We start from the raw sequence: 53554 nt of genomic DNA on the forward strand, positions 1-53554 counted from the left end.
ACAATGGTGAAGGCAAGAAAAAACGACACGCTTAAGCCCCCTCTGGCTCGAAGATCAAATCACCGTTAACCTCCAGGATCTTTCCACTCAGTAATGCAAGCCTACCGCCTGCCCACCCGCAGCGCCGCCAATATCTGCGCACGCCAGCACCCCTTGTCCCCTCATCGAAGCGCCCAAATGTGGATGTACAGTATTTTTTGAAAGTTATGTAAGACATTTCAGATTTCGATATCGTACCAACTGCGCCAGACAGCTCCAACGAGCAATGCAAGAGCCCAAATGTGGCACAAGCGATAGGGCCATAGAGCCCAGCGTTTGAGAGATAATGGAACGCAGGCCAACTCGGCCTCGGTCACAAGTCCTTCTTTCACATAGCACTTTGGCATTGAGAGGATATCGATCATCAAACCCATGCGATGAAATCTGGCGAGTCTCTGGTTACGCCCCATTTACGTTTGTGCTCAAGAACCATTTTGTTCTTACTGAAATAACTCTCCAGCTCTTCCAGCTTTCTATGTTCGGCAAATAACATCAGTCCTAACATGACGAAAGTAAAAACTATCAACAGAGTGATGTAGACAAGAAAAAATCCACAGTCAAATCCACTCTGACCACCCATGAAACCAGATATACCAAACGCAGGATGCGACAAACCAAACGCAAGCAACACGATAAGGCCACAACGCCCATCGTTTAAGCGCTAAAGGAACAGATGCCAGTTCCGCCTCAGTCACAAGACCGGCTTTCAGAAAAGCCTTGGGCGTTGACAGGATGTCGATCATCAACCCCATGCGATGAAAACGGTCCATTCGCTGATTTCTTTTCCAAAAACGTTTATGTCTACAAACCTTCTCGTTTTCACTGAAATAACTTTCCAGCTCGTCGAGTTTTGTATATTCGGCATAAAGTATCAGTCCCAGAACGATAAACGTCCCAACAAACACAACAATGGTGTAGACAAGAAAAAAATCCACAGTCAAGTCCACTCCGACCACCAATTGAACCAGACGTACCAAATGCCGGCAGTGACAATCCAAATATAAGAAACACAATATGGCCATAATGCCCATCGTTTAAGCGCTAAAGGGACAGATGCCAACTCAGCCTCAGTCACGAGGCTGGCTTTCAGGAAAGCCTTAGGCGTTGACAGAATATCGATCATCAACCCCATGCGATGAAAACGGTCAATTCGCTGATTTCTTTTCCAAAAACGTTTATATCTAAGGACCTTCTCGTTTTCGCTGAAGTAACTTTCCAGCTCGTCGAGTTTTGTATATTCGACAAAAAGCATCAGTCCCAAGAGGACTAATACTCCAATAAAATTCACTAAAGTGAAGGCGACAAAAAACGACATGGTTAAACCCCCTCTGGCTCGAATATCAGGCTCCCGTTGACCTCCAGTATCTTTCCCCCCAGAAACGCTCCGCTATCGCCAAGTATATTGCCGCCCTCATAACCACCCGCAGCACCTCCGATAACACTACAGATGAGTTCACCACGTCCTTTAGCCGCAATACCTAAAAAGATGTTGCATGCACGCCGACTTAATTTAGCGCCGAAACTTGCAGCTCCAGCCGCCCCCGACACCGCCCCCACCAACCTCCCCGTCTCCACATACTTCGCCTTCCTGCACTGCGCCTCTCGCCCCGTCACACACGCCTCCTTGATCTCCAACCCCGCCACGCCCACATCCAGCGCCACGCCCAGATAGGTCCCCTTGCCCAACCACTTCGACATTTGCGCGGTCTCCCGAATCCGCTGTGCATACCCGGCGATCTCACCTTTATGCAGATAGCTTTTGGTCGATATTCCCAGCACCTTTTTCAACGATTCATGCCCCTGCAGCCCTGTGCCAAAACGTGCCGCGCCTTGCAGTTGCAGGTCCAGGCGGCGGAACAGGGTCTGGCGCTGTTGGATAAAGGCATCGCGGTCCAATGCACCGTCTTTCAAGCGCTGATGCAACTGCTCGATTTCTTCCAAGGTCTGCGCCACGTCATTAAGATGCCGCGCCCAGGCCGCTGTGGCGCTGCCGATGCCTATGGAGCTGTATGCCATAAAGCTTTGTAACAAGTCATAGTTGCCGATCAAGGCCTTGCCGGTGGATGAGTTCATGTCCAGGTTGCGTCGCACTACTTCGGCATGCCGCATCAACCAGGCTTCCTCGCCGGAACAACTCACGCTGTGGGGATCGGGAATAATCACCAACTGCCCCGGCGTGACCAGGCCGGGGCGCAGGTGTCGGTTCAACACATCAAAATGTTCGGAACGTTGTCGGGTCGGGGCGCTGCCCATCAGGCGGGATTTCAAGCTGTGGTAGTCCGTGGTGCGGTCGTTGATATAGCTCTGCGCCATGCCCTACATCCGGGATGCAAAGAAGATGGCGTGGAAATATAAGCAAGCGCCTACGCCCCGGACACAAGCGCAGGTGGGGTAAAGCGCATTTGGGAAGTTGCCTACTGGGTGAGGAAATAGCGCCTACGGAAACGCCCCTAATAGCCAGTCATCTCCAAGTAACCCACCCCACCGTCAAAGCGCACCGGGCCTTCCCAGTACGGAATACTCAGGTTCATCCAGGCGTTCGGGTTAAGCGCCTCGGTGGTGATGTCCAGCTGTTTGCTGGGGATCTTCAGCGACCAGCGCGTCGGTATCTGGCGCCCATCGATGGCGGTAGTGTCCAACGGCGTCAGTTGGATATCGCCATTGTGCAGGGTCTGGGTATGGCCTTCGCGGTCGATCCAGGTGCCGGTCAGGTAGGGCGCACCGTCGGTTTGCCGCACCCGGAACAGCATCAGTTGTGCGCCGCGATCCAGGTGCAGGGAGAACCAGTCCCAGCCGCTCTGGCTGGCGCTCAGCGGTTGGCTGCTCCATTCGCGGTCGAGCCAGGCGGGGCCGCTGACCTGATAGGTCTTGCCATCAATGCTTACGCTGCCCTCGGCGCTAAAAAATGGCTGGCTGTAGTAATACGACGCCTGGCCCTGATCGGATTTGCGGCTGTAGCCGTTGTCGCCCTGTAACACCAGCGGGCGCTGGGAGGTCAGGCGCAGGTCGTAGGCAAATTGCGCACCATGGGCCTTGAGTTGCATGTCGGTCAATGCGCGGGTGGCACCGGGGCGGCTGGCGAAATTCCAGTCATCGATCCAGGCATTGAACGGCGCCGCTTGCGCCCCGGCCTGGCCCACGCCGCCACGGGCAAAGCGTTCGGCGGCGTAGTGGCGGGTGGCAGATGTGACGGCTGCATGTCCGAGCCACAGGGTGGAGTCGTGCCAGCCCGGTTGGGTGGGCCCGGCCTTCAAGGCGTTGCGAAACAATGTCCACTGCACACCGAACTGATTGCCCTGGGCATCCTTGAGATTGGCGGTGACGTACCACCATTCGATGCGATACCCCGCGTGGGGGCCATGGTCTTCGGGAAAGCTGAAGACTTTGCCGGGCACCACTTGGGCAAAGTCCGCCGCATCGCTGCCAAGGCCGGCGAAGCTTTCCGCGGGCGCAGGGGCTTTATCGCAGGCCGCCAGCAGCCACAGCACAGCCCAACACAACGACCTAACCTTCATGGGCAAATGTCCTCAACAAGTCCGCCGGACGGCTGCGATACAACTGCCACAGCGGCCAGGCCGAAGCCAGCAACGTGGCCAGCAGTGCCAAGCCCAGCAATTGCGCCAATTGCCATGGGAACACCTGTAACGGCAGGCGCCAGCCGAACGCCTGCACATTGATCACCGCGTCCAGGCACCACGCCAACAGCAGCCCCAGCGGCAGCGCCAGGCACAAGGTGAGCACCGCCAGCAGCCAGGTCTGGCCGAGGTTGAGCAGCATCAATTGTCGCCGCGTCACGCCCAGCGCCCACAGCGGTGCGAGTTGACCGAGGCGGCTCTGGCTCTGGGTCAGCAGGCTGATGAACAACGCCACGCCCGCCACGCCGAGGGTCAGGCTATTGAGCGCGGCGGTGGCGGCGAAGGTGCGTTCGAACACCTGGCTCGACCAGCCCTTGAGTTGCTGCTGATCGATGATGCGGCTGTCCTCCAGGGCAAACACCCGTTGCAGGTCACGGATCAGCGCTGGCACATCGGACGGCGCGACCCGCAGGTTGAAACGCGACGGCGACAGGCCCTGCCAGTGGCTGAGCAAGTGGGTGGCATTGATCAGCAGATGGCCCTTGGGGTTGCCGTAGTCGGCGTAGATGCCCACCACCTTCGGTGTCCACAGCCCTTGCGGCGTCGACAGGTTCAGCGTGTCGCCCAGATTGACGGCCAGGCGGCGCGCCAGTTGCTCGCTGAGCATCACGCTGTCGCCGTCACGCAATTGATCCCAAGGCGCGCGCGCCGCTTCCAGCAACGGCCAGTGCTGCCGATAAGTGGGATCGTCGACCACCCCTGACAGGTCCGCCGGCCAGCCTTGCACCTGCACCGCCACCTGCCAGGTGGGCAGTACCGCATGCACCCGTGGTTGCTGCGCCAGCCAGGTGCCCAGTTGCTCGGCCTGGGCCGGGCTTTGGGGGTTGAGGTACAGCTCGGCGGTCAGGCGTTGTTCCAGCCAATGATTGAATGTATGGCGAAAGCCCGAGGTCATGGAACCGGCACCGATATTGGCGGCCAGCGCCAACAGCAACGCCATCAGCGCCAAGCTCAGGGCCGGCAGTTGCTGACGGCAATCGGCGAGAAACCATTGGCCGAGCACCGAGCGACTGCGGCCCAGCACTGCTTTGAGCAAGCCGTTAAGCAACACCGGCAACCCCAGGGCGGCACCCAGCAGCAACGCGGCCATCAACACAAAGCCGGCGGCCAGGCTATCGCCGCGCCACAGCGCCAACAGGGCCACCAGCAGCGCGGCGGCGGCCACGTAGCCTTGACGCCGCAACCAGCGCCCGTGGGCCTCGTGCCAGGCTTGGGCATTGGCCAACGCCAGCAACGGCAGGCGCGCCGCACGCCATAGGCTACTGGCGCCGGCGAGCAAGGCGCCGAGCAGGCTAACGCCCAAACCGGCCAGCCACCAGCCGGGGTTCAGGCTCAATTGCCCCGGCACTTCGGCGCCATACAGACCGCGCAGGCTGGCGGCCACATCCGGCAGCAACAGGCTGGCCAGCAGGTAACCGCTGGCCACGCCGAGCACGCCGCCGAGCAACGCCAATGCACCCAACTCCACCCCTAAGCCGACGATCAGGCAACGCGCGCTGACGCCGCAGGCACGCAAGGTGCGCAGTAACCCACGCCGCTGCTCCAGGGCCAGGCCGATGGCGGCATGCACGATAAACAGCCCGACTACGAAGGACAAAAAGCCCAGTGCGTCGAGGTTCAGGTGAAAACTGTCGGTCAGCCGCGCGAGGTTGTTGTCCTCGCCCTGCTTGAGTTGGAGCCCGGCGGGCGGCGTGGGGCGGTCGGCGGCGAAGGCGTTGTCCAGCAACAGGCGTGACAAGCGCTCGGGCATCCCCAGCAACGGCTGGGCGAAAGCGATATCCGTGAGCAACAGCCCAGGCGCCATGTCCGCTTGGGCCTGCAACGGCGGCAGGCGCTGCCCGTTCAGCGTCAAGGGTTGCTCACCCGCTTGCAGCCCGAGGCCTTGCAAGGTTTGCGGGGCGACCCAGGTGCGGCCCGGCGGCGCGAAGAACGCCAGCATCTGCGCCTGGCTCAAGCGCTGCCCCGCCACCGCGCCACTGCCCGGCAGCGACAGCGGGTCGATGCCCATCAATTGCAGGCGCAGGTCTGCATGCCCTTGAAGTTGCACCCTGCCCTGCACCACCGGCGACACCGGCCACCCGGCACGGCGCAACTGGGCAAAAAGTGCCTGGGGAAAACTGGCGCCGTCCGGCATCGCGAGGCTGGCCTGGGGTTCGCCGCCGATCAATTGGCTGGCGCGGGCGTAGCTGTCGCGCGCCTGGCTGTTGAGGGCTTGCACCCCGGTCAATAACGCGGTGGCCAGCCACAGGCCGGTGAGCACGCTGAAAAACTGCACGGGATGGCGACGCCAATGACTGAGCAAGGCGCGCAACGTCCAATAGAACACCGCCATCTCAGACTGCTCCCGCCGCTACGACCTGGCCGCGATGCAGCACTACCCGGCGATCCAGTCGTGCAGCGAGGCGTGGGCTGTGGGTGACCATCAACAGGCTGGTGGGGCTGTCGCGCAACAGGTCGAGCATCAGTTGCAGCACCTCGTCGCTGGTGGCTTCGTCGAGGTTGCCGGTGGGCTCATCGGCCAACAACAGCCGCGGACGCGAAGCCAACGCACGCCCCACCGCGACCCGCTGCTGCTGGCCGCCCGAGAGTTGCTCCGGGTAACGCGTCAGCAAATCCCCCAGGCCCAGGCGCTCGATCAATTGCGCCTGCCAATGGGCATCGAAACGCCCCGCCAGCCGCGCCTGGAATGCCAGGTTGTCGGCCACGCGCAAACTGCCGATCAGGTTGAATTGCTGAAACACCAGGCCGATGTCCGTACGCCGCCAGTGCGCCAGTTGCGCCTCGCTCATCCGGTCCAGGCGCTGTTCGCCGATCTGGATACGGCCACTATCGACTCGATCCAACCCGGCCACCAGATGCAACAGCGTGCTCTTGCCGCTGCCCGACTCCCCCATCAACGCCAGGCTGCTGCGTGCGGCCAGGTGCAGATCGACACCGGCCAGCACCGTCAACGGGCCCTGAGGAGTGACATAGCTTTTAAACACGCCTTGCACCTGCAACATGGGAGCACTCGTTTGATGGGTGGCCATCGAGGATAACGGCTGCGGTCCGAGCCCACGCAAATTTTTCACATGGATTTCACCGGACGGCCACCCGTCACTCTTTAAATTGCCGGCCAAGCGTCATCCGTCGGCAACTTGTTAGTTGCTACGCCTGGCAACTTTTAAACGCTCCATGTTCAGCGAAAAGACAGCCGCTCTGTGACAGCTTCTGGCTCCACTCAAGGCACTCGCCAACATGTCGCGCCCAATAAATAAAACGCTGGCGACAGCGCCCAAGGTGAATGAAGTGGTTGACCTGACCCTGACCAAACCACGCGCACGCCGACACTTTCTCAAGCGCTTGTCAGCGCTCTGGCTGGGCATTACGGTAGTTGCCTTGCTGGTGACTGCTTTCATGAACTGGCCCTTATCGCCACGGGACTTGGGAGTCGGCAATCGCCTGCTGAGTTCATCGGTGTTGCCGCTCTGGCGCGATGGCGATCTGATTGTGCTGGTGCGCCACGAAGAGCGTTGCGACCGTTCGAGCAACCCGTGCCTGGGCCCCGTGGAAGGCCTGACGATTGAAGGCAGCCAACGCGCCGAACAACTCGGCAAAGCCTTTAAATCCTTGGGCATGGAAGGCAGCGACGTGCTCGCCAGCCCGACCATTCGCACCGCCCAGACCTCCCGCTTTATGTTCGGCAAGACCGACGTCACCGCCAGCCAGCAAGCCGTCTGCGGCGCGGCCATGGGCGAGGAATTGCTCAGCCATAAACAGCCCGGGCGCAACCTGGTGTTCGTCACGCACAGCGGCTGCATCGCCGACTTTGAAACCCATCTGGGCTACCCCCGTGCGCGGTTTCCCGAGTACGGCAGTGCACTGTTCGTGCAAGTTCTGCCCAACGGTAAGTTCAAAACCCTGGGCATTGTTAATAACCCCGATTGGCCCGCTGCCCTCAAGCAACTTTAAGCACAGTTACAACAACCGCCACAGCGTGTTCAGCAAAAAGACAGCCCTGTTCTGGCATGTTGAATTGCGTCTTTAAATCAGGACGCCATGACTCTTTCTCGCCACTTAGTGAACGCTTTGGTTCTTCCGCTATGACTTTATTAGTTCAAACGGTCTCCATAAAACGTCAAGGAGCGACGTTGCCATGCCCCGCATAAAACCGTTGCACCTGCTGTTATTGGCCTTCGCAGGGTTTTATCTGCTGCCCTTGGGCCTGCACGGTTTGTGGACGCCGGATGAAACCCGCTACGCCCAGGTCAGCCAGCAAATGCTGCTCAGCGGCAACTGGGTGGCACCGCACTTTATGGGCATGCGCTATTTCGAAAAACCCGCCGGAGGCTATTGGCTGATCGCCCTGGGCCAAGCCGTGTTCGGCCAGAACCTGTTCGGCGTGCGCATCGCCTCGGCCCTGACCAGCGGCCTGAGTGTGTTGCTGGCCTATCTGCTCGCCCGCCGCCTGTGGAATGATCCGCGCAAAAGCTTCGCCTGCGCCCTGCTCTACCTGAGCTTCGGCTTGATCGCCGGCCAAGCCGGGTATTCCAACCTCGATCCGCTTTTCACGCTGTGGGTCAACCTGAGTCTGGTCGCGTTCTGGTTTGCCCTCGACAGTCAAACACTGCCTGGCCGACTGAGCGCCTGGGCCATCGTGGGGCTTGCCTGCGCCATGGGCTTTATGACCAAAGGCTTTCTGGCCTGGGCGCTACCTGTATTGATCGCGGTGCCCTATATGCTCTGGCAACGGCGCCTGGGGGCATTGCTGCGCTACGGCCCACTGGCGGTACTGGTGGCGGCGCTGGTGTGCTTGCCCTGGGTGTGGGCGATTCATGTGCAGGAACCGGATTTCTGGCGCTTCTTTTTCTGGAACGAACATATTCGCCGCTTCAGTGCCGAGGATGCGCAGCATGTGCGACCGTGGTGGTTTTTCCTGCCAATCATGGCTGTGGCGTGCCTGCCCTGGGCGGGGCTGCTACCCAACACCCTGCGCAAGACCTGGCAGGAAAAAAACCAGGCCCCCATTCGCTTCCTGGCCCTGTGGCTACTGCTGCCGCTGGGATTCTTCAGCCTCAGCAACGGCAAGCTGCCGACCTATATCATGCCGTGCCTGCTACCGCTCGCCCTGCTCATGGGGCACACCTTGACCGACCTGATCAGCCAAGGCAAAGCCCGGTCGATCTGCCTTAACGGCCTGCTTAATTTCGCCATTGGCATGGCGGCAATGATCGGCCTGATTTACCTGCAAATCGCCCGACCGCTATACGGCAATAGCCATGCCGAGATGTTCAGCCTGTCCCTGACCTTTATCGTGCTGTTGGTGTGGATTCTGACCAACCTGCTGCAAGCCTTCCGCCCGTTGACGCTGTGGGCCATGCCGACCCTGGGCATCGGCCTGCTGGTGGTACTGCTGCCCGCCGGCATGCCGGCGCTGATCACCGACAACGAAATGCCCGACCAATTCGTGCAAGAACACCTGGGCGAACTGCAGCAAACCAGCGCCTTGCTGAGCAACCAACTGGAAAGCGCCAGCGCCCTCGCCTGGCGCCTGCAACGCCCTGACGTGACGTTGTACAACACCGAGGGCGAGTTGCGTTACGGCCTGCAATACCCCGATGCCGCGCAGCGTAAGGTGGGCGTGGCGCAGGTTCAGGACTGGCTCAAAGAGGCCCGCCGTCACGGCCCGGTCGGCGTGCTGCTGCGGGTCGGCAGCACCAGCGAAATGGCCGAGGCTGGGCAACTGCCGCTGGGTGGTAAACGCTATAACAAAGGCTATCTGGAACTGACCCTGTACCCGCAGGTGCCCTGATGCCGGTTTTTCCTCGCAGCGAACGCGGCGCCTTGCTGTTACTGCTCGGCGTCTGTGCCCTGTTGCTGTTGTGCGGGCTCGGCGCGCGTGACCTATGGGGGCCGGAAACTCGCTGGGCGAACATTGCCTTGCAGATGTTGCAGAGCGGCGATTACTTCGACCCGTACCTCAAAGGCGCGCCGTATTACGACAAACCCCTGCCCTCCTACTGGATGATCACCGGCATGGCGCACCTGATGGGCGGCCTGGGCCCGTGGTCGCTGCGCTTACCCTCGGTCATCGCCGCGTGGTTGAGCGTGTGGCTGATCTACCTGCTCGGCGAGCGCCTGTTTCGCAGAGGCACCGGTCTGATCGCGGGCTGGATGCTCGCCACCACGTTCTACTTCCTGTTCTGGGCGCGGGTGGCCACGGCGGATGTGCTAACTCTGTGCGGCGTCCTCGCCGCCGTATGGTGGTACTGGCGTGGGCCGGACGACACACGGTTGGGACGTTACACCGTGTTCTGCCTGCTGCTGGCAGCGACGTCGCTGTTCAAAGGCTTGATCGGCGTGGTGCTGCCAGGCCTGGTGTTGCTGCCGCACCTGCTCAGCAAGCAGCGCTACAGGCAGCACCTCAACCTGCGCTTGTTACTGGCCGCACTGATTGGCGGCGCGGCATATGCGGTGCCGTTCGTGTTATCTCACCTCTACGGCGCAGCGACTTACGGCGAGAGCGGCCTGGCGTTGGTGTTCCGGGAAAACGTGGTGCGCTTCTTCGATCCCTTCGACCACATGGGGCCGATCTACACCTACCTGATCTACCTGCCCGCCTACACCCTGCCCTGGACGCCGTGCTGGCTGCTGGGTCTGTGGCTGGCCGTGCGGCACTGGCGCCATACGCCTGCCAATGTGCGCTGGCTGGTTTGGGGCTTGGGTCTGTTATTTGTGTTTTTCACCGCCAGCGGCAGCCGACGCAGTTACTACGTGCTGCCGCTGGTGCCATTCGCCCAGCTGTTGGCCGCTTGGTGGTTGAGCGAACGCCTGGCGAAAACGCCGGCCAGTGGGACGCGCTGGCGCAAGGGTTTCGCCATCGCCGCCGTGGTGATGCTCGGTGTGCTTGGCGTGGCCTACCCCTGGAGCAACGGCAATGGCGGCGTCACCCGCTTTGCCGAGGATGTACGCACCGAGGCGGTCAAAACCGCGCCGTGGGATCAATGGCAGATGGTCATGTTGGAAGTCGACAACAAGGTGCCCCTGTACCTGCAAAACCAAGGCAACGCGTTCTACTACGTCAGCCAGGCCCAAAACTTCCCGCGTCAAGGCGACAGCGCCGCGTTCATGGCGTGGCTGGACACCACCAGCGGCCGGCACTTCGACCCACAGCGCACGATTATCGTCACAGCGTTCTCCAAGGACGACCCGATGCCGCTGGCTTACCTCGCCGCAGACCATCAGATCATCACAACACAACCGGATAACGGCGAACGGCTGTTTCAGGTGCGCGAGGACGGCAGCAGGGCGTTCATTCCTCGCCAGCCCTGAGGTGGACGGGCGAGCTGATCTACTGTCCCTGATATCCAAAAGAATGGATCGGCACTTTTGATGCTTGAATGCTGAAACGATTAAAGCCCTGTAGGAAATTGGCTAGTAATTGGCGAGGACAACTTGAACAAAGGAATCTTCTCTTTAAGATTTTTTGTATATATTTCAAATACTTAAATAAATATAAAAAACTGACCTACGAAACCCTATCCGGAAACACCCCTTAGAAGCGTCGAATTAATGACGTGGTTTTTATGGCACGTTGTGTACCTCGTTTCAGCTGGATAAGTAGGATTAGGCCCTTATGTTTCAAGCAAACTCCCCGGGCGACCATTAACGGTGCTCGACCTCGACGATCAACGGGCCATGGATGCCCAGCCCTACGCCCCTCAGAGCCCACACTTTTATGCGCAACTGGGCGAGGTGATAACCCACAGCGGGCACGCCCATTTCGCCGACCATCTGCTGCATCTGGTAAACCGATGGGTGCCTACCCAGTGGGTCGATCTCAGCCAATGGGCGTTTGACGAATTGCCCGAGCGCGTCCTCGATATCACACGGCTGGGCAGCGCCGGCCACCCGCAGGCACGGCCGCCACGCCTGCCCTCGGCGAAGGACCACCCCTTGGTGCGAGCCATGCTCGACATGCAGGACCCGCTGCTGATCCAGCTGAACCCCAGAATCAATAACCTGCACCAGTGCCATCTGGTATCGCGCCACGGCAACCAACGCTGGGTGATCTCGCTGTTCCGGCCCTACACCGAACACGGGTTTTCCCTGACGCAGTTGTCATTCCTCAAGTGCCTGTCGGATACCCTTCTACCGTTGCTCGAACACCACGCCCAACTGCTGCGTCAGGCGCCGCGCAAAACGGATCACGCGCTGCCGGAACAATCGCAGCTGCAGCAGGCGTTCTACCGGCGCTTGTCTCTAGAGAACATCAGCCTATCGGCGCGCGAGCAGGAGGTGTGCCTGGGCCTGCTGACCGGCAGTACCGTGCCGCAGTTGGCGGAAAAACTCAGTGTGAAGAACAGCACGATCGAAACCTACCTCAAACGCGCCGGCGCCAAGCTGGGCATGAGCGGCCGGCACGGTCTGGCCAAGTGGATGATAGGCGCCGGTGAGTCTGGATACGGTAAGCGTTGACGCAGTCTGCACTGGACTAATGGGGTGAGCGATCACCCCATCGCCAGACTGAACGGCGAAAATTCCGCAAACCGCCAGCGCAAGGCCAATGCCGCCGCGCGCCGAACCATGTGCTCCACGGTCACTGTCCACACGCGCTGGGCGCCTTCGAACAGCGCCACTTGCGGCCCGTCCAGGATCAGCGTGGTGCGCCCGACAAGCTGCAACACATCCCCCGTGTCGAAATCGATAAACAACAGCCCTGCCACCGGGTTGGCCGCCAGGTTGCCCAAAGTGTTGAAGAACAGGTTGCCGGCGTAGTCGGGGATGGTCAGCACGTTGCCGTCGACGCGCACGAAACCGGTATTGCCGCCCCGGTGGGAAACATCCACCGCGCGCTCGCTGTCGGTGTCGACGTAACTGGCGACGAAGAAGGTGTCGGCGCTGCGAATCAGGTGCTGCGCGGCGGCGTCCAAGTGATCATAACGCTCAACCGCACTGCCCGGTTTGCGGGCGACGCCTTCGACCGGGCGCAATTGGATGTACTTGGGGCAATTACCGAAGGTGTGCACCACGTCCACCGACAATCCTTCGTGGTCAAGGGCACCGATGCGGCCGTTCATGCGATTGCGACGACGGGTATTGAGGTCGATGCCGAGTACGCCCACCGACGCGCCCTGATGCAGCCCCGCACGGGCCGGATCGCCCGCCGAGGGCAGGCTGTCGATCTGCAAGCGCTGCGGGTCGGGCGAATGCACAAAGCCCGGCGCACCTTCCACCAGGGTCGCCCAGGGAAGGCCTTGCGCATCCACCGCGCCCAGCACCAGGTACGGCAGCAAGGGGTAGAAATCCCGGTGCTGTTCGGGCAAGTGGTCGCGAATCACCTTGGGCCCGACCATCGCCATGCGCTCGGCAACGCCGGCGCTGTGCTGCATCTGCCGCTCGCCGGCATGCCAAGGGGACTGTTCGATCGGGTTCATAGGGTCACCTCCATTAGGGATAGGCGAATGCTGCGCCCCGATACGCGACGGGGGAATCACCACCTCCGGCAATCCACTGTTACGCCAACTGAAATGCCGGATGCCCGCGCAGCGCGCTCACACAGTGTTCGACAAAACTGCGCACGCGCATCGGCGCCTGCCTGCCCTCGCGGTACACCACCTGCACCGGCAGCGGTGGTCCGTCGAAGTCCGGCAGCACACGGCGCAGGGCGCCGCTGAGCAAATGCTCATGCACCGGATAACTGAGGCAGTGCAACAACCCTGCGCCCTGTACGGCGGCATTGATCGCGCCTTGCACCGTGGAACAGGCCAGACGCGCGCGGGTGCGGAACGGATCATAAGAGGCGGGGCTGGCGATCAAGCGATGCTGCTTGAGTTCATCGGGGTGGGTGGGTTCACCGTGGGCAGCCAGGTAATCGGGGCTTGCGCACAGAATGGGTCGCACCTGGCCCAAAGGACGCGCGATCAGCGCTGAGTTGGGCAATTCGCCCACCAGGATCGCCACATCCAGCCCCTCCTCGTACAGGTTAGGGTGAGGGTCCTGATAGCGCACCAGCAAGCGCATGTCGCGGTAGTGCGCCAAATAGTCGGCCAATACCGGCGCCATCACGTAGCGGCTGAACAGTAACGGCAAACACACCCGCAGGCTGCCCTGAACCTGCATCTGCAAGCCCTTGGCCGAGGCTTCGGCGGCGTCGACGGCGGCCAGCAACCGTACGCAATCGGCCAGGTAGGCAGCGCCGGCAGTGGTGAGGCTGACGCCGCGGGTGCTGCGCTGCAACAACGCCACGCGCAGGCGCGCCTCCAAACGGGCAATGGCGCGCACCAAGGTCGGGCCGGACACCCGTGCAGCGCGCGCCGCCGACGCCAGGCTCGGTTGCCCAGCCAGCGCGGCGAACAACTGCATATCGCGATAACGCTCCATCAAAGCGAGTGCCGGTCGGACGGGTTCAGCGCAGCATCCTGGCTCAGGCGCTGGCTGAGAAAGTCGACAAAGGTGTTGACCCTGGCCGGCACGCGCCCACGGTTGTGGAACACCACCTGGATCGGCAGCGGCGGCGGCTCGAAGGCGTCCAGCACAATCTCCAGCTCACCGGCCGCGACCGCCGCAGCGACCTGATACGACAGCACCCGCGTCATCCCCCAACCTAGGCGCGCCAGGTGGATCGCCGCGTTATTCGCCGAGACCACCAGGCGTGGAGTAATCGGCACCGTCAGCGAGCGACCGTCGTCGACGAATTGCCATTCGCTGACCACTTGGCTGGCGGACGAGGTGGCAATCGTAGCCTCGCGCAACTGTCCGGGATGTTCGGGCCGGCCATGCCGCTCCAGATAGCCCGGCGCAGCACACACCACGCGGCGCACTTCGCCGACTTTTAGCGCCTGCTGCCCCGGCTCATGCAGATGGCCAATACGCACGGCCACGTCGACACCTTCATCGGCCATGTTCACCACACGATCGACCAGCAGCGCGTTGATCGTCACCTGGGGGAATCGGTCGAGGTATTCGCCCAACAGCGGCGCCACATACAGCTCGCCGAACAGCAACGGGGCGGTCACCGTCAGGTGGCCCCAGGGGCTGGCGTAACTGCCCGCCGCCGCCTCCTCGGCCTCGTCCAACTCGGCGAGGATGCGTCGGCAATCTTCCAAATAACGCTGGCCGGCTTCAGTCAGGTGCAGGCTGCGGGTGGTGCGCGCCAGCAGCTGTGTGCCGAGGCGTTGTTCCATCGCGGCGATGGCACGGGTCACGCTGGGGGGCGACGTATTTAACCGCCGTGCTGCCGCAGCGAAGCCCTGCTCCTCGGCCACCGCCAGAAACACCTGCATTTCATGAAATCGGTCCATTGACGCTCCCTAGCTCGATTGCAAACCGACGGCTGTGCGCGGCATACCGACAAAACCCGGCAGGGCTTCGATGCGCCCCAACCAGGCGCGTACCTGAGGGTAGTCGGCCAACGAAACATTGCCTTCCGGCGCGTGGGCCACGTAACTGTAGAACGCCACATCGGCAATGCTCGGCTGCTCGCCCACCAAAAACGGTGTCTGACTCAGTTGCTGCTCCAACAGGCTCAACAACCCATGAGCCCGGCTGATGGCCAACGGCGCATCCACATCGGCGCCAAACACCACCGCCAGCCGCGCGGTGGCAGGCCCTGCGTGCAGCGGCCCGGCGGCGGCCGACAGCCAGCGCTGGACCCGCGCCTGCCCCACCGGGTCACTCGGCAGCCATTGGCCGTTACCGTATCGGCTCGCCAGGTACACCAGGATCGCATTGGAATCGGCCAGCACCACGCCGCCATCATCGATGGCCGGCACCTGACCGAAACTGTTGATATTGGCCAGAAACGCCGCGCTTTTATGCGCGCCTTGCTTGAGGTCGACCAGGATAAATTCACTGGGCAGCCCCAACAGCGACAACATCAGCTCGACTCGATGGGAGTGGCCGGACAACGGAAAACCGTAAAGTTTGATCGCAGGCTGAGACATGACAGGCTCCAAAAAGTAGTGGGTAGGCAGCGCTGACCATCTTCCAGCGCTGCTGCCACCGATGGAATCACCACGGTTCACAATCGAGCATTTCAGCTGGCGAAACAATGCCCATCCACATATATCCGGCAGCCAGGTGCAGCAGGCGCATCGAGGTTTCATGGAAAAAATTCAAACTATCGCCAACTGCATGGCTCAGAACTTCACGTTCAACGTTTAGCAGGAGGCGACATGCAGTATCGACAACTGGGCCATTCGGGTCTGCTGGTATCCGAAATCATCCTGGGCACCGTACCGTTTGGCGGCCGCGCCGAGTTTGAGAAATGCGGCAGCGTCGACGTGCCCCAGGCCAGGCGCATGTTCGACATCGCGTTCGACGCCGGGGTAAACATGGTCGACACCGCCGACCTCTATTCCCATGGCTTGGCCGAGGAAGTGGTCGGCAAGGCGCTTGGCGACAAGCGCAACGACATCCTGCTGGCCACCAAAGGGCGCAGCCCGGTGGACAACAACCCGAACAACTCCGGCTCGTCGCGCTATCACTTGATCCGAGCCTGCGAAGCCAGTCTGAAGCGCCTGGGCACCGACCATATCGACCTGTATCAGCTGCACAACTGGGACGGTATGACGCCCATCGAGGAAACCCTCGAAGCCCTGCGCTTGTTGGTGGGTTCGGGCAAGATCCGCTATTTCGGCACCAGCAATTTCACGGCCTGGCAAATGATGAAAACCCTGGGCAAAGCCGAGTTGCACGGCATGCTCAAACCCATCACGCAACAGATCTACTACACGCCGGAATCCCGCGAGGCCGAGTACGAATTACTGCCGCTGGCCCTCGATCAGCACGTTGGCACCCTGGTGTGGGGACCGATGGGCGAAGGTCTGTTGACCGGCTCCACCCGCCGAGGGCAAAAGCCGCCGGCCAATACCCGCCAGGGCAGCGACTGGCCGGAACCCTACGTGCATGATCATGAGCGCGCGCTGGACATCATCGAAACCCTCGCCGCGGTAGGCGACGAGCACGGCGTCTCGGTGGCGCGTACGTGCCTGGCGTGGCTCAAGGATCGTCCGGGCATCACCTCGTTGATCGTCGGCGCGCGCACCGAGGAACACCTGCGCGATAACCTGGCGGCCACCGAGTTGAAGCTCACCGAGGCGCAATCCTCCCGCATCGAAGCCGTGACACGGCGCCAGCCGTTATACCCGTACTGGCACCGCTTCACTGCCGGGATCGATCGCTTTGATCCGGCTGAACAGCCGTTCTTGGCCGAACACCGCAAGACCCTGGACGCGCGCCAGGACAAGTAAGGCAAGGCGGCCCTCTGCGTGAGGGCCGCCTTGCAATCGCCTGCCATGCTGCCTATATTTGCGGCCTGGCGCGATCCACGCCACCTTCCGCGGAAAGGGCTGCGCCCAGGACACCGCAACACCCATCCGATTGCTACGACTCCCCACCTGACAGCGGAAAAAGGTAAGCCCAGGAGCTCGTATGTCGCCACGTCCCGTCACCTCCACCACCGATGGTCGCCTCAACCTTGAGCAGCAGCGCAAGCGCGCCAAGGAATTGCTGCCGCATCTCAAAGCCCAAGACCCCGGTGCAACCTTGTCCCAGGCCCAATGGCAGATCGCCAAGCAGTTGGGGTTCAGCAGTTGGCCCAAGCTCAAGGCCCATGTCGACGCCCTCGACTTTGCCGCGCGCCATCCCGATTTCCACGCCAGTGATGAAGCCCGCACCACCCATTGGCGCTGCGGCAGCGACATCGCCCACACCTTGCAACTGGCCGGGTTCCAGGGCCAGTTCCGCATGCTCACCGACCCGCTGTGCATGGGCCCGGTACGCGACCTGCCCGCCGAGGCGTTTCGCGCTCTACGCAGCGCCTTTATCAGCCAGGCCTTCGCCCTGGACTTGGCCACCGTGGCGCGCCGGGTCGACGATGAATACCAGCAATTGCAGGCGCTGGCCGACGACACGCCGAGTGTGTTGTGGTGCGAAGCGGACGCGTATGACCAGCTGTTCCTGATCCGTGTCCTGGCCGGCCTGGACCGTGCTCCGCGCCAATTGGAGTTGATTGAAGTGGCGCAGATTCCAGGCGTCGAACGCTTTATCGGCATCGGCCAACTGGCCCCGGACGTGCTCGCCTGGCTGTGGCCACAGCGGCGCTTGATCGGTGACGACGCGGTGCAGCTGGCCAAACAGGCCTGGTCGGCCTATTGCGATCCGTCACCGCTCAAACTGGCGCAACTGGCACACGCCCATCACCCCGCCCTACCCTTGCTGGGCCCGGCCTTGTTGCGTCAGTTGCAAGAATTGCCTGGCGCCCAGGACGGCCTGTCGCTGACCGAGCGCCTGGCCTTGACCAGCCTCGCCGACACCGGGCCCATGCCCTTCGGGCGTGTATTCGCCGAACTGATGGCCAAGCGCGAACCACTGCCGTTTCTGGGCGACATGATGTTCCATGCGCTGCTCCGCCCGCTCATCGATGGCGCGCAACCGTTACTTACCGAAAGCGCAACACAACTGGAATGGCCCCGTCGCGTGCTGACGCTGACGCCCCTGGGCCATCAGGTGCTCAGCGGCCAAGCCTATTGGCTCGACCACGCCTCACACGAACGCTGGGTCGGCGGCACTTGCATCCGCCCCGGCGAGCCGCACTGGGTGATTGACCACGCGCTGCGGCCAGTCTGGAAGACCTGAGAAAATAGGTTTTTTTGTGGTGAGCGGGCTTGCCCCGCGCTGGGCCGCGAAGCGGCCCCAAAACCAAGCCCCTCGGTATGCCCGATAAAACCACAGTCTCTGGAGTGGGGCTGCTCCGCAGCCCAGCGCAGGGCAAGCCTGCTCAGCACGGCGTTATGAGCCAGCCTTTTCGATGACGCAAGCAGTTCAAAACCTGCTTACTGAACAGGCCGCAACAACTGCATCTGCTGGCGATAGTCATCCGTCACTTGTCGCGCCTGGCTGCTGCTGGTGATCACCCTCGGTGTAATCAGCACGATTAATTCCGTGCGGTCCTTGGACTTGCTGGTGTTGCCGAACAACCAGCGCAATCCCGGAATTTTCCCCAGGTAGGGCACTGCACTGACACTTTCGGCGTTGTCCTGTTTGATCAAGCCGCCGAGCAGCACCGTCTGCCCGCTCTGCACCGCCACTTGGGTCGAGACCGAGCGCGTGGAGATGCGCGGATTATTTTGCGTGTCGCTGTTGGCGGCCTGGTCCTGGGCGTCGCTGACCTGCTGCTGAATGTCCATGTACACCAGGCCGCCCGGATTGATGCGCGGCACCACGTCGAGGATCACACCGGTCTGCACGTATTCGACGCTGCTCAAGGTGGTGTCGGAGGTGCCGGTGTTGACCGTGGTCTGGCTGATGGGGATGTTGTCGCCCACTTGGATCTGCGCCGGTTGGTTGTTCATCACCACCAGCGACGGCGCCGACAGCACTTGGGTACGGCCGTTGGTTTCCAGGGCGTGCAGGGCCACTTGCAGGTTGGAGCTGACGAAGGAATAGAACAACGAATCCGTCGCCCCCAGCCCTGCCCCGCCACCGCCCAGCGCACCTTGGCTACCGGCGGCGTTGGCCACGGTGGTGCTGGTGGAATTACCGGCCAGGCGCCCCAAGTACCACTGCACGCCCAGGTCCAGTTCACCGGTGAGTTTGACTTCGAGGATGCGCGTCTCGATCTGCACTTGCAGCGGCGGGTTGTCGAGGCGTTTGATCGCCGATTCGATCTCTTTCCACTGCACTGGGCGCGTGCGTACCAGCAGTTGGTTGCTGCTCTTCTGCGCGGTGATGCGGGTGCCGGCGTCGAGGCTTTTGGTCGGGGCGCCTTCACTGGCGTCCTGGGCGGTGCTGTCCTGATCGGCTTCGGGCTCCTGCTCTTCATCCTCCGCGGCGGGTGGGTTGTTATTGAAGTTGTTACTCAAGCCGCCCGGCGTGCTGCCGGAGGTGCTGTTGGTGCCGGGGGATGACAGGGTCGCGGTGCGCAGGCCAGGGGCGACTTTAGCCGGGGCGTCGTCCTTGATCGCGCCCGTGCCGTAGATCTGTCGCAAGTACTTGGCCAGGTCGGTGGCCTTCATATTGCGCACGTCATACACGTACATCTGCGGCTCGTTGCCGCCGCCCTCATCGATGGTGTGAATCCAGTCGCCGACTTCGCTGAGGTACTGCGGCTGCGACGAGATCGCCACCACCGAGTTGGTCCGCTCGATCGGCAGGAAGCGCACCATGCCCGCCAACGGCATGCCACTGTCGGGGCCGAACATTTTTTGCAGCTCAGGCATCAGCTCCGCCACCGAGGCACGTTGCAGGCCGAACACTCCAACGGACATGCCTTTGAGCCAGTCCACATCGAAGGTGTCGATGGTGTCCTGATAGTTGGCCAACTCTTCCGGAGTGCCGGCCAGGCTCAGTACGTTGCGCGCCGGGTCCACCAGCAAAAATGCGTTCTCGCGGGCGAATGGCTTGAGCAGTTTCTGCATCTCGGTGGCCGAGATATAGCGCAACGGAAACAGCCGCGCCGACAGCCCGCTGGACGGCTGTGCCACGCGCATCTGCGGCACCAGTTTGCCCGCCACCGCCTGGCTCGCCGGCAGGATCACATAACGGTTGCCCTGCTGGATCATGGCATTGTCGGTCCAGGACAACAGGGTTTCGAGGATCGACAACGCCTGCTGCTTATTCACCGGCTTGGAGGTGGAAAAGCTGACAGTGCCTTTCACGCCCTGGGCGATGCTGTAGTTCTCGTGCAGCAGGTCGCCCATCACGCTGTTGATCACCGCTTCGATGGGCTGGTCGGCGAAGTTGAACACGATGTCGCCGCCGCTCTCCTCGCGACCGGCGGGTGCGGCGCTTGGGGGGCGAACGAAGGACTGGTTGCCACGGATCAACTGGCGCTGGGGTGGGGTTTTCGCGCTGGGTTGGGGATTGTCGAGCGGTGCCTGTTCCGTTGTCGGGTCCACCGGCGGGCGTTGCGAACCGGTGCCTTGCAACGCTTCGTGCAACAGCGCCGGGTCGGCGTCCAGGTGCTCGGGAAAGGTCCCGCAGCCACCGAGGGTGACGGCGGTGGCCAGGCAAAACGCAGTGGTGCGCAAAGCGCCAGGGAAAGTATCGATCAAGGGGTGGACTCGTGAGGAAGGGTAATCGGGGGCGTCATGGACGGCGGCGGCAAACGCGGGGTTTTGAGGCTCAGGGTTTGCGTGCGGCCATCCAGCACAAAACGGGCGTCGCGTGGGGTGAGCTGTTCGAGTCGCCAGCCGTTGGGCAGGGTCTGACCCTGGTGGACTTTGAGCGGCGGGCCATCCGCGCGCTTGAGCAGCGCCACCCGCACGTTGCCGTCCAGAAGGACGCCGGTCAGCACCAGGCTCGAAAAGCCGGACACACTGGCCTGACCGACAGCGCGGTCAGGGCTGCGATCCGGGCTGAACAGTGGCGCCTGCCAGGTGCCGGCCAGGCTGTCGAGACTTGCACTCGGTGCATTCAGCACCTTGGGCGCGGCCTGGGTACGCGCATCCGGCGCTGGCGCCGGCAGCCATTGGGGCGCGTCGCCGATGCTGCTGAGAATGCCGGCCATCAGCAGGCCCAACAGCGCGGCCACGCCGAGCAATACCCATTCGAGGGGGCGCAATACACTGATCATGGCTGCACCTGCCGCGCGCTCGCCGGTTGCAGGTAGCCGCGCACCAACAGGTGCACCACCAGCTTGCCGGCACCGCCACTGACCGGCGCGCTCGGCGCGCGGCGAATGCTCATTTCATCAACGAACAGAAACGGCCGCTGGTATTCCAGCTCGTACAGAATCGCGGTCAACGGCTCGATGGCGCAATTAAGCGTGAGGCTGACTTTAACCTGGCGATAGGGCTCGCTGTCGTCTTGTTCCGGGGTGATCGGCATGCGTTGGGTCAAGCTGCAACCGCCGCCGACAGTGGCGCGGCTGTTGATCAGGTCGGCGATGCGTTGCATCAAGTCGGCGGCCACCGCGCTGGGGTCATCGCCGGGCAATAGGCTGGTGCTGCTGGTGGGGTCCTGGCGCGCCTGCTCCAACTGTTGGCGCAGGCTGTCGGCCTGGCGCAGTACCCCGGCGTAGCGTTGTTGTTGCTCGCGTAACTGCTCGGCTTGCTCGCCCATAGCGCGCAAGGGGCCGGCGAACCAGCTGTCGATCAACAGCCAGTACACGGCGCCGAGTACCAGAGCCAGGCCGATCAGGGCGGCGCCACGGCGTTCACGGGGTGTCAGGGGTCGGCGCATCAGCGGCCTCCTGGTGCAGGTGGGCGCGCAAGGAAAACTGATCCTTGCCGGTTTGCGCATCGGGTTGGATCACCCCTTCGAACTGGGCGTTTTCCAGGCTGCGGCAGCCTTTGATCCGAGTGATCAGCGCGCTGGCCTTGGCGCTTTGGCCGGAGAAGGACACCTCGGCACCGTCGCTGACTTCCAACTGGTCGAGCCAGGTGTCGGGCGGCAGGCACGCGGTCAGTTCGTTGAGCAGCGCCGACAGCGGCGGTTGCGCCATTTTGCGGCGGATCAGGTACTGCGCGGCGCCGCGGGTATTAAGCAGTTGCTGGCGCAACGCTTGAACTTCGGCCACTTGCGCTTTTTGCTCGCGCACGCTCTGCTGCATGGCCTCCAAAACCCGTTGACGGTCATCGAGCCACAGCACCATGGCGCCGATCATCAAGGCGCCGCACAGCCACGGCAGGCTGCGCTGCAAGCCCTTGCCGGCCGGACGCTGACGGCGGCGCAGCGGCGGCGGCAACAGGTCGACGCCAAGGGCGTTGCCCCCAGCGTCCTGCACATCCACGGCATGGGGCTGCAACCCCAGGGCGGCGCAGTCGCTGAGGATCTGGTCCAGACGCTCACGTAAAATCGCCACCACGGTCACGTCGACATGGGTCGGCATGCGGCGCTCCTGGCGGGCGACGAAGTACAGTTGGTCCGCATCGAACGGGGTAAAGCGATCCAATTCATAACCCACCACCGTGGACAGATTGCGCGCCGTCGCCGGCGGCAGCCGCAGGGTTTGCATCAGCACCGCCTGCGGAGCCAGCAACAGCACCTGGCGCACCTCCCCCACCACTGGCGGCACGGCGGCGGTCAGTGGCCAGTGGTAGAGCCGGTCGGGGATATCGTGCAGCGACAGCCAGCGCGGCAGGCAGCCACGCAGTTCCTTGAGCCACAGTCGCCAGCCCTGTTGCAACAGGCTGCCACGCCAGCGCTGGGCGATGGGCGCCGTAAGCGGTTGCAGGCGCGCCGCGAGGAAGTCATTCATTCTTGCCAACGGAGTACTCGATAAGGTTGGGCGCTGCCTTGCGCGGGGCTCAATAACACGGTGGCCTGCAATCGGGCGTGGTAGCCGCCGGGCCGTTCGGCGTGGCTGTCGATCACCAGCACCTCGCCGGGGTCGGCGCCCACCGCGCTCAGGTGCGGCAGGTTCAGGGCACGGCGCATCAGGGCGCTGGCGAAGGCTGGGTCAGGCCGGTCGAGGCCGCTCCACAGGCTGATCTCGGGTACGAGTGCGCTGTACAGCGCCTGGGTCATGCCCGGTAATTGACGCAGTTCTTCCACCACGCGAAACGGCGCCAGGCCCTGGTTACGACGCACCTCCAGGTCCCGCGCCACTTGGTTGGCCTGGGCCTGGCTGGCACCACAGGCCAGGGCCAGGCGGGCAAAATCGGCCACCTCGGCGCTGTTCAAATACAACTTGCCGCGCTCGCTGCGCAGGCTGACGCGCAGCTGCGCATCGTCGAATACCAATGGGATTTCGCGCCCATCGGCGATCCACTGTTTGCGCTGCAACGGGTCGGCGAACGCCTGCATCGCCAGGGCGATACCCGCTTCGGCCGCGAGCACCGCCTGGGTGTGCTGGCGATGCCACGCCGCCTGACGCGTTTCCAGTTGCACCCAACCGGCCAGGCCGCCCAGCAGCAGGCTGAGCAACGCCAATACCCACAGCACCAGCAGCAACGCGACGCCGCGTTGATGGCGGATCATTCCGCGGCCCCGCTGGATAGGTTCAGGCGCAGCGCAATCACTTGGGTCACCCACGGCACCGGGCCGTTGACCCGCGCGGCGATCCGCACCGCCTGGGGCAAGCGCCGCGACCATGGCCAGTCACTGAGCCAGCCGGTCGGCTGGCCCTTGGGCGACAGGCCGCGATAGCTCAATTGCAGGTCTTCGACATCGCTGAGCAACACCTGCGGCTCGCCCCGCGAGGCCGGCACACTGACCTGGGCCGGCGACTCAAACCGCGCGAACGCCACCTGCAAATCGCGCTGCGCCTGGCCGCCGGTCAACTGCAAGGTAAAGCGCTGGATGCCGCCGCCGAGCACGCCGGGCAGGGTTGCGACAAACTGCATGCGCTGGGCGCTGCCGACAAAGAAGCCATCGGTCTGGCTGTCATCCTCGGTAACATCCAAGGGCAGCGCCTCGCTGATCGACGTACGCAGAAACTGCTGCGCCGCGCGTATTTCATCCAGGCTTAGCGTGTACCGCTGTGCCTTGAGCACCGCGCGATTGGCCCCCAGCAGCGCGCCCCCGACCAGCACCAGCAGCACCCCCAGCAAGCTGATGACGATAAGAATTTCCAGCAAGGTGAAGCCCTGTTGTCGTGTGTTCACAGGCTCGCTCCGCGCAATTTCAAGGTGCTGAATTGCGCGCTGCGCGGGCCTTCGCTGACGGTCAGGTCGAGGCGAAACAAATGCGGCTGGCCGAGGCGTCCGGGTTGTTGGGCGATACGCAACTGCCAGGCGATGCCGTCCAGTTCGCCCTGGCGCACGCCGTTGGCGAGGGGCCCGGAGGCTTCCTGGTCCATCACGCTAAGGGCGGCGTGGCTGAGGCGGTCGCTGTGGGTCACTTGCAGCAACGAACGTGCGCTTTGGCCAAAGGCGACCAGCAGCACCGTGCTGCACAGGGCCATCAACAGCAGCGCGGCGAGCATTTCCAACAAAGTGAAACCGCCTTGGTTTTTCATGGCAACGCCTTGGATTGCACGCTGCCGGTCAGCCAGCCGATATCGATGCGCCAACGCCGCGTGCCGTGGGCCAGTAGCAGATGACCGCCGGTGGAGCTGCCGTCGGGGTAGAACTCAATCGCGGAGCCGGCCTGCTCGGCGGTGTGCAGGGTCACTTGCAGCTCGGCGGGCCAGTGTTTGGGTGGGCGATCCGGAGCTTGGAAGCTGAGTGTGTTCAAGTCGAACAGCGTGCTTTGCGTGGCGCCGCTGACAATCGCCCGCGCCCGCGTGCTGCGCAGCGCTTCAACCATCTGCCCTACCACCTGGCGTTCCTTTGCCGCGCGCAGGCCCTGTTGCAGGCCAAACCCTACCAAGCCGGCCGCGACGCTGATCAGTACGATCACCACCAGCATTTCCAGCAGGGTAAAGCCGCGTTGGCGGGCGGGCATGGGTTATTCCCAGTTGCCCAGGTCGGCGCTGTAACCATCGCCGCCGGGCTGGCCGTCCTGGCCGTAGAAAATCAGGTCGAAGGCGCCGTGTTCGCCGGGGAAGCGGTAACCGAAGGCGTGACCGAACGGGTCTTTGAGGTCCGACGGTTTGGCATACGGACCGGCCCAGCCGGCGCTGTTGGCAGGTTTGTCGACCAATTGCTGCAAGGTCTTGGGCGGCGAGCCGACGTCCAGGCCATAGCTTTCGATCTTCATGCTCAGGCTGGCCAATTGGGCCTTGCCCGCGCCGTACTTGCCCTTGTCCACGTTGCCGCCGACCTGGCGCACCACGATGGTCGCGACGATGCCCAGCAGCACGATCACGGCGAGCATTTCCAGCAAGGTAAAACCGCCCTGGCGGCGGGCGGGTTTGAATCGGGTATGGCGCATGGGAGTGGGTCCTTGTGGGTTCATATATTGCTGGTCAGGCTCATCAGCGGCAGCATGATCGCCAACATGATCACCGCCACCAGCACCGCCATGACCACGGTCAGCGACGGCACCAGCGCGGCCAGCAAGCGGTCGATGCCGCGCTTGGCTTCGACGTCGAACACATCGGCGACCTTGAGCAACATGCCGTCCAGGTCGCCGGCCTGTTCGCCGACTTCAATCATTTGCAGGGCCAGGTCCGGCAGCAGCGGCTCGGCGCCGAACGCACTGGCCAGGGTGCCGCCGCCCTTGACCGACTCGGCGGCCTGGGCCACCTGGGCTTGCAAGGCGCGGTTGGTGCAGACCTGCCGCGCAATCACCAATGCTTGCAGCAGGGCCACGCCGTTGCTGAGCAAGGTGCCGAGAGTGCGCGCCAGGCGTGCGGCTTCGACCCGTTGCAGCAACGGGCCGATAACGCGCAGGCCGAGCACGCGACGGTCATAGCGTTCGCGGCGCTGGGGGTCGCGCAGACGCGCGGCCAGGACCCAGACCGTTACGATCAGGCCGGCCAGCACGGCTAATCCATAGGCCCCGAGAAACTGCCCAAGGCCCAGGATCACTTCGGTGATCAGCGGGATCGGCACGCCAAGGTCTTTGAAAATCGGCACGAATTGCGGCACCACATAGGCCAGCAGCAGCGCCAGGGAACCGAGTACGCCGACCACCAGAAACGCCGGATAGATCAGTGCGTTGATCACTTCGCCTCGCAGCAACTGGCTGCGTTCCAGGTAGTCGCTGAGTTGACGCAGGGTGTTTTCCAGGGCCCCGCCCGCCTCGCCGGCGCGCACCATGCTCAGGTACAGCGGCGAGAACTGCCCGCCCTCTGCTTCCAGGGCTTTGGATAACGGCTGGCCGGCCTTGACCTGTTCGCGGATGCGCTCGATCAGCGCGCGGGTCTGCGGTTGGCCGGGTTGCTTGAGCAGAATGCCAAGGGCGCGCTCCAAGGGTTGCCCGGCGCCGAGCAACGTGGCCAGTTGCTGGGTGAAGCTGACCAGGGCGGCGCCGTTGAGCTGGCCACGGCCCAGGGCTTTATGCAGGCCACTGAGGCCCGCTGGCTCGACCTGCAGCACCAGCAGGCCGCGCTTTTGCAGCAGGGTCACGGCAGTGGGCTGATCCTTCGCGTCGAGGGTGCCGTTGTGCGGCGCACCCTGAGCATCGAGCGCGCGGTATTTGAACAGGCTCACGTGCCCTCCCCACGCGTGACGCGCAGCACTTCTTCCAGCGAGGTGATGCCGGCCAGCGCCTGGCGCAAGCCTTCTTCGTGCAGGGTACGCAGGCCGCTGCGGCGCGCCGCCTGTTCGAGGGTGGCAGCGTCGGCCTGGCGCATCAGCAGGCTGCGCAGTTCGTCATTCATCACCAGCAATTCGGTGATCGCGCTGCGGCCGCGATAACCACCAATGCCGGGGCGATAGAGCACAATCGGACGTCGGTCCGTCAGGCGATCCAAGCCATGTTCCGCGATCAATTCAGGCGGTGCTTCGAAGGCTACGCGCGTGGCCGGGTCCAGGCGGCGCACCAGGCGCTGGGCGAGGATGCCGTTGACCGTCGAGGCGATCAGGTAGCTCTCTACGCCCATATCCAGCAGGCGCGTGATACTCGCCGCCGCGCTGTTGGTGTGCAGGGTCGACAGCACCAGGTGCCCGGTCAACGACGATTGGATCGCGATGCGGCAGGTCTCCAGGTCGCGGATCTCGCCGATCATGATCACGTCCGGGTCCTGACGCACGATAGAGCGCAACGCACCGGCAAAATCCAGGCCGATGGCGGGTTTGACCTGGATCTGGTTGATGCCTTCGAGTTGGTATTCCACCGGGTCTTCCACGGTGATGATCTTGCGTTCGGCGGTATTGAGCCGCGACAGCGCGGTGTACAACGTGGTGGTTTTGCCCGAGCCGGTCGGGCCGGTGACCAGCAGAATGCCGTGGGGCCGCTCCAGCACATCGAGAAAGGTTTGCAGGCGCTCGCCGTCGAAGCCCAGGCTCTGGAAGTCGAAGCGTACGGTCTGGCGGTCGAGCAAACGCATCACCACCGACTCGCCAAAACTGGTGGGCACCGTGGACACCCGCAGGTCCAGTTCCTTGCCCTGGATGCGCAGCATGATGCGCCCGTCCTGGGGCAGGCGGCGCTCGGCGATGTCCAGGCGCGCCATGATCTTTACTCGGGAAATCACCGCCGCCGACGAGCTGGACGGCGGCGCTTCGGCGTCATGCAGCACGCCATCGATGCGGTAGCGCACCTTGAGTTGGTTCTCGAACGGTTCGATATGGATGTCCGAGGCGCGCTGCTCGACGGCGCGTTGCAGGATCAGGTTGACCAAACGAATCACCGGCGCTTCGGAGGCCATGTCCTTGAGGTGTTCGATGTCTTCCAAGGCGCCGCCCTGCTCATCGAGGTTTTCGATCAAGGTGCCCATGGTCGAACGGCCCTGGCCGTAATAGCGCTCGATCAAGGTATCGACTTCGGTGCGCGGCCCCACCGCCAGCCACACCGGCACGCCGCAGGCATAGGCCAGGGCCTGGAACGCGTAGCGTTGCGCCGGGTTGGCCGACAGCACCGTCAGCCCGCCTTCTTGCCACCCCACCGGCACCACTTGGTAATGACGCATAAAGCGCTCGGTCAACACCGGTAACGGATCAAGCAGCGCGGGCGCGGCCTCGGCCAACAGCAGCGGCGCGCCGAGCAATTGGGCCCAGGCGCGCGCCAGTTCGACTTCGGAAACCAGCCCCAGACGCGTAAGCAGGCCGAGCAATTCGTCGTCGGCGGACGCCTGGGCCAGACGGCGAGCGCGCTCCAGATCGACGGTTTTCAGGCCGGCGTGCCGCATCAGCCAGGCGCAGACCTGGTCGGTCTCCGGGAGGGGGGTCTGGCAGGCATCGATGGGCGTTGAAGGGTTGGACATGGGTGACGGTCTGAGGGGCTATGTGAGGGACTATGTTCAACAGGCCTGTGGGAATGGCGCTTGCCATCTCCCACAGGCGATCGGTTTTCCCGTTAGTTCGAGGTTTTCGGCGCGGCCTGGTGGCTGCTGTTCAGTGGGCGACCGCCCTTGGTGGTTTCGGCCTTTTGTTTCTTGGCGGCTTTGGCATCGTGGGTCTGGGTCAGCACCGTGGAATCGGCAGCGCCAGACTGGGCATCTGCATCGGTGGAGTCGGCGGCCATGGCCGCGCCACTCAATGCAACGCCCAGCACAATACCGGCACCCAACAGGGAAACTTTCATAAATATTCTCCAGATAAAAACAGCGTTCGGCTCAAGCGGCGCCTTGACTAAGTTCAAGACCCTACACCAAAGCAGGAAGTGTTACAGCCTGTATGAAACATGGCACTTTAGAACTATCGGGCAACGCCATTAGTTCGCCATGACTGCATATATTTTCTTAAACCAATCGACTTGTAGGTTTAGCGTAAGTTCCAAAGCGTAAGAAATTATTTCTTATTTTGCGCAAAAAATAGCTTTTATTTGACTTATAAGCGCAAGAATTGCCTTAATTGTGACGTTTTTGCGATTCAAAATGCCATCGCGTGATATCGCATAGACACCATCCACAAGAATAATTAATACAATTTCCAACTAATACACTCGCGAATTTCGCCAAGTAGTTGCAATTAGCCATCGGCTAAAAATTGCGATCTGGGCAACTATTGCCTTTAAAAAAGTGATGAGCGCGCAGCAAACCCTGTTGTTTAACGCGCCTATTGATTGAACTGTTGTTGTCGGAGAGACCCATGAGTAAACGCAAAAAGATCGGGGCGCAGTCGGCGCTCGCCCTGCTGGCCCTGGCCGTGTCCCAAGTGCATGCGGGCACCAGCCCGGCGCTGGACGAGGGCCGAATGAGCCGCGCGGAAAAAGCGGCGGATAAAACCCTGGCAAAGATGACCATGGAGGAAAAACTTGCCTACATCGGCGGTATCGGTGGCTGGGACGTCAAACCCCTGAGCCAGTACGGCATTCCGCAGATCCACGGCGCCGACGGTGGCGTGGGCGTGCGCTACACCAGCGAAGGCAATGCCCAGGGCGTGGTGTACCCGTCGGGCCCGAACCTGGCAGCCAGCTGGAACCCGCGCCGCGCCATCGACTTGGGCCGGGCGCTGGGTTATGACACCGCCAGCGGCGGCTATCAGTTCGTCACCGGCCCCGGTGTGAACCTGTACCGCATGCCGTACAGCGGCCGCGCGTTCGAGTACCTGTCCGGTGAAGACCCGTTCCTCGGGGCCAGCCTGGGTCCTGCGTTGATCAACGGTATCCAGTCCCGTGGCGTGTGGGCCAATGCCAAGCATTTCGCCGCCAACGATCAGGAAAGCAACCGCTTCCACCTCAATGAAATCATCAGCGAACGCGTGCTGCGCGAGATGACGTTGCCGCCGTTCGAATCCGCGTCCAAGAACAGCAAAGTCGCGATGATGATGTGCGCCTTCCAGAAAGTGAACGGCGAGTTCGCCTGCCAGAACAAGCACCTGATGCACGACATTCTGAAAACCGAATGGGGCTATCCGGGCTTTGTGCAGAGCGACTACAACGCGGTGGTCGATGGCTTGCCCGCAGCCCAGGCCGGCACCGATCTGGACATGATGGGCTACCAGATGAACAGCACGGTGCTCAAGCCGTACCTGGACAGCGGCGAACTGAGCAGCGCGACCATTGATGACAAAGTGCGGCGCATCCTCAAGCAGATCTACCTGTACAAGTTCGACAGCAAGGCGCCGTTGACCAGCCACAATATGAACAGCGCCACCAGCAACCGCGTGGCGCTGAATGCCGCGCGCGAAGGCATTGTGCTGCTCAAGAACCAGAACAACCTGCTGCCGCTGGATGCCAAGAAGGTCAAGCGCATCGCCGTGGTCGGCAGCCTTGCCAAGTACGCGCCGCCCACCGGTTTCGGCAGTGCCAACGTAATGGCAGCCAACTACATCAGCGAGCTGAGCGGCCTGCAGCAATTGGCGCCGGGCGCCAAGGTGGAGTTTATCGACGGCCTATCCCTGGACCCGGCCACCTCGACCTGGACCCACGCCGACAGCGACGGCAACCCGGTCAAGGGCCTGAAGACCGAGTTCTTCAGCAACGCCAACTGGTCCGGCGACCCGGCCGCGCGCCGCACCGACCAGCATGTCGACCTGGACTGGTCCACCGACAGCCTGCCGGTCAACGGCGATACCGCCGCCACATCGATCCGCTACAGCGGCCAGATTACCCCGACGGTCAGCGGCGAGCAGGTGTTCAAGGTGCGCGCCGACGGTGCGGTGCGCCTGTACGTGAACGGCCAGAAAGTCCTCGATAACGGCGACGGCAAGCCGCTGCCCAACAACAGCATCCCGCCGACCATTCCGGTGTTTGCCAAGGTCAAGCTGGAGGCCGGCAAACCGGTCAACATCAAGCTGGAATACTCGCGTCGCAATGGCTACCTCTCGACCATGGGCGGCCTGGTGGGCGTGCAGATGAGCTGGGCTTCGTTGGTGGCGCCAAAGGACCTGGCCAACTACGACGCGGTACTGGTCGCGGCCGGTAACAGCAACGAGTACGAAGGCGAAGGCTTCGACCACAGCTTCGATCTGCCGGAATATCAGAACCTGCTGATCCAGAGCATCGCCAAGGTCAACCCGAACACCGTCGTCACCCTGCACGGCGGCACCGGGTTGAAGATGAGCGACTGGGTCGATCAAGTGCCGGCCGCGCTGCATGCGTTCTACCCTGGGCAGAACGGTGGCCAGGCGTTGGCGGAGATCCTGCTGGGCAAGGTCAACCCGTCGGCCAAACTGCCGATCAGCATCGAACGCAATATCGAAGACAACCCGATCTACGCGACCTTCCCCAAGTTCGACAACCAGGAAACCCTGGACGAGATGAGCTACAAGGACGACCTGTTCCTGGGTTATCGCGGCTACGAGAAAAAGGGCATCAAACCGCTCTACCCGTTCGGCTACGGCTTGTCGTACACCACGTTTGGCTACAGCAATATCAGCGTCACCCCTGGTGTGGCGGTGGCCGGTGCGCCGATCAAAGTCTCGTTCGACCTGGCCAACACCGGCAAGGTGGGCGGCGCCGAAGTGGCGCAATTGTATGTGGGGCAGAACAACCCGAAAGTCGAACGCGCGCTGAAGGAACTCAAGGGCTACAAAAAAGTGTTCCTCAAGCCGGGCGAAAGCAAGCGCGTCACCATCGAGCTCAATGACCGCTCGCTGGCCTACTACGACGTGGCGAGCAAGCACTGGGTGGTGGATGCCGACAGCTTCACCCTGTCGGTGGGCGCGTCGTCCCAGGACACTCGCCTGAACGCCAAGCTGGTCAACCCGTTCCGCCAGGAACTGTCGACCGGCACCAGCAACCCGCTGCCACGTTCGGCGCTGAACTCGACGTTGCGTGAATCGACGGTCAAGACCGGCGGCGTGCTGCATCAAAACCAAGGCGACAGCGGCACCAGCGACGGTGATGGTTACGACATGAGTGATGACAGCAGCCAGGGCAGCGCTGCGGGCAACTGATCCAGCGCGGTCGGGTGTGGCAGGGCTTACGCCCCCCCACACTTGACCCGCGTTCGACTCAGGTTCTGATGGCCGCTTCGACCCGCGCAAGGTAGGTATCGAAGCGCGCCACCAGGTCCACCCGCTCGGGAAACCGCAGCCACTGGATCTGCAGGCCATCCATCATGGCCAGGATTTCTTCAACCAGCCCAGGGATGTCCACATCGCTGCGCACTTCTCCCGCCGCCACCAGATCGGCGAACTGTCCCTGCAAACGTCGTTGGATCCCCTCATAGCGTTGCTGGAACCAGGCCCAGGCCGGCTGTGCATCGAGCAGGCTTTCGGCATTGAGAATGGTGAACGCGCGCACTACCCCCGGCGCATTGGCGTTCGCGGCATTGATCGCCCGCAGGCTGCCGAGCAACCCGCACAGCGTCTTCTCGGCGCGCACTTGATCGGCGATCCGCTGATTAATCTCGTCACGCCGTTGCAGCACGCCCATCAGCAACGAGATCTTGCTGGGATAGTGATGCAGCAACCCCGCCACCGAGAGACCGGCAACCGCCGCCACCCGCGCCACGGACGCGCCGCTGTAACCTTCGCGGGAAAACACCTGCAAGGCCGCGTCCAGCAGCTCTTCGCGGCGTTTTTCACCTTTGGGGGCGCGACGGGTTTTAGGAGCGGGATCGGTCATGGGGGCATCCTGGGGGGCAGGTATGCACCCTATCCAAAATGCCCATGAGCCGCAAATGGTGTGTCTTACCACACCGCGATATGCCCATCCGCCCGCGGCTCGGTGCCGCCGCATAACACCCCGCTGTGTGGGTCGCGCAGGATGATCTGCCCGCGCCCGTAATCGGTGAGGTCGCTGGCGATCTGCACCTGGTGACCGCGCCGCGCCAGGGCATTTGCCAACTCGCGAGAAGCGCCGTGCTCGACGCCGACATTCATATCGCCCAACCATTGCCAGCGCGGTGCATCCAGCGCGGCCTGGGGGTTGAGGCCGAAGTCCACCAGATTCATCACCATCTGCACGTGCCCCTGGGGCTGCATGTAACCGCCCATCACGCCGAATGGGCCGAGGGCCTGGCCGTTTTGGGTGAGGAAGCCAGGGATGATGGTGTGGAAGGTTTTCTTGCCGGGAGCCAGGCAGTTGGCGTGGGTGGCGTCGAGGCTGAACTCCTGGCCACGGTTCTGCAGGGCGATGCCGCTGTCGGGCAGTACCACGCCGGAGCCGAAGCCGTGGTAGTTGCTCTGGATGAACGAGACCATGTTGCCTTCGGCGTCGGCGGTGGCCAGGTACACCGTGCCGCTGGCGTGCGGGTCGCCTGGTTTGGGCGGTTGCGCCTGCTCGCCGATCTGCGCGCGGCGACGGCTGCTGTAGCGGTCGCTGAGCAGGTCGTCCACCGCCATGCGCATGTGCAGCGGGTCGGTGATGTAATGCAGGCCGTCGCTGTAGGCCAGCTTCATGGCTTCAAGCTGACGATGCCAGGTCTGTGGGCTGTCGCGGTGATCGAAGTGGAAACCTTCGAGGATTTTCAGCGCCATCAGCGCGACCAGTCCCTGGCCGCTGGGGGGGATCTCCCAGACGTCGACGCCGCGATAGTTAATGTGGATCGGCTCCACCCATTGGGCGCGGTAATCCTTGAGATCGCTGGCGCGCAGGTAACCGCCAGTGGCGCGGGCATGCGCGTCCAGGCGCTCGGCCAGGGCGCCGCGATACAGACTTTCACAGCGCGTGACGGCCAGTTCCTCCAACGTGCGGGCCTGGGCCGGATTGCGGAATATCTCGCCGGTTTTGGGCGCGCGCCCATCAATGAGGAAAGTGTCGAACCAGGCATCGAGCACCGGGTCGCGATGGGGGCTGAATTCGTTCACGGCCAGTTGCCATTGATGGGCAACCACCGGCGACACTGGAAAACCATCCCGTGCCAAGCGGATGGCCGGTTGCAGCAGCGCAGCGAAGGGCAACTTGCCGAAGCGTTGCGACAGCTCCGCCCAGGCCGACGGGCAGCCAGGCACCGTCACCGGCGTCCAACCGTACAGCGGCATACGCTCGTAGCCGGCTGCCTTGACCGCCTCGATACTCAACGCTGCCGGCGCATGGCCGTTGCCGTTCAGACCGTGCAGTTGGCCTTTGCACCAGACCAGCGCAAACGCATCGCCCCCCAGGCCGCAGCCGGTGGGTTCAACTACGGTGAGCGCCGCCGCCGTGGCGATGGCGGCATCGATGGCATTGCCGCCCTGCTGCATGACTTCAATACCGGCCTGAGCGGCCAGGGGCTGGGACGCGGCTACCATGCCGCGATGGGCGAACACACTTTGACGTTGCGACGGATAGGGGTACTCATGGGCAGAGAATTTCAACATGGCAAAGGCTCTTGAATACGGGGGGTTGGCGTGCGTTCAGAGCACGCGACTGAGAAACGCTCGGGTACGCGGGTGGCTGGGATGGCTGAAGATCTGTTCCGGTGGCCCTTGCTCGATCAGTTCGCCCTGATCGAGCACCACCACGCGATCAGCCACCTCACGGGCAAAGCCCATTTCATGGGTCACCACCACCATGGTCATGCCCTCCTCGGCCAGTTCTTTCATCACTTGCAGCACTTCGCCGACGGTTTCCGGGTCAAGGGCGCTGGTGGGTTCGTCGAACAGCATGGCCTGGGGTTTCATTGCCAGCGCGCGGGCAATCGCTACCCGTTGCTGCTGGCCCCCGGAGAGCATCGACGGGTAGTGGCTGGCCTTGTCCGCCAGGCCCACCCGCGCAAGCAAACCGCGCGCCTGTTCCAACGCTTCGGCACGCGGGGTGCCCAGCACCTGGATCGGCGCCTCGATGATATTTTCCAGCGCGGTCATATGGGGGAACAGGTTGAACCGCTGGAACACCATGCCGATGTCGCGGCGCTGACGGGCGATGTTGCGCTCCGAATCGCGCACCAGGCTGCCGTCGCTGCGTTCGCGGTAGCCCATGGCGCGGCCGTTGACGCGGATGCGCCCGCCCTGGATGTCCTCCAGCAGGTTGATGCAGCGGATAAACGTGGTCTTGCCGGAACCGGAGGCGCCGATCAGCACCACCACTTCGCCGCGCCGCACTTGCAGGGAGATGCCTTTGAGGATCTGCAGCGCGCCGAACGATTTGTGGATATCCAGCGCCTCAATGATCAGTTCTTCACTTTGATGCGCCATGGTTAACGTCCCCTCAGCAGTTTCAGGGTACTGCGACCGAACATGCGGCTGGCTGCCGGCGGCGGTGCAGACGGCCGGTCGGACTGGCTGAAGCGCACTTCAAGCCAGCGCTGGAAAAAGCCCCACAGCGTGGTCAGCGTAAGGAAGTACAACGCGACCACCAAGTACAACTCGAACACGCGGAACGTCGCCGAGGTGATCATCTGAGTGCTGAGCAGCAGCTCCTGCACGCCGATCACGCTGACCAAGGTGGTGTTCTTGAGCATCACGTTGAACTCATTGCCCAGGGGCGGCACGATCACGCGAAACGCCTGGGGCAGCACAATGCGCCGCATCAACTTGGCGAAGCCCATGCCCAGGGAACGTCCGGCTTCGTATTGGCCCTTGTCTACCGCACCGATACCGGCGCGGATGATTTCGGCCATGTACGCGCCTTCGTTCAGGCCCAGGGCAATGATCGCCGCCTGGATATTGCCGGGGACGATCAAGCCGAACAGCTCGATGTCCTCGAAGCGGAAAATCCCGCCCGCCGCCAATGCGGTGTACAGAAACACGATCTGCACCAGTAACGGCGTGCCGCGCATCAGCCACACATAAAAGCGTACCGGCAGGTGCAGCAACGGGTTGCCGGACAGCCGCAACAACGCCGCCGCCAGGCCCAGCACACACCCCAGCGCCATGGCCAGCACACTGATCAGGCAGGTCAGCCACAGCCCGGTGAGGTACACCCCGCTGGGCTGCAATAGGTACTGCCAGAACACATCCCAATTGAAGTTCATCGCGGCGGACCTCAGTCGAGTGTGTCGCTGCTGACATGCCACTTGTTCAGTAACTGCACATAGCTGCCATCGCTGCGCATATCGCTGATCACCTGCTGCACGGCGGCCGTCAGTTGTGGGTCATCCTTGCGCATGCCCAGGCCGGTGAGGATGCGGCTGAACGCAGGCACGCCCTCCTGAAACAGGTCCGGGGCCATCGCCGCGTAATAACCGGCGGTTTCCACGGTGGTGCCATAGGCGTCCACCTGGCTGATGCGCAGGGCCTGAAAGGCGTCGGTGTCGGTGTTGTACACCACCAGTTTCATCGGTGGCTTGCCGGCCTTGGTCAGGCTGTCGTTCTGCGTGTCCAGCAGGGTTTTGATGGTGGAGCCGTTGAGCACAGCAACTTTGTGCGCGGACAAGTCGTCCAGCGTCTTGATGCCCTTGGGATTGCCCTTGGGCACCACCACCGATTGGCTGGAATACATGTAGTTGACGATGTCGATCACTTGCCGCCGCTCGGGCTTGTCGAACAGCTGATCAACGATCATGTCGCATTGCTGGGCCAGTAACGCCGGCACCAGCCCCGAGAACGGAATCACCTTCCACTGCACCTGCTTGTCGCCCAGGCGCTTAGCGATTTCCAAGCCCAGGTCCACGGTAAGCCCCCGGGGTTTCTGAGACTCATCGAAGGAGACCAGGGGCGGTGAATCCATGCCTGAGCAATAAGTGAGTTTGTCGACGTTGCGCAATCGCTCCGGCACCTGGGGCGCGGCAACGGCCCATTGCGTGCACAGACCGAGGGAGACAGCCACCAGCAAGGCGCGGTGTTTATGCATGACCAGACACTCCAGTTCGTGGAAAAACGGGGCAGGACTCAACGTCAAAACACAGTGGATCTTATTGTTCTGTTTGCAGGAATTGGATCAGCGCCGGCACGGTGCCTTCGATGTGCTCACGCACCACGGCCTCGGCGCGCGCGGCATCGCCGGCACGAATCGCCTCCAGGATCACCGAGTGCTCCTGGCGCGCGCTTAGGGGTTTTTCACCGTGCTGCAGCCACAGCCGCATCGGCGCTTCGACCAGGGAATACAACGCCGAAATCTGCTTCATCAAACGCGGCCTGCCGCTGAGGCTGCACAGGTATTCGTGGAAGGCGCGGTGTCGGCTGACCCACTCGGCGCTCTCATCGCGGTAGTCATCCATTTCATCCAGCAGACGCTCCAGCGCCGCCAACTGACGCTCGCCGATGCGGCCTACTGCCACGCGTACCGCCAGCCCTTCCAGGGCGCTGCGCATCTCGAAGACTTCGTGCAACTCATCAATGTCCAGGCCACTGACAATCGCGCCACGGTTGGGACGCAAAGTCACCAGTCCTTGGGCATCCAGACGGCGAAACGCTTCGCGCACCGGCATACGGCTCATGCCGATCTCGCTGGCGATGTCTTCGGCGATCAGGCGATCGCCCTTGCGCAAGCGACCGCCGCAGATGGCGTCGAGCAGGAAGTTGTAAGCCTCCTCCTCGGCGGTCAGCGGCTGACGGTCAACGTAAGCGGGAGCAAATTGCATCAGCGTCACCTTTTGTATTTTTGTATCCAATTATCCACGGATACAAACACAGCAGGATATGTGCCAGCTGCACCAGGCAATGTTTAAGAGACTGATTTTGCACGAAACAGCGGCACGCCCCGTCGGTTAACAAGGGCTGCCGTGTGTGGAGGTGTGCTACCAAATGGCTCACAGATGGCACCGATTGTGAGCAGAACAGTGCCAGTAACACGCCTGGGGAGGAGCGCTCGGTCAGGCAGCCCGACCGCGCTCACCCCCTTTTGCCAACCCGTTGCAGCCCGCGCCGGGCGTTAAAAGTCGACGGTAGCCGACAGCAGATACGTCCGCGGTGTCGACAGGGTCAGCCCCGGCTCGCTGTCGTCCGAAGCGCCTGCCGAGCTCCAGTAGCGTTTGTCGGCGACGTTCTCCACGTTGGCGCGCAGGGTGATGTGTTTGTCGTCCACCTTGAATGCGTAACGGGCGCCGACGTCGATTCGGTTCCAGGCGTCGATTTCCTTGACGTTGGACTGGTCCAGGTACTGGGAACTGGAGTGGATGCCGCGGGTAGTCAGAGTCAGGCCTTCGAGGGTCGGTACGTCCCATTCGGCACCGAGGTTGACGTTGTACTTGGGCGTGGCCGGCGCACGGTTGCCGTCGAAGGTGCCGTTAGTGGTGTTTTTCAGTTCGCTGTCGATATACATCACGCCGCCCAGCAGGCGAACGCCCTTGAGCGGCTCGCCGAACACACTCAGCTCCACCCCGTCGTTCTGGCGCTTGCCATTGGGACCGAACACGCGGGTGGTGGCGTTGGTCTCGTAGGCCGGCTGCTTGATGCGAAACACGGCGGCGGTCACCGCGAATGCACCGGCGTCGTACTTGGCGCCCACTTCCACTTGGCGGCTGATGAACGGCGCGAAGATTTGATCTTCGTTGACCGAGGTGGATGGCGCGATCTTGCCCTGGCTCAGGCCTTCCATGTAGTTGGCATACAGCGACAGTTTGTCGGTGGCTTTGAACAACAGACCGCCCGAGGGCGAGATTTTTTCTTCGTCGTAGGCGGTGTCGCCTTTAACGCCATTGCTCCAGTCGTCGACCTTGACCCGCTGCCAGCGCGCACCGAGGGTGAGCAACAGGCGATCGTCGAAAAAGCCCAGGGTGTCGGACAACGCCAGGCCGCTGAACTTGTTTTCGGTGTAGACCTTGGCGTCCTGGCGCGTAGGCGTCGAAGGTGTCGGCGTTTGCACCGGGTCGTACAGGTTGCTCGATGCCTCTGCATAGCGCGCGCCGCCGTTGGTGAAATCCATATAGAAGTAGCTGGCCGCCAGGTTGACCTCGTGGCTCACCGGCCCGGTGTGGAACCAGTTGCGCACGCCAGCGGTGGCGGTGCGTACATTTTCATCGCGGGTGAAGTCCCGAGGCTGCACTTTGAACGCACCGGCCGCGTTGGTGACGGACACCGCGTGGCGCAGGAAGTCGTGGCTGCTTTTGCGCACGCCGACGCCGCCATAGAGCATCACGTTATCGCTCAGATCGAACTCGCCGTTGAACGTGCCGAACGTGTCGTTGGTGCGTGCCTTGCTCCAGGATTGCGCATAGTTGCGGCGCACATCGCTGGCCCGGGGCACCGGCGCGGCGGCGGCGACTTGCACGCGCTCTTGGGGCGCGTCGGTGTCGCGTTCGGTGTGGCCGATATCGGTGGAGAGGCGCAGGCGCTCGCCACGGAAGTCCAGACCGAGCACGGCCATTTCACGGTCGACGCTTTGGTGATCCCACTCGGTATCACCGGACTGCTTCACGCCGTTGAAGCGCAGGCCGAACTGGTTATCCTCGCCAAAGCGCCGGCCCACATCCACCGCGCCGCCGGCCTGGCTGTCGGAGGCCCAGGTGCCGGTGAATGAGGTGATGTCCTTGTCGATGGCGCGCTTGGGCACCACATTGATACCGCCGCCCACACTGCCTCGCGGCGAGATGCCGTTGATCAACTGGGTCGGCCCCTTGAGGATGTCGACGCGGTCGGCCATTTCCATATCGATGCTGTAGGTCGGCAGTACGCCGTACAGACCGTTGTAAGCCACATCGCTGTTGAACAGGCTGAAGCCACGGATGGTGAATTGCTCATAGCGCCCACCGGCCGGGTTGGTGGCGCGCACCGAGGGGTCGTTGGCTATGAGGTCGCCCAAGGTGCGCGCCTGCTGGTTTTTTACGGTGTCCTGGGTGTAGGTGGTGATGCTGAAGGGCGTCTCCATAAAGTCGCGGGTGCCCAGCAAGCCCTGGGAGCCACGTCGCGCCACCTGGCCGCCGGCATAGCTGTCGCCGTCATACAGGCCGGTGGTGCCGAGGATGGAGGTGGGCGCCAGTTCAAGGCTGCTGCCATCCGGCTGGGGCACCAGCATGTAGGCCTGCTCGCCCATGGGTTGCAGTTGCAGGCCGGAGCCTTGCAGCAGGCGCGCAAAGCCCTCTTCCACACCATACTCGCCGGTCAGGCCTTGGCTGCTGCGCCCGCTGACCAACGCCGGGTCCACCGACAAATTAACCCCCGCCAGCCCGGCAAACCGGGTCAACGCCGCGCTCAGGCTGCCGGCCGGCACCTGGTAGCTGCGGCGCGGCGCGCTGTCTTCGGCATAACTGACGGGGACGAACAACGGGCTGGTACTCAGGCTCAGCAGCAAACTCAGTTTCAGCAACGGGCGCAAGCGCAAGGGGCGGACGACGGGCATTGGGGAAGCTCTCGATTATGTTCACTTGCCTGGAATGACAGGCGAGGTGAAAAAAAGGGACAGGCTCCACCCCTATTTTTTGTCGATGGCTATGCGCGCTATGAAAAGGATCAGGCGGAAAATCCGCGGTGAACATGCCTCATCGCCAATATTTTTTCTTCGCCTAACAGCCTTCGCGTCAGCAGCGGATCTCAAAGCCGCCGCCAGCAGTTTATGAGCCAACCTACTGCTCTGCCTCCACAACGACAGCATCGTCGGAGCGCATCTCGCTAAAGCAGCCGACGCGATGTATCAAGCCACACCAAGCAGTGGAGACACCTGCCGTTTCAGTCGAGTACGCCGGCTAGCCGATCAGGGTTGTACAGGGTACAGGGGACGCTTTGATTGGCTTCCATTGCCGTTGCGTAGCGCATGGGTGTGAGCACGGGTGGGAGTCGTGGGATATTTTTTGGGCATGAAAAAGCCCAACCTGGGTAGATTGGGCTAAGTCATTGAAAGATATGGTCGGGACGGAGTGATTCGAACACTCGACCCCTAGCACCCCATCTCCTTTTTCATACTTCTTGAAAGCTTTCAAAATTTCACTCTGGAATATTCAAAGCTAGTATTTACTTGAGTTTCAGCGGAGCTCTGCTACACAAAAGTCCAGTAACGTCCATCAAGAGCAGACGTTTTTGTGGGGGGAAAAGTAGGGGGAACCGATTTCATGGCCAAAATCACCATAAAAGAACTCGAGTCGCTGACCGCCAACGATGTCGGTCGAATCCTGCGGGAGGATGGCAATCTGGCCGGTCGAATCTCAATGCGTAAGGACGGTGTGTAGGTCAGCTGTTTCTATCGGTATCGCTGGGGCGACCAGGACAAAGAGTACTCCTGCGGATCCTGGCCGCGCAAATCCCTGACAGACATCCGCAAGGCGCGTAACCAGGCCAGGGCGCTCATCGATGAGCAGATCAATCCCAACGAACACAAGAAAACGGCCAAGGCACAGGCCTATACCGCGGCCAACGTCGAGGCCGAACAAGTAAACACGTCGAAGGTGCAAACGCTGATCGTCCAAGATCTGGCCAAGGCCTGGCTGCTGGATGGCGTCGCGCGAAGACGGCAATGCCGAGTTGCAACGACGCTTTAACAAGAACCTTTTGCCAGCACTCGGCAAGAGCGCGGTGAACGATGTTTCCGAACACGATGTTCGGGCGCTGATCCGCGCCGTGGTCAACCGCGGCGCTCACCGGCAAGCCATCAGCTTTTTCGCCGACCTCACTCAGATGTTCAGTTGGGCCTGAAAGCGTCAGCCTTGGCGGGCCTTATTGATCGAGGGCGATCCGACTGAGCTAGTCGACATATCCCCCTTGATCCCTGCCGACTACTAAGCGGAAAGAAGCCGCATCCCGATTGCTACCGACTTCATAAGTCGGCATTTTCGGTACTGAGTAATCATAGTTTCGTATTACATCGCCGAGCGCGCTATTTGGCTCAATTTCTGCCCATCATGACCGGCAAAAGTCGGCCAGCAGTTGCCAGTCGCACGTCTTAAAAAGTAGCGGCGACTCAGCCGCTGGCAATGAGCCAAAAGCAGGCACTCAAAGCGTCTACTAAACCGGGGACGATTCAGTGCTTATCTCTTTGCCAACCGCCGAGGCAATCGCATGAAGGTGTTGGTGCACGACGGACTGGGCGTTTGGTTGGCGGCACGGCGTCTGCATCAGAGGAGGTTTTCCTGGCCGAGTAATCGGCATGACGGCCTAATGGAGCTGAATTCTGAGCATCTCCAGGCATTGGTGGTATCTATGTCGAGGATGTGATGGAGGGTAAAGAAACCATCTACCAACTGATAAAGCCGGAAACTCAAGCCACCATAACTGCACCTGGTTCAGCATTACTGTACTTAAATACGTCGTCAAAGAACGCTAATCCAGCATGAGTCAGTACCAGGTTGCCTTTTGCATTCCTGTAGGCGATCCCACGCTGCTCGAGATTTTTCCTAACTGCAGATGTAAGAGCCTCCCCTTTCATGTTGCTGGCAGACATGACATCTTGTTTGTCTTCTCCCTTCCCGATCTCCTCCATGATCCCATCAGACACACCAGCTTCCCCGTCGCGCAGAATATCTAGCTGGTAGCCCTGTTCATGCAGTCCGCGAGCAAGGATCAACAGCAGAACCTGTATTTTCCTGACCACCTCGCTGTACTCCTCATCGCGCTCGACTGAACGGATGTAGATAAAGCCATTCCGCATCACCAACTCAAACCCGATGTTCAAGTACAAGGGCTTGTAGCTCTGATCGTAGTTATTGAGCATCTCTTCGAAGAGCGGGTTGGGTTTTATTTCACCATTCTCGTAGGTGTCTTTGTTGATCACCTTCCCCGACATCAACTCTTTGTAGATGGCTTGGCTAAGCTGTTGTCTCACTACCCTGCTCCTCGATCCTCAATTTGTAATAGGTCAACTTCTGCCTGTCGTCCTCAATCACCCCTAACTGAAATCGAGGGGTTAGCACAATGTCCTCTCGGTGCTTTAGCCAAGACATGCCTTCCACTAGGTCAGCAATTTCGTAGTCGCTGATCTGCTGGGCCAGATGTGCGTGAAGCGACGCATGGGCGTCAGGCCCGACCTGAACAGGCCACTCATCTATCAGCCTTCCAATTAGTTTTCGGCGCACGTCTGAAGCACGCCTAGCTTTGAGCACGTCCTCTCCAACCGGCTCAACAGACGTTGTTGTTACTCGGGTATTTTTGAGTGAATCCAGGCTACTCCGCAGATGCTCCTGAAGGTGAAGCCAATGGTCTACGTTGTGCCATTCAATCTTGCTATCGGCTCTCTGCCTCTTCATGCCTTTGAAGGTAGAGAAACGCTCCAGTACCTCATGATCTTTAGGGATGAGATTGCCCCTTAGTTTCCCGTCATGGAGCTCCCGACAGGCAACCAGTAGATCGTTGAAAACACTCTCAACCTGGTCGTACTCACGACGCTGAAGTTCATTCTGATGCACGTAGCGCTGCAGAGACTTGCTGATGACCTCCACGTCGTAGCGATAGGAGCGAATGGATGCCACTGCATAGAGAACCTGCTGACCCAATTTTGGCAACTTGGCATCGCGGAACATCTCGGATATCCGCAGCAAGGCAGTGAGTGCCGGTAGGCCTTTCTTCAGAGGTTCCCTCTCGTTGAGGAACTGCAATGTGGGGAGAACATGCCTACCGTAGATTCGGGTGATCGCCTGCAAAGCACCGCGAGCCTGCTTCACCTCGTCGAGGTTCTCAAGGCTCATCACTTCGACGATCTCCGCCAGGCGAAGAGTCTGCCCCTGAAGACTGTCCACGTTCTCCTTGATCTTCCCTTGAGCGTAGCGGATGCGTTCCCGAAGTAGCTTAAGCTCATCCTCGAACGTGTCGTTACCCTGCTCAATCACTGTCAAATCGCGAAGCTTTTCAAGACTATCATTGAAGCTATCGCACAGCGCCTCAAGCTCGGCGCTACTCAGCTGCCGAAGACGCGATCTATCAAAGTGACGAAATAACTCGATCAAAAACGGGGCGAAGGCAATGACTCCTCGCTTGGTGTCATGGTGCAATATCAAGCTTGCCCGGACGAGGTTACGCACGTCGAAGGCCGCTTCAATTTTTTGCCGATCGGACTTACTGTCTCCCAGCGAATCAAGCAGCTTCATCACTTTTGACTCGTAGAGACGAGTTGACACTTCTTCGCCAGCCGAGCCTTCATCCATGATGTCGATAAGATCAAGAAAAATGTGCTTATGCTCGATCATGAGCATGACCGTTTTGTCTGCTGCAACGATCATCCGGCAGTGATCTCCGCAACAGCATCGGCGGGATCTTTCTTTGTTCTCAGCGACTCGCTTTCACCTGTGTAGATCACTCGACGTAAGTGGCTGTAAGCCCTGTCGGTGGCGAGAAAATGCGAAAGGTCGATGTAGTTTTCGATTACTTTCGCGATAGTAGACGTGGGCTCCGGCGTTGCCCCGAACAGCACGAACCCTTCTGACTCAGCGATGCCACGCGCAGCCTTCAGATTCAAGTGGCTCAGATTCGACAGCTCATCCATTACCAATGGCAAACAGATCTGTGTATTTGCAATCAGCAGCCTACGCAGAAGGATCGATAGCAGGCGGCAGTTAATCATTGCCGTAGTACCGTTGGATTGATCCTCTTCGGTGTACTTGTCATGCCCACGCTTGCGGTACCGATATCCAACCCGATCAATCAGTAGGCTCATATCCAGTGTGGTCCCCCGACGGCCACCGTTAACAAAGAACTCGGTACAGAAAGCTCGTAACCGTTCATACAAGCGCTTCTCGTGGAGCCCGGTTGTCATGAGGTTTATGGAATCAATATCGACCAACAGTTCTTCGAAATGGGGATTTAATACGCAGTAAATCTCGATCGCCTCGAGGTCAGACACGATGAATTCCGAGAGCTGGTCATCTACCTCTTTCTCGAACTCCTTGATCATCCTTCTGGCGTGTTTGATTTCGTCGATTTGAATAGAGGTATTCGAGTTATGCGCGGTGACCTTGGCCTGGTAGGTCTGCTGCTCACCTTCCAAGGTGCCAAACATCGCCGCGAAAGCTCTCCGACAGCTACGCATCCGACTCAAGTCATGGAAAGCATGGTAGCCAAAGTCTCTGCCCTCTTCGCCCAGCAAGTTACGTTTCAGCAGTTCATCCAAGGCCACTTGCAGAGCTTCTCTGCTCTTGGCTACCTCAGAAGCGAACTGGGAAATCTCCTTGATCTGGCTAGGGTGAAAGAAAGTATCGCGAGCTTTCAGCTTCATTTCGCGGATCGAAAGGAATCCTAAAGTGATCTCAGCTACGTTCCGGATCTGCTCAAGGTAATTGCGCAGATCTTCGTTTTCCTTCCGGACCCTGGCGAGCACGTCTTTTGCGCGCTCAACCTGTACCGCTAGGTCCTCCAGCTCACTGGCGGCATCCGCCACACTCTCATGTAGCTTGGCCAACTCTACCGTCTGTTCCCCCACCTCAAGTTCCAATGCTTTCTGCTGCTCGCGCATGTAGCCATGCCGACTGAGTAGTTGAACCTCTTCATCAGTTTCAATCCGCTCGCGGGTCAGCTTCTTGGCTTTATCCTTGGCCTGCTCAGCAGTCAACTTGCTGTCATCGTTTAGGCGCTGAATAAGATCATCACAGTCCTTGATATCGTCATCCAGTTTAATCAGGTCTTGCTCGTGCTGCTTCCTTGCTCTGGTCGGATCGAAAGACATGAAACCAAATGAGGTCTCCTGACTCAGGAAGCTGATGAAAGAACCTCGCTCCTGGAATAGGCAGCCAAACTCTTTGATGGCTTGCTTCTGGTCAGAGTTGAGTCGAGGAGTTAGCTTGGTGAACAGCGTCGAGTTCAAGCTACTCAGCACCGACGCACTGTGACGATCGACCTGCTCGAGAACAGTTTCCACATGTTCATCAAGAATTTTTCGGAGTTGGTCGCGCTGATGGGAAAGACTGTTCTTATTCCTGATCGCCTGGGCTAGTTGCTCAGCGCTCTGAACCTTGTTTGTCAGGGTCTCGATCTCTGCGGTCAACTCTGCGGAGAGATCGGATAAGAGCTCGCGGACCTCATGCTCTGTTGTGCCAGGGTAACGCCGAAGAATCTCGCTGACCTTAAATAGCTGCTTTTGGACACCGTCCAAATCCTTATGCCGGAGACTCAGTGCTCCAGCCAGCTTCAGATACTCAGCCTTGACCAGACCGTGGTGCTGTCTCTTAGCTGAGTGAGCCACATCAAGAGCCTGATATCTCTCGGATGCTGCCTTAACATCATCAAGAATGCTGGACTGCCTATCAGCCAAGGCATGCTCAACATCGACGATACTCTGAACGATCAGTTCGGATTTCGTCTCAAACAGTTGGAACTGGCTATCAAAGCTCTCCCAAGACCTCCGCGCGCTTTCTATGTCCGCCAGGCGATCGCCTTCTTTTTTCAGGTTCTCATAGTCATCGAGGATCTCGCTCAGGCTGACACTCAGCTCTGCATTCTTCCGGTCCTTATCCCCTTCGATGATCGTGGCGATAGTATCTGGCAGAGTGCGGTTGTCCTTCGCCCCAATGTCGAAGGCCAGGTGGATTAGCATCTTCCACGCGTCGATCTCGCGTGCTGTACCGCCATTCCTAAGAGGCAGCAAGCAGAATCGGCCCTCCTCACGATTAAGAGCCTGTTGACCGAAGAGCCGCTGGCGAATGACAGCACCGTCGTTCATTGCCTCCCCGCCCCGAGCTCGGAGATCCGAAAGCACACCAGAAAGTGAGATGCCGTCTATTGGTGCTCCCATGCCTCCATTGATGGGCGATTCAAGGTCCCAAAACAAGTGCTGGATATCGGTATATATGCAAGGTACTGCCATTCGGCCGTATGAGAATGGTCGATTCCCACGGTGCAGGACCAGGCAGAACGGGCCGTGCATGTTCTCCGCTTCGAGGATGATAAAGGAGTGATTTTCCGGGAAGTAGTAGCTGAAGCTAGCCTCAGTCGAGTAGTAGGTCCCGGCCGGCCCCTTGAAGGCGAATTTCTTGGAGCAGCTCTTGAAGTTCTCGTGTGGCAGCAAAAAAAGCTTCAATGCATTCAACATCGAGGTCTTTCCGAGGTTGTTCTGGCCACACAAAGCGGTGTGCTTGTCCACGCGGATTACAGTGTAGGCATAGGCAGCACTGTTAACAAAAATCAGCCTGTGGAATTTGTATACGTCCTGAAACGCGTATGAGTCGCTCAACATCATCAGTCCCTTGTCGTTGTCGACATCAAATAGGTTTCCTGCTCTAGCGCTTTTCGGCTGTCTCGCATAAGTCCGATCAGCTCATTGGTTTCCTTGGATAGACCAATAAACTCAAGGAGATTTTGTCTCGTTTGCTGATTGAGTGAGTATTTGGAAGCGGTTAACCGGTGAGCGATATCATCAGGGTACACAAACACTACCCGGTGCCCGTCTGGCAACCCTTTGAGAAGGGTTCGGTACATTATCAGCCCGCCTAAGTCGACATCAAAAAGGCAGTACAGCCTCTGATATTGGCTGAGGAATGGCATGTTCAGCCTGTTGGTGATCTGATTACCGGCGCTGAAGATGACGTCGAAATTTTCACTTTGCTCAGCTACGCCACAGTCGGCCAGGATGTCGACGGTCTGTTTGAGAGCTAGGAAGTTCTCGAGATTTTCCACCAGCAATGCCGCTGGTTGGAGAGTGTTAGGTGCTTCCCATCCATCCTTGCTCAGAAGAACCACGCTTGGATGAGGATGGAGCACGCTTCGTGTTATCAAAAGCGAGCTGCTTACTGCTGCTGCGTGGCTATTTCCATCGAAAGCAGCACCAATACGACCCGCAAATTCTGATAGAGCGTGTTCACGAATCAGCTCCGCAAAGCGATCCTCACGCAGGACGGCCACCTGATAGTTGCTCTTTCCAATTTTCGACGCTGAAAACGTATCGAACAGATAGCCAGCACCCTTGCCATGCTTCTTCAATTCCTTAGCGAAAGCCTCAAAATTGATCGGCTGACCAGAGCTGATTGAGTTCAGATAGGTGTAGATCCTCGACATTGCATCCCTTGCGCTCTGCGAAACAAGTGAAACCATAAGCTCTCTTGGCCGTAGCATATATCGATTGTCGCGGCTAAGCGTATTCAACGAATACACTGCAGTCTTTTCGCTTGCTGGGCCTGCCTGGCGGTTTCTTCGCCCACGATACAGAGAAAACGGGCTCTAGGTTCTGTACGAAATCCCCAGAAACCAATTTGAATTCCATAGCCGTTGAGATTCAGTAAAGTCCCCAACCATCAAAGGCAGGAGCCCACGATGGCCAAACGGTACGAACTCCCCGACGCAGCCTGGGATTTGGTTGCGGATATCTTCGACGAACCACGTCACAGCGGGTGCCCGCGAACAGATGATCGCTTGATGCTCAACGGCGTACTCTAGGTGCTTTGCTCGGGCGCCGCTTGGCACGTTCAGCTCAGGGCGAAGATATGCGCCCCCAATCAGGGCTTCTATTAATCGGGATTAAAGATTTGGCTCTTGGCCTGAATTGCGCAGATAGGCCCAGTCGACATCGGGCCGGAGCTCTTCACAGGTAACCGCCTTGCTCGACTCCCGCTCAAGATTGATGGCGAGGCCTGGGCCCGCCCGGCGAAAGCCATGGGCGATCTGTTTAAGGTTCCCGGCACTGGTGCCGCTGCGCTTGGCCAACGACTCCATCGAAGGTGTGTCGAGGGACCGGATGAGTTCGAGTAGCGTCATGTATGCCTACGAAAGAAGCCCAGATTACATTTTGCTAATCTCAATAGCAATAGCATTTTATGATTTACTGTTTGCTAACGCAGGGACACTATTCGCCTATGGATATCAAAACTCTTCGGGTCGACGCGCTGCGGCGTGTAATCGGCCCACTCAGCCAGAAAGACTTCGCCGACCAGCACGATCTGGACGCTTCGTATTTGTCACAGATCCTCAATGGGCACCGCTCTCTGGGCGAGAAGGCGGCGCTCAACCTCGAGAAGAAAATCGGACTCACGCCTGGTGTGCTGGTCAACCCGAACGGGCACGGGCCGGCATTGATCGAGGGTGAGTACACTCGTCAGGATGTGGTGCGAGAAGCGGCATCTGCTTACCAGGCCCTTCAGGACAAGGCCACGCCGCGAGCAGTTGCGGTTATCGAGAAACTCGCCAGGGCCGCGGCGAAGGGAAGACTCAAGGAGTCGGACTTAGTTCTGCTTGAGGGCATAGCTGCCCTGCTTGAGAAGGCCAACGCTGAAAAGCCTTGAGCTAGATGCAGAAAGCCCGGCGCTTGGCCGGGCTTCAAGGTAATCATCAATTCAAACGGCGTTGAGTCGCTCAACCATGTCAGGGAAGCGCTGAACCAACTTAATCAGCAGCGCCGCCTGGGCATTTGGCTTGGACTTCGATTGCTCCCAGTTCTTCAGCGTGTCGGGGCTCGTCCTGATTTGCCGGGCGAACACTGGCTGCGACATGTGAAGATTCTCACGGATGGAAACGATCTCAGCAGCCGTCACCTCTGGAGGTGCAAGAGCCTCCACTTCGTACTGTCGAAGTGTGATCTTCCCCTGCCGGTGCTCGCCCATCTCGTTTACGCCTTGCATCAGCTCAGCAAACAGATCGCGCTTCTTTTTCATTTCCCACCTCGTTTTTTCAGCTCTGCATCTATAGCGGCCTTCAATGCCTTCTCCTGAGCAGCAGTCAGGTTCGCCATCTCATCCTTGTCATAAATCGAAAACATCCAGAACTGGCCGTCATTGAGCAGCCAGTAATAAATCACACGAAGACCACCACGCTTGCCCTTCCCGCGGCGAGTGTCCTGCCAGCGAAGCTTTCTGAAGCCACCGGTACGTGGCATTACATCACCGGCTTCAGGATTCGCCTGCATTTCCGTCTGGAGCTGCCGATATTCATCGTCAGTCAGATAGTCACCTACCGTGGCGGTGAAGCTTGTCGTTTCAAAGAAGACTGTTTTCATTAGGCACAAGTATACGCAAGTTGCTTACATTTAAAAAGCGTAGCCGCTCTGCCAAGTCGCTGCCACGCCATTGAGGATTACTGAGGCTCTGACGAAAAGCCCGGCACTGGGCCGGGCTCTACTTATTGCTGCGCTAACAAATCAGCGTCTCGCTCCCGCCACAAAGCTTCTAACTTCGTCAGCCCCTTCCCGGTAATCAACGTTGAGAATGTCGGGATCGTCCCCTGAATGGGATGCTCGAAGGTGCCCAGCTTCACATCCAGCAGACCGGCCTCGATCTTCGCCTGATACGGTTCGTTCGATCGAGTGATCCACCCCTTTTGCCGCATGAAATGCAGTAATCTGGTACGGCCCGTACCAATGAGCTTTGCAGCCTGGGCGGCGTTGTACGTCTTATGCGACACAACGACCATGTCGTGAAAGGCCACCTTTGGCGCGTCCTGCTCCACCTTCACTTCCAGCTCGTGGTTCTCTTTCGAGAGCTCCGTGTTGTCAGCTTCCAGGGCGACGACCTTGCGGACGTTGTCAGTCAACAATGCGAGCAGCACCTTGGGGTCATTCAGGCTGGCAATGTCGAAGGCTGGCTTGATCGTTTGCTCTTCCAATTCCTGCCAGCGATCAACCAGGCGTGCCGTAAACTCAGGGCTAAGCTGGGCCACGATGACGTAACTGTCGCGCTTGCTCACATAATAAACCGATTCTGTGCGCGGACGGCCCAGTGCGTCGTTGAACTGTTCATCCCCCATTGGGGGGCGGACGATGACGCTACGCTCAGCCAGTCTTTCAATGGACTGCTTCACCTTGTCGTGACGGGAACCCACCAGTTCTGAAATTTGGCGAGACGACATCCGCGCCACGTTTTGCGTTTGCGGAAAACGTGGCGCATCTTCAGAACGCTTCTCTGCTTGAATCGATATCGTATTCATCGTGTTTTCTCCAAGCCTTCGGCGACGGAGTCGATAGCAGCTTTAGCAGACTCGACTGCCATATGTAACAACCGTGCTTAGCTTGGGGTGACGATGAGCTCGGACATACCTGCGTCTTCTAAAGCCTTTTTCACGCTATGAAGAGTGCAAGATGCCTGATTCAAAGCATCAACAGCGGGAACGCCTGGACGGACGCCATACAAATCTTGCTCTTCAATGTTGCAGCGCGCGAACGAAAGCGCCACGGTCACAGGTCCCTTGAAGGTGCCAGCATTGAGTTTTTCGTTTACTTCGGTATGCTTATTCATGACGTTTTTCCTAGAAGATTGACGTTATCCAAACCTCAGCGCTGGCCGGCGCTGAGGTTTTTTTATGGATCCCCTACCCACGGTCCACCTCCTGCTCCAACGATTTCCTCAATCGATAGACGATCTTCCTGCTCATGCTACTGTCATTTTCCTTGGCTTTAGCAGCTAGAGCACTTCTCATCAGGATCTCTAGTCGAATCCCAACGACCTTGGTTTCTTCTGTTTTCATTGCTTCCTCCATCGAGATGTCACATAAAGCGCCTTGTTGTGTTTGTTGCGTTTGTTGCTTTAGTCAACATTTTTGTTGTCTTTGTTGCGTCGTGCCACTCACCGCGTAATTTCACTTCAACGAATTAGCCATAAATTGACAAAGATGAACGAGAGCTTCGGAAAGCGCCTGGCTCGCCTCAGAGCAGAGAAAGCGATGACTCAACGTGATCTTGCTTCTAAGGCGGGAATTTCTTGGTCGCAGATATCCAGATACGAATCGGACTTGGCCCAACCTCGTCTCAAAGTCCTGATGAAGCTGGCGGAGGCGCTTGACGTTCATAAGGACGACCTCAAGCCGCCCGGCAAAAAAGAAATTACGCTCAGTTTGTCTGACGAAATGATCTCCAAAATTGAAGAGTTTGCTGAAACCAAGAAAATAGCCTTCGATCAGGCGGTTCAGTTGATAGTTATAATGGGCATGAAGATGAAGCTCGATCAGGACCCGTCGCTTGTGGAAGAGCTTGAAGCCGAAATACCTGGCGCGTACGAGAGCCTTCTGAAGGGCATCAGTAATAATGGCGCCTACAAGCGATAACGTTTGAAAAATGAAAAATCCCTCCAGCTTTTGGTGATGGAAGTGCATTTTTGGCCCCGTGATTAATCAACGAGGTATAGCTTGATTCAAAAGTTATACACAGGCCAGCACCTTTCCTACACTAATAGGTCACCCATTCAGCAATGCCGGACAGCCTGATAAGACAAAAGCTAGAAAAATAAAGGCCCATGAATGGGTAGCCTATTATTTTGACCTGATTGCACCGCTTCCCTTCCCGCGCCAGCCAATCACGGCTGCCAGACGCTTTATACGCAAACCAGACTTCTTCATAGAACCGACATCAGGCTCCCCTCGAGATTTCAGCCATTCGAGAACAAGACTCTGAGCCCCTCTCCCCCCAGGACCAGACGGATCGCGAGTTCCATTATCAGTAACCGCTTGCCAGCACTGGAAAGCCTCGTACAGCCCTTTCGGGTGAAGCGGATTTTCAGGGTTGAAGCAATTCAAAAACACATCGAGCTCCGCGCTCAACGCTCAATCTGCGCATCCTTTTCTTGAATTTTTCTATCCTTGGCTCGGAGCTCGTTATAAAGATTTCGGCTATCATCGGCTGAAGCTTTCTCCTTAGCCTTGAGCTCGACAATTAATGACTCAGCCTCGGCAAGGCGGTTTTCAGCCTCCAGTAAAGCAAGCCGATCTTCGGGAGAGCGCACGATTACCGGGTCACTATAGAGCTGAGCTAGCCCACCAGGGGGTTGATGACTTCGCGCCTGACGCTCCTGTCCTTTTGGCGCACTTGTATAATTTGGAATTAACTCGCCACCCAGCGAGCGAGCTTTCTTTTCAGCGTCGCTCACTTGCCGATCGAACCACTCCCGATTGACCATGACCTTATTTGAATCAATCGGCCCCTGTGGAGTTTCAAACAACACTGGTACATACCTACCGGTCGCACTTCTAAAATATTCAGATAACTTAGAATAAGTAACCGGAATATTTAAAACAGCGTTTTTGGTACCTTTTATGTAAATAGTTTCGGGATTAAACTCTGCATCAGGCTGAACAATTGAAGACAATCGTTCTGCAATAGATACAAGCAGAGAGGGATTTCGGCCTTTGATATTAGAGCAGGATACATCCAGCGAAATGTATTCTTGCATCAATGCCCCCTCCCTTATCGAAAACCAAGCTCGAAGCCAGACACTGTCTATCCAACCAGCAATGGCACTCAGTCTAACCAGCCCGTTAGCAAAATGTAATAGCCCAAGGGCGCATCTCGGGAACACACTCTTGGCCAGCTACGTGTAGGCGTAGGTCCTCGCCAATCAACGTCGAACATCACTCGTCAGGGATGAAAAAAATGGGTTTATTCACAAAATGGAAGCTATCTCGCTACCTCCGCATTCAAGAAAGCGAGATTTCGTCGTTCACCGCTCAGCTGAGCCAGATGGACAGCGCCGAAATAGGCGTGGTGGTAGCGCTGACCACCGATACTAGAAATCGACTGGAGGATGCAGGTTTTCTCCTGAGCGATCCGATCGTGGCTTATACAATTAACCCTGAGACCCCTTCATCTCTCAGCGGGATGATCAAAACCCTCCAGGCCGAAGGACGCCTTCAAGAAGCAGCAGCAGTCATGGTTTGGCTGCATACATCGCGAGTCGGCGCCCGATTAGAACTGAGACCTTTGGCCAGGCAGATGTGGGGGCAGCTCGAGAGAGGCTTTCCACATGCCGAAGATGCATCGATGTCGCTCATGAGAGTGTTTTTTCGGCCAATCAGAATTGACGGGTACGATCAGTTTCCAAAAGGCCTGAATCGCCCCGGGTTTCCTAGACACTCTCCAGGCTCGCTGCGTAACGCTTTTCAAACTCTACCGGTGACAGCTGATTGTTGAAACTGTGGCGTCGTTTTGGGTTGTAAAACATCTCGATGTAATCG

The 53554-nt window shown here is 59.9% G+C and carries 51 protein-coding genes and 3 pseudogenes (1 of these 54 cut by a window edge); 12 read left to right on the plus strand and 42 right to left on the minus strand.

Annotated elements, in window-relative coordinates; genetic code table 11:
* The 7 genes from ABX75_RS21485 to ABX75_RS21515 all read right to left on the minus strand — a co-directional run.
* Positions 1 to 29, minus strand: the 5' portion of a protein-coding gene (locus tag ABX75_RS21485; RefSeq protein WP_034115644.1) for a hypothetical protein. Its footprint begins 358 nt before the window's first position; only the first 29 of its 387 coding nucleotides appear in the window; it begins with the start codon at positions 27 to 29; its stop codon lies off the left edge, out of view.
* Between the two features lie 567 nt (positions 30 to 596).
* Positions 597 to 974 carry a hypothetical protein gene (locus ABX75_RS21490; protein WP_047882636.1) on the minus strand — a complete coding sequence of 126 codons (378 nt, stop codon included), beginning with the start codon at positions 972 to 974 and terminating at the stop codon, positions 597 to 599.
* Between the two features lie 2 nt (positions 975 to 976).
* Positions 977 to 1354, minus strand: a complete 378-nt coding sequence (locus tag ABX75_RS21495; RefSeq protein WP_047882613.1) for a hypothetical protein — start codon at positions 1352 to 1354, stop codon at positions 977 to 979.
* Positions 1355 to 1356: 2 nt separating this feature from the next.
* Positions 1357 to 2352, minus strand: coding sequence for a hypothetical protein (locus ABX75_RS21500; protein WP_034111025.1), 996 nt, complete (start codon positions 2350 to 2352; stop codon positions 1357 to 1359).
* A gap of 137 nt (positions 2353 to 2489) precedes the next feature.
* The gene (locus ABX75_RS21505) at positions 2490 to 3554 is read right to left on the minus strand and encodes a lipocalin-like domain-containing protein (protein ID WP_047882614.1); all 1065 of its coding nucleotides are present in this window, start codon (positions 3552 to 3554) and stop codon (positions 2490 to 2492) included.
* Positions 3544 to 6006 carry an FtsX-like permease family protein gene (locus tag ABX75_RS21510; protein WP_047882615.1) on the minus strand — a complete coding sequence of 821 codons (2463 nt, stop codon included), beginning with the start codon at positions 6004 to 6006 and terminating at the stop codon, positions 3544 to 3546. Before ABX75_RS21510 ends, ABX75_RS21505 begins: the two co-directional genes overlap by 11 nt.
* A gap of 1 nt (position 6007) precedes the next feature.
* On the minus strand, positions 6008 to 6676 hold the full coding sequence (locus tag ABX75_RS21515) for an ABC transporter ATP-binding protein (protein WP_047882616.1): 669 nt from the start codon (positions 6674 to 6676) through the stop codon (positions 6008 to 6010).
* A gap of 235 nt (positions 6677 to 6911) precedes the next feature.
* On the opposite strand from ABX75_RS21515, the gene ABX75_RS21520 reads away from it, so the two are divergent.
* From ABX75_RS21520 to ABX75_RS21535, 4 genes are all read left to right on the plus strand, one after another.
* On the plus strand, positions 6912 to 7625 hold the full coding sequence (locus ABX75_RS21520; protein WP_047882617.1) for a histidine phosphatase family protein: 714 nt from the start codon (positions 6912 to 6914) through the stop codon (positions 7623 to 7625).
* Positions 7626 to 7809: 184 nt separating this feature from the next.
* The gene (gene arnT, locus ABX75_RS21525) at positions 7810 to 9465 is read left to right on the plus strand and encodes a lipid IV(A) 4-amino-4-deoxy-L-arabinosyltransferase (protein ID WP_047882618.1); all 1656 of its coding nucleotides are present in this window, start codon (positions 7810 to 7812) and stop codon (positions 9463 to 9465) included.
* Positions 9465 to 10985 (plus strand): glycosyltransferase family 39 protein, encoded by a 1521-nt coding sequence (locus ABX75_RS21530; RefSeq protein ID WP_047882619.1) that lies wholly within the window; start codon positions 9465 to 9467, stop codon positions 10983 to 10985. The genes arnT and ABX75_RS21530 overlap by 1 nt, the downstream gene beginning before the upstream one ends.
* A 366-nt stretch (positions 10986 to 11351) precedes the next feature.
* The gene (locus ABX75_RS21535) at positions 11352 to 12131 is read left to right on the plus strand and encodes a helix-turn-helix transcriptional regulator (protein WP_034098983.1); all 780 of its coding nucleotides are present in this window, start codon (positions 11352 to 11354) and stop codon (positions 12129 to 12131) included.
* A gap of 32 nt (positions 12132 to 12163) precedes the next feature.
* On the opposite strand, the gene ABX75_RS21540 is transcribed toward ABX75_RS21535, so the two are convergent.
* The 4 genes from ABX75_RS21540 to ABX75_RS21555 form a co-directional block, all read right to left on the minus strand.
* A complete protein-coding gene (locus ABX75_RS21540) occupies positions 12164 to 13090 on the minus strand; it encodes a pyridoxamine 5'-phosphate oxidase family protein (protein WP_047882620.1) in 927 nt (308 codons plus the stop codon).
* 79 nt (positions 13091 to 13169) lie between these two features.
* Positions 13170 to 14036: a LysR substrate-binding domain-containing protein gene (locus ABX75_RS21545; protein WP_034111037.1), complete on the minus strand. Its 867-nt coding sequence runs from the start codon at positions 14034 to 14036 to the stop codon at positions 13170 to 13172.
* Positions 14036 to 14956: a LysR family transcriptional regulator gene (locus ABX75_RS21550; RefSeq protein WP_047882621.1), complete on the minus strand. Its 921-nt coding sequence runs from the start codon at positions 14954 to 14956 to the stop codon at positions 14036 to 14038. Before ABX75_RS21550 ends, ABX75_RS21545 begins: the two co-directional genes overlap by 1 nt.
* 9 nt (positions 14957 to 14965) lie before the next feature.
* Positions 14966 to 15598, minus strand: a complete 633-nt coding sequence (locus ABX75_RS21555; RefSeq protein ID WP_034098988.1) for a glutathione S-transferase family protein — start codon at positions 15596 to 15598, stop codon at positions 14966 to 14968.
* Positions 15599 to 15829: 231 nt separating this feature from the next.
* Between ABX75_RS21555 and ABX75_RS21560 the strand changes: the two genes are divergently transcribed.
* Positions 15830 to 16906 carry an aldo/keto reductase gene (locus ABX75_RS21560; RefSeq protein WP_047882622.1) on the plus strand — a complete coding sequence of 359 codons (1077 nt, stop codon included), beginning with the start codon at positions 15830 to 15832 and terminating at the stop codon, positions 16904 to 16906.
* A gap of 181 nt (positions 16907 to 17087) precedes the next feature.
* A complete protein-coding gene (locus ABX75_RS21565; protein ID WP_034111044.1) occupies positions 17088 to 18293 on the plus strand; it encodes a DUF1835 domain-containing protein in 1206 nt (401 codons plus the stop codon).
* Between the two features lie 197 nt (positions 18294 to 18490).
* Here the strand turns inward: ABX75_RS21565 and gspD are convergent, their stop codons facing one another.
* The 12 genes from gspD to ABX75_RS21625 all read right to left on the minus strand — a co-directional run bounded on the left by gspD (position 18491) and on the right by ABX75_RS21625 (position 28673).
* Positions 18491 to 20710, minus strand: a complete 2220-nt coding sequence (gene gspD, locus ABX75_RS21570) for a type II secretion system secretin GspD (RefSeq protein WP_047882623.1) — start codon at positions 20708 to 20710, stop codon at positions 18491 to 18493.
* Positions 20707 to 21231, minus strand: a complete 525-nt coding sequence (locus tag ABX75_RS21575; RefSeq protein WP_047882624.1) for a general secretion pathway protein GspN — start codon at positions 21229 to 21231, stop codon at positions 20707 to 20709. The genes gspD and ABX75_RS21575 overlap by 4 nt, the downstream gene beginning before the upstream one ends.
* Entirely contained in the window at positions 21228 to 21839 is a 612-nt protein-coding gene (gspM, locus tag ABX75_RS21580) for a type II secretion system protein GspM (protein ID WP_047882625.1), read from the minus strand. The genes ABX75_RS21575 and gspM overlap by 4 nt, the downstream gene beginning before the upstream one ends.
* Complete coding sequence (locus ABX75_RS21585; protein WP_047882626.1) at positions 21814 to 22857, minus strand: type II secretion system protein GspL; 1044 nt, start codon at positions 22855 to 22857, stop codon at positions 21814 to 21816. The genes gspM and ABX75_RS21585 overlap by 26 nt, the downstream gene beginning before the upstream one ends.
* A complete protein-coding gene (locus tag ABX75_RS21590) occupies positions 22854 to 23579 on the minus strand; it encodes a general secretion pathway protein GspK (RefSeq protein ID WP_040268841.1) in 726 nt (241 codons plus the stop codon). The genes ABX75_RS21585 and ABX75_RS21590 overlap by 4 nt, the downstream gene beginning before the upstream one ends.
* Entirely contained in the window at positions 23576 to 24205 is a 630-nt protein-coding gene (locus tag ABX75_RS21595) for a prepilin-type N-terminal cleavage/methylation domain-containing protein (RefSeq protein ID WP_047882627.1), read from the minus strand. The genes ABX75_RS21590 and ABX75_RS21595 overlap by 4 nt, the downstream gene beginning before the upstream one ends.
* Positions 24202 to 24558, minus strand: a complete 357-nt coding sequence (locus tag ABX75_RS21600; protein WP_034098999.1) for a prepilin-type N-terminal cleavage/methylation domain-containing protein — start codon at positions 24556 to 24558, stop codon at positions 24202 to 24204. Before ABX75_RS21600 ends, ABX75_RS21595 begins: the two co-directional genes overlap by 4 nt.
* Positions 24555 to 24986 (minus strand): GspH/FimT family pseudopilin, encoded by a 432-nt coding sequence (locus tag ABX75_RS21605; protein WP_034099001.1) that lies wholly within the window; start codon positions 24984 to 24986, stop codon positions 24555 to 24557. The genes ABX75_RS21600 and ABX75_RS21605 overlap by 4 nt, the downstream gene beginning before the upstream one ends.
* A 3-nt stretch (positions 24987 to 24989) precedes the next feature.
* Entirely contained in the window at positions 24990 to 25415 is a 426-nt protein-coding gene (gene gspG, locus ABX75_RS21610; RefSeq protein WP_034111054.1) for a type II secretion system major pseudopilin GspG, read from the minus strand.
* 20 nt (positions 25416 to 25435) lie between these two features.
* Entirely contained in the window at positions 25436 to 26638 is a 1203-nt protein-coding gene (gspF, locus tag ABX75_RS21615) for a type II secretion system inner membrane protein GspF (RefSeq protein ID WP_034111056.1), read from the minus strand.
* Complete coding sequence (gene gspE, locus ABX75_RS21620) at positions 26635 to 28353, minus strand: type II secretion system ATPase GspE (protein ID WP_047882628.1); 1719 nt, start codon at positions 28351 to 28353, stop codon at positions 26635 to 26637. The genes gspF and gspE overlap by 4 nt, the downstream gene beginning before the upstream one ends.
* A gap of 92 nt (positions 28354 to 28445) precedes the next feature.
* Positions 28446 to 28673, minus strand: coding sequence for a hypothetical protein (locus ABX75_RS21625; protein WP_034099010.1), 228 nt, complete (start codon positions 28671 to 28673; stop codon positions 28446 to 28448).
* A 506-nt stretch (positions 28674 to 29179) separates the two neighbouring features.
* Between ABX75_RS21625 and ABX75_RS21630 the strand changes: the two genes are divergently transcribed.
* Positions 29180 to 31930, plus strand: coding sequence for a glycoside hydrolase family 3 C-terminal domain-containing protein (locus tag ABX75_RS21630; protein WP_034099012.1), 2751 nt, complete (start codon positions 29180 to 29182; stop codon positions 31928 to 31930).
* 58 nt (positions 31931 to 31988) lie between these two features.
* Here ABX75_RS21630 and ABX75_RS21635 read toward each other — a convergent pair whose 3' ends face one another.
* From ABX75_RS21635 to ABX75_RS21665, 7 genes are all read right to left on the minus strand, one after another.
* The gene (locus tag ABX75_RS21635; RefSeq protein ID WP_034099013.1) at positions 31989 to 32603 is read right to left on the minus strand and encodes a TetR/AcrR family transcriptional regulator; all 615 of its coding nucleotides are present in this window, start codon (positions 32601 to 32603) and stop codon (positions 31989 to 31991) included.
* A gap of 65 nt (positions 32604 to 32668) precedes the next feature.
* On the minus strand, positions 32669 to 34279 hold the full coding sequence (locus tag ABX75_RS21640; RefSeq protein WP_040268849.1) for a gamma-glutamyltransferase family protein: 1611 nt from the start codon (positions 34277 to 34279) through the stop codon (positions 32669 to 32671).
* Positions 34280 to 34315: 36 nt separating this feature from the next.
* Positions 34316 to 35095, minus strand: coding sequence for an amino acid ABC transporter ATP-binding protein (locus ABX75_RS21645; protein WP_034099017.1), 780 nt, complete (start codon positions 35093 to 35095; stop codon positions 34316 to 34318).
* Positions 35096 to 35097: 2 nt separating this feature from the next.
* Positions 35098 to 35874: an amino acid ABC transporter permease gene (locus tag ABX75_RS21650; RefSeq protein ID WP_034099019.1), complete on the minus strand. Its 777-nt coding sequence runs from the start codon at positions 35872 to 35874 to the stop codon at positions 35098 to 35100.
* 11 nt (positions 35875 to 35885) lie between these two features.
* Complete coding sequence (locus tag ABX75_RS21655; protein WP_040268851.1) at positions 35886 to 36692, minus strand: ABC transporter substrate-binding protein; 807 nt, start codon at positions 36690 to 36692, stop codon at positions 35886 to 35888.
* 61 nt (positions 36693 to 36753) lie between these two features.
* Complete coding sequence (locus ABX75_RS21660) at positions 36754 to 37422, minus strand: GntR family transcriptional regulator (RefSeq protein WP_047882629.1); 669 nt, start codon at positions 37420 to 37422, stop codon at positions 36754 to 36756.
* A gap of 290 nt (positions 37423 to 37712) precedes the next feature.
* On the minus strand, positions 37713 to 40118 hold the full coding sequence (locus tag ABX75_RS21665) for a TonB-dependent receptor (protein WP_034111067.1): 2406 nt from the start codon (positions 40116 to 40118) through the stop codon (positions 37713 to 37715).
* 706 nt (positions 40119 to 40824) lie between these two features.
* Here ABX75_RS21665 and ABX75_RS29490 point away from each other — a divergent pair.
* Positions 40825 to 41488: pseudogene (locus ABX75_RS29490) on the plus strand (integrase arm-type DNA-binding domain-containing protein); the annotation flags it as partial.
* Between the two features lie 255 nt (positions 41489 to 41743).
* A pseudogene (gene tnpB / locus ABX75_RS30085) lies at positions 41744 to 41923 on the plus strand (IS66 family insertion sequence element accessory protein TnpB); the annotation flags it as partial.
* A gap of 43 nt (positions 41924 to 41966) precedes the next feature.
* Here tnpB and ABX75_RS21675 read toward each other — a convergent pair.
* The 4 genes from ABX75_RS21675 to ABX75_RS21690 are packed head-to-tail and all read right to left on the minus strand — an operon-like array spanning position 41967 to position 47719.
* Positions 41967 to 42530: a hypothetical protein gene (locus ABX75_RS21675; protein WP_034099035.1), complete on the minus strand. Its 564-nt coding sequence runs from the start codon at positions 42528 to 42530 to the stop codon at positions 41967 to 41969.
* Entirely contained in the window at positions 42514 to 43920 is a 1407-nt protein-coding gene (locus tag ABX75_RS21680; protein ID WP_034099037.1) for a hypothetical protein, read from the minus strand. Before ABX75_RS21680 ends, ABX75_RS21675 begins: the two co-directional genes overlap by 17 nt.
* Positions 43917 to 46868: a hypothetical protein gene (locus ABX75_RS21685; RefSeq protein WP_047882630.1), complete on the minus strand. Its 2952-nt coding sequence runs from the start codon at positions 46866 to 46868 to the stop codon at positions 43917 to 43919. Before ABX75_RS21685 ends, ABX75_RS21680 begins: the two co-directional genes overlap by 4 nt.
* Entirely contained in the window at positions 46868 to 47719 is an 852-nt protein-coding gene (locus ABX75_RS21690; protein WP_047882631.1) for a hypothetical protein, read from the minus strand. Before ABX75_RS21690 ends, ABX75_RS21685 begins: the two co-directional genes overlap by 1 nt.
* A 219-nt stretch (positions 47720 to 47938) precedes the next feature.
* Between ABX75_RS21690 and ABX75_RS29780 the strand changes: the two are divergent.
* Positions 47939 to 48058: pseudogene (locus ABX75_RS29780) on the plus strand (IS5/IS1182 family transposase); the annotation flags it as partial.
* 84 nt (positions 48059 to 48142) lie between these two features.
* Here ABX75_RS29780 and ABX75_RS21700 read toward each other — a convergent pair.
* The gene (locus tag ABX75_RS21700) at positions 48143 to 48379 is read right to left on the minus strand and encodes a YdaS family helix-turn-helix protein (RefSeq protein WP_047882632.1); all 237 of its coding nucleotides are present in this window, start codon (positions 48377 to 48379) and stop codon (positions 48143 to 48145) included.
* 98 nt (positions 48380 to 48477) lie between these two features.
* On the opposite strand from ABX75_RS21700, the gene ABX75_RS21705 reads away from it, so the two are divergent.
* Positions 48478 to 48903: a helix-turn-helix domain-containing protein gene (locus tag ABX75_RS21705; protein ID WP_005789662.1), complete on the plus strand. Its 426-nt coding sequence runs from the start codon at positions 48478 to 48480 to the stop codon at positions 48901 to 48903.
* Between the two features lie 51 nt (positions 48904 to 48954).
* Here ABX75_RS21705 and ABX75_RS21710 read toward each other — a convergent pair whose 3' ends face one another.
* From ABX75_RS21710 to ABX75_RS29495, 5 genes are all read right to left on the minus strand, one after another.
* A complete protein-coding gene (locus ABX75_RS21710) occupies positions 48955 to 49272 on the minus strand; it encodes a DNA-binding transcriptional regulator (protein ID WP_034099046.1) in 318 nt (105 codons plus the stop codon).
* Positions 49269 to 49613 (minus strand): toxin, encoded by a 345-nt coding sequence (locus ABX75_RS21715; protein ID WP_034099048.1) that lies wholly within the window; start codon positions 49611 to 49613, stop codon positions 49269 to 49271. The genes ABX75_RS21710 and ABX75_RS21715 overlap by 4 nt, the downstream gene beginning before the upstream one ends.
* Positions 49614 to 49735: 122 nt before the next feature.
* Positions 49736 to 50539: a phage antirepressor KilAC domain-containing protein gene (locus tag ABX75_RS21720; protein ID WP_034099050.1), complete on the minus strand. Its 804-nt coding sequence runs from the start codon at positions 50537 to 50539 to the stop codon at positions 49736 to 49738.
* 77 nt (positions 50540 to 50616) lie between these two features.
* Complete coding sequence (locus ABX75_RS21725) at positions 50617 to 50847, minus strand: DUF3077 domain-containing protein (RefSeq protein ID WP_236238667.1); 231 nt, start codon at positions 50845 to 50847, stop codon at positions 50617 to 50619.
* 73 nt (positions 50848 to 50920) lie between these two features.
* Positions 50921 to 51076, minus strand: coding sequence for a hypothetical protein (locus ABX75_RS29495; protein ID WP_177329704.1), 156 nt, complete (start codon positions 51074 to 51076; stop codon positions 50921 to 50923).
* Positions 51077 to 51220: 144 nt separating this feature from the next.
* Here ABX75_RS29495 and ABX75_RS28110 point away from each other — a divergent pair, with 144 nt between their 5' ends.
* The gene (locus ABX75_RS28110; RefSeq protein WP_052202228.1) at positions 51221 to 51652 is read left to right on the plus strand and encodes a helix-turn-helix domain-containing protein; all 432 of its coding nucleotides are present in this window, start codon (positions 51221 to 51223) and stop codon (positions 51650 to 51652) included.
* A gap of 488 nt (positions 51653 to 52140) precedes the next feature.
* On the opposite strand, the gene ABX75_RS29195 is transcribed toward ABX75_RS28110, so the two are convergent.
* On the minus strand, positions 52141 to 52773 hold the full coding sequence (locus ABX75_RS29195) for a hypothetical protein (RefSeq protein WP_143506428.1): 633 nt from the start codon (positions 52771 to 52773) through the stop codon (positions 52141 to 52143).
* A gap of 672 nt (positions 52774 to 53445) precedes the next feature.
* Positions 53446 to 53554, minus strand: a 109-nt coding sequence (locus ABX75_RS29200; RefSeq protein WP_138762977.1) for an IS3 family transposase, incomplete at its 5' end; no start/stop codon positions are given.

It is taken from the genome of Pseudomonas sp. ARP3 (assembly GCF_001029595.1).
GTDB lineage: Bacteria > Pseudomonadota > Gammaproteobacteria > Pseudomonadales > Pseudomonadaceae > Aquipseudomonas > Aquipseudomonas rhodesiae.

What these genes read in the sequence shown, in the direction of transcription:
- ABX75_RS21505 (WP_047882614.1), bottom strand. Translation starts at nt 3,554, where the DNA reads ATGAAGGTTAGGTCGTTGTGTTGGGCTGTGCTGTGGCTGCTGGCGGCC.
- ABX75_RS21560 (WP_047882622.1), top strand. Translation starts at nt 15,830, where the DNA reads ATGCAGTATCGACAACTGGGCCATTCGGGTCTGCTGGTATCCGAAATC.
- ABX75_RS21660 (WP_047882629.1), bottom strand. Translation starts at nt 37,422, where the DNA reads ATGCAATTTGCTCCCGCTTACGTTGACCGTCAGCCGCTGACCGCCGAG.
- ABX75_RS29195 (WP_143506428.1), bottom strand. Translation starts at nt 52,773, where the DNA reads ATGCAAGAATACATTTCGCTGGATGTATCCTGCTCTAATATCAAAGGC.
- ABX75_RS21565 (WP_034111044.1), top strand. Translation starts at nt 17,088, where the DNA reads ATGTCGCCACGTCCCGTCACCTCCACCACCGATGGTCGCCTCAACCTT.
- ABX75_RS21665 (WP_034111067.1), bottom strand. Translation starts at nt 40,118, where the DNA reads ATGCCCGTCGTCCGCCCCTTGCGCTTGCGCCCGTTGCTGAAACTGAGT.
- ABX75_RS21635 (WP_034099013.1), bottom strand. Translation starts at nt 32,603, where the DNA reads ATGACCGATCCCGCTCCTAAAACCCGTCGCGCCCCCAAAGGTGAAAAA.
- ABX75_RS21605 (WP_034099001.1), bottom strand. Translation starts at nt 24,986, where the DNA reads ATGCCCGCCCGCCAACGCGGCTTTACCCTGCTGGAAATGCTGGTGGTG.
- ABX75_RS21500 (WP_034111025.1), bottom strand. Translation starts at nt 2,352, where the DNA reads ATGGCGCAGAGCTATATCAACGACCGCACCACGGACTACCACAGCTTG.
- ABX75_RS21590 (WP_040268841.1), bottom strand. Translation starts at nt 23,579, where the DNA reads ATGATCCGCCATCAACGCGGCGTCGCGTTGCTGCTGGTGCTGTGGGTA.
- ABX75_RS21535 (WP_034098983.1), top strand. Translation starts at nt 11,352, where the DNA reads ATGGATGCCCAGCCCTACGCCCCTCAGAGCCCACACTTTTATGCGCAA.
- ABX75_RS21530 (WP_047882619.1), top strand. Translation starts at nt 9,465, where the DNA reads ATGCCGGTTTTTCCTCGCAGCGAACGCGGCGCCTTGCTGTTACTGCTC.
- gspM (WP_047882625.1), bottom strand. Translation starts at nt 21,839, where the DNA reads ATGCGCCGACCCCTGACACCCCGTGAACGCCGTGGCGCCGCCCTGATC.
- ABX75_RS28110 (WP_052202228.1), top strand. Translation starts at nt 51,221, where the DNA reads ATGAACGAGAGCTTCGGAAAGCGCCTGGCTCGCCTCAGAGCAGAGAAA.
- ABX75_RS21630 (WP_034099012.1), top strand. Translation starts at nt 29,180, where the DNA reads ATGAGTAAACGCAAAAAGATCGGGGCGCAGTCGGCGCTCGCCCTGCTG.
- ABX75_RS21510 (WP_047882615.1), bottom strand. Translation starts at nt 6,006, where the DNA reads ATGGCGGTGTTCTATTGGACGTTGCGCGCCTTGCTCAGTCATTGGCGT.
- ABX75_RS21720 (WP_034099050.1), bottom strand. Translation starts at nt 50,539, where the DNA reads ATGAATACGATATCGATTCAAGCAGAGAAGCGTTCTGAAGATGCGCCA.
- ABX75_RS21585 (WP_047882626.1), bottom strand. Translation starts at nt 22,857, where the DNA reads ATGAATGACTTCCTCGCGGCGCGCCTGCAACCGCTTACGGCGCCCATC.
- ABX75_RS21515 (WP_047882616.1), bottom strand. Translation starts at nt 6,676, where the DNA reads ATGTTGCAGGTGCAAGGCGTGTTTAAAAGCTATGTCACTCCTCAGGGC.
- ABX75_RS21495 (WP_047882613.1), bottom strand. Translation starts at nt 1,354, where the DNA reads ATGTCGTTTTTTGTCGCCTTCACTTTAGTGAATTTTATTGGAGTATTA.
- ABX75_RS21625 (WP_034099010.1), bottom strand. Translation starts at nt 28,673, where the DNA reads ATGAAAGTTTCCCTGTTGGGTGCCGGTATTGTGCTGGGCGTTGCATTG.
- ABX75_RS21540 (WP_047882620.1), bottom strand. Translation starts at nt 13,090, where the DNA reads ATGAACCCGATCGAACAGTCCCCTTGGCATGCCGGCGAGCGGCAGATG.
- ABX75_RS21715 (WP_034099048.1), bottom strand. Translation starts at nt 49,613, where the DNA reads ATGAAAACAGTCTTCTTTGAAACGACAAGCTTCACCGCCACGGTAGGT.
- ABX75_RS21700 (WP_047882632.1), bottom strand. Translation starts at nt 48,379, where the DNA reads ATGACGCTACTCGAACTCATCCGGTCCCTCGACACACCTTCGATGGAG.
- ABX75_RS21705 (WP_005789662.1), top strand. Translation starts at nt 48,478, where the DNA reads ATGGATATCAAAACTCTTCGGGTCGACGCGCTGCGGCGTGTAATCGGC.
- ABX75_RS21555 (WP_034098988.1), bottom strand. Translation starts at nt 15,598, where the DNA reads ATGTCTCAGCCTGCGATCAAACTTTACGGTTTTCCGTTGTCCGGCCAC.
- ABX75_RS21685 (WP_047882630.1), bottom strand. Translation starts at nt 46,868, where the DNA reads ATGATGTTGAGCGACTCATACGCGTTTCAGGACGTATACAAATTCCAC.
- ABX75_RS21655 (WP_040268851.1), bottom strand. Translation starts at nt 36,692, where the DNA reads ATGCATAAACACCGCGCCTTGCTGGTGGCTGTCTCCCTCGGTCTGTGC.
- ABX75_RS21645 (WP_034099017.1), bottom strand. Translation starts at nt 35,095, where the DNA reads ATGGCGCATCAAAGTGAAGAACTGATCATTGAGGCGCTGGATATCCAC.
- ABX75_RS21600 (WP_034098999.1), bottom strand. Translation starts at nt 24,558, where the DNA reads ATGAAAAACCAAGGCGGTTTCACTTTGTTGGAAATGCTCGCCGCGCTG.
- ABX75_RS21550 (WP_047882621.1), bottom strand. Translation starts at nt 14,956, where the DNA reads ATGGACCGATTTCATGAAATGCAGGTGTTTCTGGCGGTGGCCGAGGAG.
- ABX75_RS21640 (WP_040268849.1), bottom strand. Translation starts at nt 34,279, where the DNA reads ATGTTGAAATTCTCTGCCCATGAGTACCCCTATCCGTCGCAACGTCAA.
- ABX75_RS21650 (WP_034099019.1), bottom strand. Translation starts at nt 35,874, where the DNA reads ATGAACTTCAATTGGGATGTGTTCTGGCAGTACCTATTGCAGCCCAGC.
- ABX75_RS21520 (WP_047882617.1), top strand. Translation starts at nt 6,912, where the DNA reads ATGTCGCGCCCAATAAATAAAACGCTGGCGACAGCGCCCAAGGTGAAT.
- arnT (WP_047882618.1), top strand. Translation starts at nt 7,810, where the DNA reads ATGCCCCGCATAAAACCGTTGCACCTGCTGTTATTGGCCTTCGCAGGG.
- ABX75_RS21690 (WP_047882631.1), bottom strand. Translation starts at nt 47,719, where the DNA reads ATGGTTTCACTTGTTTCGCAGAGCGCAAGGGATGCAATGTCGAGGATC.
- ABX75_RS21680 (WP_034099037.1), bottom strand. Translation starts at nt 43,920, where the DNA reads ATGATCGTTGCAGCAGACAAAACGGTCATGCTCATGATCGAGCATAAG.
- ABX75_RS29495 (WP_177329704.1), bottom strand. Translation starts at nt 51,076, where the DNA reads ATGAAAACAGAAGAAACCAAGGTCGTTGGGATTCGACTAGAGATCCTG.
- ABX75_RS21725 (WP_236238667.1), bottom strand. Translation starts at nt 50,847, where the DNA reads ATGAATAAGCATACCGAAGTAAACGAAAAACTCAATGCTGGCACCTTC.
- ABX75_RS21710 (WP_034099046.1), bottom strand. Translation starts at nt 49,272, where the DNA reads ATGAAAAAGAAGCGCGATCTGTTTGCTGAGCTGATGCAAGGCGTAAAC.
- gspE (WP_047882628.1), bottom strand. Translation starts at nt 28,353, where the DNA reads ATGTCCAACCCTTCAACGCCCATCGATGCCTGCCAGACCCCCCTCCCG.
- ABX75_RS21575 (WP_047882624.1), bottom strand. Translation starts at nt 21,231, where the DNA reads ATGATCAGTGTATTGCGCCCCCTCGAATGGGTATTGCTCGGCGTGGCC.
- ABX75_RS21545 (WP_034111037.1), bottom strand. Translation starts at nt 14,036, where the DNA reads ATGGAGCGTTATCGCGATATGCAGTTGTTCGCCGCGCTGGCTGGGCAA.
- gspG (WP_034111054.1), bottom strand. Translation starts at nt 25,415, where the DNA reads ATGCGCCATACCCGATTCAAACCCGCCCGCCGCCAGGGCGGTTTTACC.